Annotated in this window: 39 protein-coding genes (2 of these 39 only partly in view); 18 read left to right on the top strand and 21 right to left on the bottom strand. The window is 67.7% G+C overall.

Annotated features, from left to right (window positions below; genetic code table 11):
- The 7 genes from ABDZ95_RS13110 to ABDZ95_RS13080 all read left to right on the top strand — a co-directional run.
- Nucleotides 1-9149: the 3' portion of an Ig-like domain-containing protein gene (locus ABDZ95_RS13110; RefSeq protein WP_343794405.1), read on the top strand. The gene continues 1243 nt to the left of window position 1, outside the view; 9149 of the gene's 10392 nt are visible here — the last part of the coding sequence; its start codon lies beyond the left edge, outside the window; the stop codon is at nt 9147-9149.
- Nucleotides 9146-10417, top strand: a complete 1272-nt coding sequence (locus ABDZ95_RS13105) for a TolC family protein (RefSeq protein WP_343794404.1) — start codon at nt 9146-9148, stop codon at nt 10415-10417. Before ABDZ95_RS13110 ends, ABDZ95_RS13105 begins: the two co-directional genes overlap by 4 nt.
- Nucleotides 10414-12537 carry a type I secretion system permease/ATPase gene (locus ABDZ95_RS13100; RefSeq protein WP_343794402.1) on the top strand — a complete coding sequence of 708 codons (2124 nt, stop codon included), beginning with the start codon at nt 10414-10416 and terminating at the stop codon, nt 12535-12537. Before ABDZ95_RS13105 ends, ABDZ95_RS13100 begins: the two co-directional genes overlap by 4 nt.
- Complete coding sequence (locus tag ABDZ95_RS13095) at nt 12530-13720, top strand: beta-barrel domain-containing protein (protein ID WP_343794401.1); 1191 nt, start codon at nt 12530-12532, stop codon at nt 13718-13720. The genes ABDZ95_RS13100 and ABDZ95_RS13095 overlap by 8 nt, the downstream gene beginning before the upstream one ends.
- Before the next feature lie 150 nt (nt 13721-13870).
- Nucleotides 13871-15730, top strand: a complete 1860-nt coding sequence (locus ABDZ95_RS13090) for a PAS domain-containing protein (RefSeq protein WP_343794400.1) — start codon at nt 13871-13873, stop codon at nt 15728-15730.
- Between the two features lie 208 nt (nt 15731-15938).
- Nucleotides 15939-16163 carry a hypothetical protein gene (locus ABDZ95_RS13085; protein ID WP_343794399.1) on the top strand — a complete coding sequence of 75 codons (225 nt, stop codon included), beginning with the start codon at nt 15939-15941 and terminating at the stop codon, nt 16161-16163.
- Nucleotides 16164-16181: 18 nt separating this feature from the next.
- Complete coding sequence (locus ABDZ95_RS13080) at nt 16182-16580, top strand: helix-turn-helix domain-containing protein (protein WP_343794398.1); 399 nt, start codon at nt 16182-16184, stop codon at nt 16578-16580.
- Between the two features lie 512 nt (nt 16581-17092).
- Here the strand turns inward: ABDZ95_RS13080 and acs are convergent.
- Both acs and ABDZ95_RS13070 read right to left on the bottom strand, forming a co-directional pair.
- The gene (acs, locus tag ABDZ95_RS13075; RefSeq protein ID WP_343794397.1) at nt 17093-19039 is read right to left on the bottom strand and encodes an acetate--CoA ligase; all 1947 of its coding nucleotides are present in this window, start codon (nt 19037-19039) and stop codon (nt 17093-17095) included.
- Nucleotides 19040-19051: 12 nt separating this feature from the next.
- Nucleotides 19052-20419, bottom strand: coding sequence for a DcaP family trimeric outer membrane transporter (locus tag ABDZ95_RS13070; RefSeq protein ID WP_343794396.1), 1368 nt, complete (start codon nt 20417-20419; stop codon nt 19052-19054).
- 170 nt (nt 20420-20589) lie between these two features.
- Here ABDZ95_RS13070 and ABDZ95_RS13065 point away from each other — a divergent pair, with 170 nt between their 5' ends.
- A complete protein-coding gene (locus ABDZ95_RS13065) occupies nt 20590-21201 on the top strand; it encodes a response regulator (RefSeq protein WP_343794395.1) in 612 nt (203 codons plus the stop codon).
- Here the strand turns inward: ABDZ95_RS13065 and ABDZ95_RS13060 are convergent.
- From ABDZ95_RS13060 to ABDZ95_RS13025, 8 genes are all read right to left on the bottom strand, one after another.
- On the bottom strand, nt 21198-24527 hold the full coding sequence (locus tag ABDZ95_RS13060; RefSeq protein WP_343794394.1) for a hybrid sensor histidine kinase/response regulator: 3330 nt from the start codon (nt 24525-24527) through the stop codon (nt 21198-21200). The genes ABDZ95_RS13065 and ABDZ95_RS13060 overlap by 4 nt on opposite strands.
- 111 nt (nt 24528-24638) lie before the next feature.
- Complete coding sequence (locus ABDZ95_RS13055; protein ID WP_343794393.1) at nt 24639-26312, bottom strand: MFS transporter; 1674 nt, start codon at nt 26310-26312, stop codon at nt 24639-24641.
- A 118-nt stretch (nt 26313-26430) separates the two neighbouring features.
- Complete coding sequence (gene dld / locus ABDZ95_RS13050) at nt 26431-28125, bottom strand: D-lactate dehydrogenase (RefSeq protein ID WP_343794392.1); 1695 nt, start codon at nt 28123-28125, stop codon at nt 26431-26433.
- Nucleotides 28126-28127: 2 nt separating this feature from the next.
- On the bottom strand, nt 28128-28655 hold the full coding sequence (locus ABDZ95_RS13045) for a gamma carbonic anhydrase family protein (protein ID WP_343794391.1): 528 nt from the start codon (nt 28653-28655) through the stop codon (nt 28128-28130).
- Between the two features lie 8 nt (nt 28656-28663).
- On the bottom strand, nt 28664-29590 hold the full coding sequence (locus ABDZ95_RS13040) for an AEC family transporter (protein WP_343794390.1): 927 nt from the start codon (nt 29588-29590) through the stop codon (nt 28664-28666).
- 1 nt (nt 29591) lies between these two features.
- Nucleotides 29592-30377 carry an SDR family NAD(P)-dependent oxidoreductase gene (locus ABDZ95_RS13035; RefSeq protein ID WP_343794389.1) on the bottom strand — a complete coding sequence of 262 codons (786 nt, stop codon included), beginning with the start codon at nt 30375-30377 and terminating at the stop codon, nt 29592-29594.
- Nucleotides 30378-30406: 29 nt separating this feature from the next.
- Nucleotides 30407-31219 carry a phytanoyl-CoA dioxygenase family protein gene (locus ABDZ95_RS13030; protein ID WP_343794388.1) on the bottom strand — a complete coding sequence of 271 codons (813 nt, stop codon included), beginning with the start codon at nt 31217-31219 and terminating at the stop codon, nt 30407-30409.
- A 33-nt stretch (nt 31220-31252) separates the two neighbouring features.
- Nucleotides 31253-31948, bottom strand: a complete 696-nt coding sequence (locus ABDZ95_RS13025; RefSeq protein WP_343794387.1) for a GntR family transcriptional regulator — start codon at nt 31946-31948, stop codon at nt 31253-31255.
- Nucleotides 31949-32140: 192 nt separating this feature from the next.
- Between ABDZ95_RS13025 and ABDZ95_RS13020 the strand changes: the two genes are divergently transcribed.
- The 4 genes from ABDZ95_RS13020 (at nt 32141) to ABDZ95_RS13005 (ending at nt 37172) form a co-directional block, all read left to right on the top strand.
- Nucleotides 32141-32974 carry an IclR family transcriptional regulator gene (locus tag ABDZ95_RS13020; RefSeq protein ID WP_343794386.1) on the top strand — a complete coding sequence of 278 codons (834 nt, stop codon included), beginning with the start codon at nt 32141-32143 and terminating at the stop codon, nt 32972-32974.
- Between the two features lie 2 nt (nt 32975-32976).
- Nucleotides 32977-34152: an acetyl-CoA acetyltransferase gene (locus tag ABDZ95_RS13015; RefSeq protein ID WP_343794385.1), complete on the top strand. Its 1176-nt coding sequence runs from the start codon at nt 32977-32979 to the stop codon at nt 34150-34152.
- Nucleotides 34149-35711: an acyl-CoA synthetase gene (locus ABDZ95_RS13010; protein WP_343794384.1), complete on the top strand. Its 1563-nt coding sequence runs from the start codon at nt 34149-34151 to the stop codon at nt 35709-35711. The genes ABDZ95_RS13015 and ABDZ95_RS13010 overlap by 4 nt, the downstream gene beginning before the upstream one ends.
- A 135-nt stretch (nt 35712-35846) precedes the next feature.
- Nucleotides 35847-37172 carry a carbohydrate porin gene (locus tag ABDZ95_RS13005; protein WP_343794383.1) on the top strand — a complete coding sequence of 442 codons (1326 nt, stop codon included), beginning with the start codon at nt 35847-35849 and terminating at the stop codon, nt 37170-37172.
- A 281-nt stretch (nt 37173-37453) separates the two neighbouring features.
- Here ABDZ95_RS13005 and ABDZ95_RS13000 read toward each other — a convergent pair whose 3' ends face one another.
- The 4 genes from ABDZ95_RS13000 to ABDZ95_RS12985 all read right to left on the bottom strand — a co-directional run bounded on the left by ABDZ95_RS13000 (nt 37454) and on the right by ABDZ95_RS12985 (nt 41325).
- The gene (locus tag ABDZ95_RS13000; protein ID WP_343794382.1) at nt 37454-39334 is read right to left on the bottom strand and encodes a TRAP transporter large permease; all 1881 of its coding nucleotides are present in this window, start codon (nt 39332-39334) and stop codon (nt 37454-37456) included.
- Nucleotides 39331-40341 (bottom strand): TRAP transporter substrate-binding protein, encoded by a 1011-nt coding sequence (locus tag ABDZ95_RS12995; protein WP_343794381.1) that lies wholly within the window; start codon nt 40339-40341, stop codon nt 39331-39333. Before ABDZ95_RS12995 ends, ABDZ95_RS13000 begins: the two co-directional genes overlap by 4 nt.
- A 77-nt stretch (nt 40342-40418) precedes the next feature.
- Complete coding sequence (locus ABDZ95_RS12990) at nt 40419-40793, bottom strand: PCC domain-containing protein (protein ID WP_343794380.1); 375 nt, start codon at nt 40791-40793, stop codon at nt 40419-40421.
- Nucleotides 40774-41325, bottom strand: a complete 552-nt coding sequence (locus ABDZ95_RS12985) for a PCC domain-containing protein (RefSeq protein ID WP_343794379.1) — start codon at nt 41323-41325, stop codon at nt 40774-40776. The genes ABDZ95_RS12990 and ABDZ95_RS12985 overlap by 20 nt, the downstream gene beginning before the upstream one ends.
- Nucleotides 41326-41481: 156 nt before the next feature.
- Between ABDZ95_RS12985 and ABDZ95_RS12980 the strand changes: the two genes are divergently transcribed.
- Nucleotides 41482-42285, top strand: coding sequence for an SDR family NAD(P)-dependent oxidoreductase (locus ABDZ95_RS12980; protein WP_343794378.1), 804 nt, complete (start codon nt 41482-41484; stop codon nt 42283-42285).
- Between the two features lie 6 nt (nt 42286-42291).
- On the opposite strand, the gene ABDZ95_RS12975 is transcribed toward ABDZ95_RS12980, so the two are convergent.
- Nucleotides 42292-43107 carry an alpha/beta hydrolase gene (locus ABDZ95_RS12975; RefSeq protein ID WP_343794377.1) on the bottom strand — a complete coding sequence of 272 codons (816 nt, stop codon included), beginning with the start codon at nt 43105-43107 and terminating at the stop codon, nt 42292-42294.
- 64 nt (nt 43108-43171) lie between these two features.
- Here ABDZ95_RS12975 and ABDZ95_RS12970 point away from each other — a divergent pair, with 64 nt between their 5' ends.
- Both ABDZ95_RS12970 and ABDZ95_RS12965 read left to right on the top strand, forming a co-directional pair.
- Nucleotides 43172-44236, top strand: coding sequence for a FecCD family ABC transporter permease (locus tag ABDZ95_RS12970; protein ID WP_343794376.1), 1065 nt, complete (start codon nt 43172-43174; stop codon nt 44234-44236).
- Nucleotides 44233-45012 (top strand): ABC transporter ATP-binding protein, encoded by a 780-nt coding sequence (locus ABDZ95_RS12965; RefSeq protein ID WP_343794375.1) that lies wholly within the window; start codon nt 44233-44235, stop codon nt 45010-45012. The genes ABDZ95_RS12970 and ABDZ95_RS12965 overlap by 4 nt, the downstream gene beginning before the upstream one ends.
- A 5-nt stretch (nt 45013-45017) precedes the next feature.
- On the opposite strand, the gene ABDZ95_RS12960 is transcribed toward ABDZ95_RS12965, so the two are convergent.
- The 6 genes from ABDZ95_RS12960 to ABDZ95_RS12935 form a co-directional block, all read right to left on the bottom strand.
- On the bottom strand, nt 45018-45314 hold the full coding sequence (locus tag ABDZ95_RS12960; protein ID WP_343794374.1) for a DUF2218 domain-containing protein: 297 nt from the start codon (nt 45312-45314) through the stop codon (nt 45018-45020).
- A gap of 75 nt (nt 45315-45389) precedes the next feature.
- On the bottom strand, nt 45390-46493 hold the full coding sequence (locus tag ABDZ95_RS12955) for a YncE family protein (protein WP_343794373.1): 1104 nt from the start codon (nt 46491-46493) through the stop codon (nt 45390-45392).
- Between the two features lie 46 nt (nt 46494-46539).
- Nucleotides 46540-47676, bottom strand: a complete 1137-nt coding sequence (locus tag ABDZ95_RS12950; protein ID WP_343794372.1) for an ABC transporter substrate-binding protein — start codon at nt 47674-47676, stop codon at nt 46540-46542.
- A 2-nt stretch (nt 47677-47678) separates the two neighbouring features.
- The gene (locus tag ABDZ95_RS12945; RefSeq protein ID WP_343794371.1) at nt 47679-49793 is read right to left on the bottom strand and encodes a TonB-dependent receptor domain-containing protein; all 2115 of its coding nucleotides are present in this window, start codon (nt 49791-49793) and stop codon (nt 47679-47681) included.
- Between the two features lie 78 nt (nt 49794-49871).
- A complete protein-coding gene (locus ABDZ95_RS12940) occupies nt 49872-52367 on the bottom strand; it encodes a glycoside hydrolase family 2 protein (protein ID WP_343794370.1) in 2496 nt (831 codons plus the stop codon).
- Nucleotides 52364-53167 carry an alpha/beta fold hydrolase gene (locus ABDZ95_RS12935; RefSeq protein ID WP_343794369.1) on the bottom strand — a complete coding sequence of 268 codons (804 nt, stop codon included), beginning with the start codon at nt 53165-53167 and terminating at the stop codon, nt 52364-52366. The genes ABDZ95_RS12940 and ABDZ95_RS12935 overlap by 4 nt, the downstream gene beginning before the upstream one ends.
- 197 nt (nt 53168-53364) lie before the next feature.
- Here ABDZ95_RS12935 and ABDZ95_RS12930 point away from each other — a divergent pair, with 197 nt between their 5' ends.
- From ABDZ95_RS12930 to ABDZ95_RS12920, 3 genes are all read left to right on the top strand, one after another.
- Nucleotides 53365-55539 carry a TonB-dependent receptor gene (locus tag ABDZ95_RS12930; protein ID WP_343794368.1) on the top strand — a complete coding sequence of 725 codons (2175 nt, stop codon included), beginning with the start codon at nt 53365-53367 and terminating at the stop codon, nt 55537-55539.
- Nucleotides 55540-55603: 64 nt separating this feature from the next.
- Complete coding sequence (locus ABDZ95_RS12925; protein ID WP_343794367.1) at nt 55604-57226, top strand: AMP-binding protein; 1623 nt, start codon at nt 55604-55606, stop codon at nt 57224-57226.
- A gap of 62 nt (nt 57227-57288) precedes the next feature.
- Nucleotides 57289-57671, top strand: the 5' portion of a protein-coding gene (locus ABDZ95_RS12920) for a TetR/AcrR family transcriptional regulator (protein WP_343794366.1). Its footprint extends 379 nt past the window's final position; the window shows 383 of its 762 coding nt (coding positions 1-383); the start codon lies at nt 57289-57291; its stop codon lies beyond the right edge, outside the window.

The raw sequence follows: 57671 nt of genomic DNA, 5'->3' as shown, positions 1-57671 counted from the left end.
CCGACGCTGCGGGCAATCCCTCGACGCCCGCGACGGCGATTGCTCCGGATCTGACCGCGCCGGCCGCGCCGACCGGTGTGGACGTCAGTGAAGACGGTTCAGTGCTGACAGGCACAGGGGAAGCCGGCGCGACCGTGACGGTTCGCGCGCCCGACGGGACCGTGCTCGGAACGGCTGTCGTCGGCGCCGACGGTGATTTCTCGGTCACGCTGAGCCCGGCCGCCGTCGGTGGAGAGGTGCTGACGGTCGTGCAGGCGGACGGCGCCGGCAACGAATCCCCTCCCGCCAACGCCACGGCTCCGGACCTGACCTTCCCCGGCGGCCCCGACGGGACGGATGCGCCGGTGCTGATCATCGGCGAGGCTGCGGGCGGAGTGAATGCCGCCGAACTGGCGGACGGCATCCAGTCGCGGGTGTTGCTGACCGCGGGGACCCAGGCGGGTGACCGGGTCACGCTGACGATCACCTCAAGCGGCGGTACGACGACGATCGAACATACGGTGACGGCCGCCGAGGCATCGGTCGGTGTGTCCGAGATCGTCCTGCCATCGACGCTGGCGGACGGCAGCTACTCGGTTGTTGCTGTGATCGACGACGGCCGGGGTGCGACTTCCGCGCCGTCCGCCGCAGTGGCGGTGGTGATCGATACCTCGACCGCGGTCCCGACCATCACTTCGGCGAACGGCATCGGTCTCAGCGGCACGGCGGAAGCCGGTGCGACCATCACCCTGCTGGATGGGGCCGGCAATCCGGTCGCCGGCGCGGGCGGCGCGGCCGTCACGGTGACGGCGGATGCATCCGGCATCTGGACCATCCCCGCAGGGGCGGTCCCAGGCGGGCTCGACGGCTTCTCCGGTCAGGTGCGCGCAACGGACGGGGCCGGTAATACGGCGACCGCGCCGGTGCCCCCGATCGACGGGTCGACGGAGACGCCGGTGGTGACCGCGGCCAACGGCTCTGGCCTGCAGGGCACCGCCGAGGCCGGTGCGACGGTCGAGATTCTCGGGCCCGGCGGAGCGCCGCTGCTGGACGGGGCCGGCAATCCGGTGGTCGTGACGGCTGACGCGAATGGCGTCTGGACGGTTCCGGCCGGCAGCTTCCCCACCGGCATCGACGGCTTCACGGGAACCGTCCGGGCGACGGACGGCGCCGGCAACTCCGCGACGGCCCCGGTCGGGCCGGTAGATGGAGCGCTGACGATCTCGGTCAACGTCAATGACGTCACCGCCGACAACATTATCAACATCGCCGAGGCTGGCGCGGCCTCAATCGCGGTGAGCGGTACGGCCTTCGGCGACATCGGCGTCGGCGGATCGGTCACCGTGACCCTGTCGAACGGCGCGACCCAGGTCGCCACGATCGCCGCGGACGGCAGCTGGACGGTCAACTTCGCGGGCGCGGACCTCGCGGCATCCACCACCGTCAGCGTGACACTCACGGTGACGGACGGCGTGGGGAACACGTCAACGGCGACGGACACCCACACATTCGGCATCGATCTGACGCCGCCCGCCGCGCCTGTCATCACGGGCGCCAACGGTACGGCGATCTCCGGAACAGGTGTGCCGGGGGCGTCGATTATCCTGTCCGACAATGGCGGAACCGTCATTGCGACCGTCGAGGTCGGCGCCAATGGCCGCTGGACTGTCCCGGCCGCAAGCGTGCCGGGCGGCCTGAACGGCTTCGTCGGTTCGGTTGCGACTGCCGACCCGGCCGGGAACACCGCGGCGACCCCGGTCGGGCCGGTTGACGGCCTCGTGGCGGCTCCGGTGATCACCAACGCCAATGGCGCGGGCCTGTCCGGTACGGCGGAAGCCGGTGCGACGCTGACACTGCTGAACGGCGACGGGACGCCTGTCCTCGGCTTCAACGGTCAACCGGTGACGGCGACTGCGGCCGCGGATGGTACATGGACGATCGATGCCGGCCTTGTCTCGGGCGGAATCGACGGCTTCACCGGCTCGGTCCGCGCGACGGATGTGGCCGGCAATACGGCGACTGCTCCGGTGGGACCGGTCGATGGCGGCACGCCCGCGCCCGTGGTCACGGGCGCCAACGCCGGCGGTATCTCCGGTACGGCTGAACCCGGCGCTGTGATCCTGCTGGATCAGAACGGGCAGCCGGTGATCGGAACCGACGGGCAGCCGGTCAGCGTCCAGGTTGCTGCGGACGGGACCTGGTCCATTCCGGCCTCGGCCGTGCCCGGCGGGCTGGACGGGTTTGTCGGCTCGGTCCGCGCGGTGGATCCAGCTGGCAACTCCTCTGCGACTTCGGTGGGCCCCATCGACGGATCGGTGTCCCTGACCCTGACCGTCGACAGCGTCACGGCGGACAACGTCCTCAACCTCGCAGAGTCGCAAGGCACGGTGACGCTGAGCGGTCGTGCGGTCGGCGACTTCAGCGCCGGTCAGGCGATCACCGTCACCCTGTCGAATGGCGCGGTGCTGAACACCACCCTCGCGGCGGACGGAACCTGGACCGTGGCGGCGAACGGCGCCGATCTGGCGGCCTCGACCTCGATTACTGCCTCGACCACGACGACGGATGGCGCGGGCAACTCCGTCACCGTCGAGGGCGACCGGAGCTACACCATCGACCTGGTCGGCCAGGCCCCGGTCATCTCCGTGGCCAGCGGCGCGGTCATCTCGGGCAACGCCGAGCCAGGCGTGACCGTCGAACTTCTGGGCGCAGGCGGAAACGTCATCTCGACGACCACGGCGGCGTTCGACGGCAGCTTCAGCTTCGCGGCGTCTGCCGTGCCGGGAGGGCTGGACGGCTTTGCCGGCTCGGTTCGGGCGACCGACCCGGCGGGTAATCCGGCCAGCGCATCGGTGGGCCCGATCGACGGCTCGACGACGGCGCCGGTCATCACCGCCGCCAACGGTCTGGGACTGTCGGGCACGGCAGAGGCAGGCGCGACGCTGACCCTGCTCGGATCCAATGGCTCTCCGGTGCTGGACGGCAACGGAAACCCGATCCGGGTCACGGCCGATGCGAGCGGCGGATGGAGCATTTCCGGATCCGCCTTGCCGGGCGGCATCGACGGCTTCACCGGTTCGGTGCGAGCGGTCGATCAGGCGGGCAACTCAGCGGCGACCACCGTCGGTCCGATCGATGGATCGACCCCCGCTCCGGTCATCACGGCCGCGAACGGAACCGGCCTTCAGGGCACGGCCGAGGCGAACGCCACGGTCACCATTCTGGACGCCAGCGGCCAGCCGGTTGTGGACGGCGCAGGAAACCCGATCACGGTCACTGCGGACGCGAACGGAGTCTGGACGGTGCCGTCCGCCGCGTTCACCGCCGGGATCGACGGCTTCATCGGCTCGGCGCGCGCCACCGATGTCGCCGGCAACATGGCCAGCACCAACTTCGGACCGGTCGAAGGTGACCTCAACGTCTCCGTCAACGTCAACGCGGTGACGGCGGATAACGTCATCAACATTGCAGAGGCGGCTGCCGGGGCGATCGCGGTCAGCGGTACGGCCTTTGGTGACTATGCCGGCGCGACGGTGACCATCACCCTGTCCAACGGCGCGACGCAGACCGTGGCGGTGGCGGTGGACGGGACCTGGACCGCCAACTTCGCCGGCGCGGATCTGGCGGCCTCGACCTCCGTCGGTGTCAGCCTGACGGTCACCGACGGGGCGGGCAACACGACCAGTGTGACCGACACCCATGCCTTCGCCGTGGATCTGACACCGCCGCCGGCGCCGGTCATCACAGGCGCGAATGGTCTGGGCCTGACGGGGACCGGCACCGCCGGCGCCACGATCACCCTGACTGGGCCAAGCGGCGCGATCACCTCGGTCACCGTCGGCTCCAACGGCGTCTGGACCGTTCCTGCGTCGAGCGTGCCGGGTGGACTGAATAACTTCATCGGTTCGGTCTCGGAGGCGGACCCGGCGGGCAACACGGCCTCCAGCCCGGTCGGTCCGGTGGATGGTGTGACCGTGGCTCCGCTCGTCACCGCCTCGAACGGCGTGGCCATCACCGGCACGGCGGAGGCAGGCGCGACCATCGCCCTGCTCACCTCTGGCGGCGCGCCTGTGCTCGGCGCAGGCGGCGTGGCGATCACCACGGTGGCCGACGGCAATGGTGTCTGGACCATCCCGGCCAGTGCGATCCCCGGCGGCTCCAACACTTTCACGGGGCAGGTCCGCGCTACCGATGCCGCTGGAAACACGGCGCTGGGCCCCGTCGGTCCGGTCGATGGCGTGACCCCGGCTCCGCTGATCACGGCCGCCAACGGCGCCGGCCTCAGCGGCACAGCCGAGGCCGGCGCCACGCTGGCCCTGCTGGACGGCGCAGGCAATCCGGTGATCGGAACCGGCGGCACGGCCATCACGGTCACCGTGGACGCCGCGGGCAACTGGAGCATTCCGGCAAGCCTCTTCGTCGGCGGCATAGACGGCTTCACCGGTCAGCTTCGCGCGACGGACGGTGCGGGCAACACCGCCACCACCGCCGTCGGGCCGATCGACGGCGACATCTCCCTGACCCTGATCGTGAACCCGATCACGGCCGACAATGTGATCAACGGCGCCGAGGCCGCCCAGGCTTCGGTTACGGTGACCGGCCGCGCGGTGGGTGAGTTCACCGCAGGCCAGTCGATCACCGTCACCCTGTCGACCGGCCAGACCCAGACGGCGACCCTGGCGGCCGACGGAACGTGGAGCGCCAGCTTCGCCGGCTCGGCTCTCGCGGGTTCGACCTCGGTCACGGCCAGCGCGACCGTTACGGACGGCGCCGGCAACACGACCACGGTCACGGACGTGCAGGGCTACACCGTCGATCTGTCGACGATCGCGCCGGTGATCTCGATTGCTAATGGCGCGGGCCTGTCCGGAACCGCCGAGGCCGGCGCCCGGATTACCGTCCGCAATGCGAGCGGTCAGATCGTCGGCTCGGCCACGGCGGACGCAGCCGGCGCCTGGTCGATCCCGGCGGCCGGTCTTTCGGCGAACCTGAACGGCTTCACCGGTTCGGTGCAGGCGACGGACGCCGCGGGCAACATCAATGCGTCGCCGATCGGTCCCGTTGACGGTGCGATCAGCCTGTCGATCTCGGTCGCGCCGGTCACTCCGGACAATGTGATCAATATCGCCGAATCCGGCGGTACGGTCACCGTCTCGGGTCAGGCGACGGGCGAGTACCGCGTGGGCGACACGTTGACGCTCACGCTGAGCAACGGTGCGGTCTACTCGGTCGTTCTGGCGGCGGGCGGGGCGTGGTCCATCCCGGTGTCGGGAGCGGATCTGGCCGCTTCCACCGGCCTGATGGCGTCGATCACGACGACCGATGCGGCGGGCAATACCGCGACGATCACGGCCAATGCCAACTATGGCGTCGATCTGTCGGCCCCTCCGGCTCCGACGCTGATCTCGGCCGGCGCTACGGGGCTGAGCGGCTCGGGCGAGGCCGGCGCGACGGTGCAGTTGCTGAACGCCAGCGGGGTGCCGATCACCGGCGCCAACGGTCAGCCGATCACGGCGACGGTCGGCGCTGGCGGAACCTGGACGATCCCGGCATCGGCCTTCGTGGGCGGCGCCGTGCCATCCGGCTTCACGGGCCAACTGGTTGCGGCGGATGCGGCGGGTAACGTCTCGGCGGCCACGACTGTGCCGGTCATCGACCTGACGCCGCCGGACGGCTCGACCACTGCGGTGACGATCAACGTCATCGCCGGCGACGACATCGTGAACCTCGCGGAATCGCAAGGACCGGTGACGATCTCCGGTCAGGTGACGGGCGAGTTCCGGGCCGGGGACGCGGTCCGCATCGTGTCCGATGGCCAGACCTTCACGGGCACGGTGGCCGCCAACGGCAGCTGGTCGATCCCGGTCACGGGTGCGGCCCTGATCGGCGGGACTCTGCAGGTTACGGTCTCGGCCAGTGACGCTGCCGGCAATGTGGGCGCCATCTTGGCTACCCGACCCTATACGCTGGACATCGCCGGTCCCGGCGGGCCGGGCGGGACGCAGGCTCCGGTCCTGACCATCGCCGCCGCGGCGGACGGCCTGATCTCGCCCAGCGAACTGGCGGCAGGCGTGTCGGCCAATGTGGCGCTGACGCCGTCTGCGGTGGCGGGAGACACGCTCACCCTGACCATCACCCGCGGCGGCGTGCCGCAAACCTTCACCACCGTCCTGACGGCGGCGAACATCACGGCGGGTTCGGTGTCGTTCAACATCGGTTCCACCCTCGTCGACGGGGCCTATACAGCCGTGGCGGTCATCCGTGATCCGTCGGGCAACGTCTCCGCGCCGTCCACAACGCTGGCGTTTGCGGTTGATGCGGTGCCGATCAATATCGGCAACGGCACGGCGGCGCTGTCCGAGGCGACAGTGGGCGCCGAGTTCGTCGGAACGATCCCGGTCACCGGCGCGACCGGTGCGACGACTTTCGCCCTGACGGCGCCGAACGTGGCCCTCACCTCGAAGGGCGTTGCGGTGACCTGGTCCGTCGGCAGCGACGGCGCCCTGGTCGGTTCGGCCGGCGGCCGGACGGTGGTGCGCGCCACTATCGACGCCAACGGCCAGTACCGGATCACCCTGCTGGACTCGCTGGATCATCCCGGCGCCGGCGCGGACGTCCTCTCGATCCCGATCGGCGTGAGCGTGACCGACAGCGACGGAACCGCGGCCGGCGTGATCACTGTCGGGGTCACCGACATGGTTCCGCAACTGGCGGCGCCGGTTGTGCTGAACCCGACCACGCCGCAAACCATCGTCGGCGATCTGGTCACCAGCATGGGCCCGGACGGTGGCGGTCTGGTTTCCGTGACCATCAATGGCCAGACCTTCACCTACAACCCGACGACAGATCGGGTGTCGGTGACAGGCTCCGCATCGTCCATCGTGTCCTACGCCATGGACGATGGCCTGCTGACCGCCACGACTGTGCGCGGCGAGACCGTCACGGTCGACTTCGACACCGGCGACTATCGTATCGCCCTGACCGGTCAGCCGGCTTCGGTCCAGACCTCTGTTCGTCCGGACGTGGCGATGGGCGGCAACGCCGGGCTGCTGGGCCTTCTCAATGCCGATGTGCTGGGCCTGATCCGGCTGGATCGTCAGCAGTTCTTCACTGCGTCGGACATCAACAACGACATCGGGCAGGTCGTCGTTCGCTACTCCGCGGCGATCGGGCTGGGTCTCAAGACCTTCAGCTACAACACTGCATTGGCTGCTGAATTGGGGCTGTCGGTCAGTCAGTCCAACACCTTCCTGCTGCCGGGTTCGTCGCAACTGACGATCACGGCGCTGGGCGGTGGCGCGATCGACAACCTGAAGCTCAACGAGTTCCTGGCCTCGATCTCGATCAGCGGCGGCCTCTCCGGCCTGCTGGATCTGAACGTCGCCCAGACGATGAGCATCACGGCGACGGATCTGGCGGGCCATGTCACCACGGCCTCGGAAAGCAACCTCGCCAACTTGAGCCTGGTGAGCGGCCTGCTGGGGTCGAGCCAGATCAGCCAGATCGTGACGGGCACCGGAGCTTCGAACACCGTCTCGGCCCCGGATACGGGCGTTGGCGCGCCGGTGGATTATCGCCTGTACGGCTATGGCGGCGATGACATCGTGAACGGCGGTCGTGGCAACGACATCCTTCGCGGCGGTTCCGGTAACGACACCATGAACGGCGGAGCCGGCAACGACCTCATCGTCGGCGGCACGGGCAACGACACCCTGACCGGCGGCGCGGGCATCGATGTGTTCCGCTGGGAGAGGGGAGACCAGGGCACGGTCGCTGTCCCGGCTGCCGACGTCATCACCGATTTCAACACGGCGTCGGTGGCGCTGGGCGGGGATGTGCTGGACCTCTCCAGCCTGCTGGTGGGCGAAGGGCGTATCGGGAACAACCCGGGCAATCTCGCGAACTACATCCACTTCCAGCAGACCGCTGATGGCACTCTGGTCCACATCAGCACCACCGGAGGATTTGTCGGCGGCTACGGCTCGGCGACCTCGGCCACGGCGGATCAGACGATCCTGCTGCGAGGCGTGAACCTGACCGCGGGCTTCGCCTCGGATCAGGCGATCCTGACCGACCTGCTCACGCGCGGGAAGCTGGTGGTCGATACGCTGAGCGTCAACGGCTCGGCCGCTCCGGGCAATGTCACCATCGTCGGCAACGCCACCGATGGGGACGGCGACAGCGCCTCGACCTCGGTCACCGTGAACACCGGAGGCGTCAGTTCGACCCCGCCGGTCGCCGGCAACGTCGCCCCGGTGGTGCAGGCCGACGCGCAGAACCTTCTGGGACTGATCGGTCTGGGCGCGCTGGGCCTGAACCTGAACAGTCAGGACCTGCTCGTCGCGGACGCCAACAACAACCTGAGCCGTGTCGAACTGGAGTACGCACCGCTTGTGGCGCTCAATCTGACGCCGCTGACCTTCGCCTACTCGCAGGCTCTGGCCACGGCCTACGGATTGAACGTCCAGGTGACCAACTCGTCCGGCCTTCTGGGCATCGTGGCTCCCAGCGCCCGGATCACCATCACCTCGCTGACCGGCGGAACGCTGGACAACACCCAGATCAACCGCTTCCTGGAAAGCATCTATCTGGCGGATACGGGCGGCACGCTGCTGAGCAGCAGTCTGCTGAGCGTGAACCTGCTCAATGCGATGACGCTGACGGCGACGGACAATCTGGGCCTCAGCAGTTCGGCGGTCATCGGTACGGTGCTGAACGCCAATGCGCTGAACAGTCTGGACGGTCCTGATCCGGTCGGTCCCACCGCATTTGGCGACGCGGTGCAGGTCGCCGCCGATGAGGGCGTGGTCGTTCCGGCCTCGACCGAAAGCGACCTGCGTATCGGGTTCGGCGTCGAGGACACGATCCAGGTTCCGGAGCTCGATCCCGGGGCCATGGACGCGGGCCTCCATGCTGACGATATCCTCGTCGCAACGCAGCCTGCCGGCGACCCTGAGCTGGTGATGATCGACGAACTGGCGTCCGACGATCAGGTCGCCTCGATCGGCGACATCGCGATGGAGCAGGTGGTCTTCGAGAGTGACGAGATCGAGAGCCTGCCGGATCAGGTCGATACCCTGAACGTGCCGGTCCTCGAGATCAGTCCGACCGAGCCCATCCACGTCAGGCTGGACCGTCTCGACGACGATATGTCGACGGCTCTCGCATGAAGCTGAAGAACGGGATCGGAAAAACACTTCTGGTCGCCATGGCGGCGTCGGGACTGATCGTCCCGGCGCCGGCCTGGTCTTCGCCGCTGGAGAATGCCGTCATCAAGGGGTTGGGACGGCATCCCGAAGTGCGTCTTGCCGAGGCGGAACTCAGTATGGCGATGACCGAGGTCGCCATGGTCCGCAACGGATACCTTCCCGCCGTCAACGGCTCGGCAGGCCCCAATGCGGGCGGTCTGAGCTACGATGTCACGGTCTCGCAGACGCTGCACGACTGGGGCCAGACCGGAAGTCAGGTCGACCAGGCGAGGGCGCGCGCCGCCCAGCGTCGGGCTCAACTCGATGCGGTCCGCGACGAGGTCTCGCTGGAGATCGTCGAGGTCTACCTCGATGTGGCCAGCTCCCGCGCCCAGCTGTCCCTGCTGGATGGACACCTGCAGCGTCTCTCTGAGCTGAACGAGATGGCGCGAACCAGGGTCGAGGGACAGTATTCCGATCAGAGCGAGACCGGACGTGTCGCGCTTGCCGTTGCGACGGCGGCCGGCCAGCAGGCCCGGATTCGCGGCTCGCTTGCGACGGCGGCGGATCACTACGCGCTTCTGGTGGATGAGCCGCCAAACGGGGTGCAGCTTCCCGAGCCGCCGCGTTTCCTTGAAGACGTGAGCGATGAGGGTGCGCTGGAGGCGGCGGTCGCCGTTGCGCCGATGTACCGCAAGGCGGTCATGGAGGTCGCGGCGGCGGAAGCCGGTGTGCGGAACGCCCAGGCATCCAGGTGGCCCCGGCTGGCGCTGGAAGGCGGCGTTCAGCGCAGGGAAATCGGCGGGCGGCTGGTTGACGACACCTCCGTCGGTGTCCGCTTCCGTATGGCGACCCAGCAGGGGTTCACGGCCATGCAGCGTCCCGAGCTTGAGCGGCAACGGCGCGAAGCCGCTGTCTGGGCTGCGGAGACCACGGCCCGCGGTGTCATGCGGACGATCGGCGCGCTGTTGGCGGCCGAGGCCGCTCTGGACGGTCGGATCCACGCCCTGTCGGATCAGGTCGAGCAGTCCGACGCCGTCCGGCACGTCTATCGCGAGCAGTTTCTCGTGGGTCGTCGGGACATCCAGGATCTGGTGATCATGGAGACGGAGCATTTCGAGGCGCAACGGCAGCTCATCGAGCTGACGATCGAACGGTTGCGGCTTCAGTACCGCGGAGCCGCCCAGCTTGGACAGCTCACCCCCGCGATGGTCGGCGATGAGCTTCAGCCCGTCGGAGATATCCTGTGACCGCTCTATCGCTCGATACGATGAGCGGCGATCCGTTGCGCGAGGGATTGAGGCTACTGGCTGCCGAGTTGGGTCGGCCGGTGACGGGCGCGCGACTGGTTGACGGGCTTGCACTGGATGGCGGTCGCTTGCCGCTCGACCAGGTGCGCAAGGCCATGCGTCGCGCAGGACTTTCGGCTCGCGTCGTCAACCTCAAGCTCGACCAGATCCCGACGTCGCTGTTACCCGTGCTGCTGATCCAGCGAGATGGCCAGACCCGGGTCATGGTCGAGAGGGACGAGAACGAAGCCGTCCTGTTGAGCGCCGAGACCGGCGGCGGACACGACCGCGTGCCGCTCGAAGCCCTGCGGGACTGGCACGAGGGCACGGTGATCTTCGCTCGCCCGCTGTATGAAGGCGACACCCGCGCCGAGGGCTATGCCAAGAGCGCGAAAGGGCACTGGCTGCGGGGCGTGGTGAAGGGCGCCTGGCCAGCCTTCATCGACGTCGGTGTCGCGGCGACGGTGGCCAACCTTCTGGCAATCGCGACGTCCCTGTTCTCGATGCAGGTCTATGACCGGGTCGTGCCGACCTCGAACTTCAGCACCCTGTGGGTGCTGGCCAGCGGCGTCGGGATCGCCATCGGGGCCGAGCTTCTGCTCCGCCTGCTGCGCGCTCATCTGCTGGACGTGACCGGACGGCGGCTGGACCTGATCCTGTCGTCGCGCCTGTTCGAACAGGTCATGCAGATCCGCCTGTCGGCCAAGCCTGGCTCGACCGGCGCATTCACCAGCCAGGTGCGCGAGTTCGAAACGGTGCGCGAGTTCTTCACCGCCACGACCGTGGCGGCGGTGACGGATGCGCCCTTCATCATCGTCTTCCTGCTGATCATCGCAATGCTGGGCGGGCCCGTCGCCCTGGCGCCCGCGGCGGCTGTGCTTCTGATGCTCATTCCCGGGCTGCTGCTGCAGAAGCGTCTGGCGACCCTGTCGCGAGACAGTCTGCGTGAGGGCGCGGTCAAACATGGGCTGCTGCTGGAGACCGTCGAGAATCTGGAAACAGTGAAGGCGGCGCGGGCCGAGGGGCGTAATCTCCGCATGTGGGAGTTGCTGACGGCCCAACTGGCGGATTCGTCAGCGCGGGTTCGCAACATCTCCGCCGCGATGACCTATTCGGCATCGGCCATCCAGCAGGCAGCGTTCGTCGGGGCGGTGGTGATCGGCGTCTATCAGATCGCTGGCGGCCACATGACGACCGGCGCCCTGGTCGCCTGTTCGCTGCTGGTTGGCCGGGCGATCTCGCCGACCAGCCAGTTCACCGCCATCCTCGCGCGCTGGCAGCACATCAAGGTCGCGCTCGAAGGGCTGGATCAGTTGATGGATGCGCCGGTCGAACGGCCTGCCGATCGCAGCTTCACCCGTTTGCCGGAAGCCAGGGGCGAGTGCGTCGTCGAAGGCGTGATCGTGCGTCCGGCGCCCGATGCGGCGCCGATCCTGTCCATTCCGCGTCTGTCGATCGAACCCGGCGAGCGGATCGCCATTATCGGCGGCAACGGGGCGGGCAAGTCGACCTTGCTGAGAGTGGTGTCCGGGCTGGTCGATCCGACCGCCGGGCGGGTTTTGCTGGACGGCATCAGCCTGTCGCAGATCGATCCGGCCGACCGTCGCGCCGCCATCGGCTACCTGCCGCAGGACACCGCCCTGTTCCACGGCACGCTGCGGGACAATCTCACGCTCGACGGCGCTCGCCATGACGATGCCGAACTGCTTGAGGCGCTGGACGCCGTGGGTCTCGGGGCCTTCATTCGCAGCCATCCGAAGGGGCTGGACCTGCCGATCATCGGCAATCAGGCGGTCTCCGGCGGACAGCGGCAGGCGATCGCTCTCGCACGTGTCTTCCTGCAGGACCCCAAGGTCGTGGTGATGGATGAACCCACGAGCGCGTACGACCAGACCAACGAAAGGCGGGTCGTCGATTTCCTGGCGGGCTGGAGCCGCGGCAGGACCCTGATCGTGGCGACCCACAAGCGGGCGCTGCTGTCGGTGACGGATCGGATCGTCGCTCTGGCCGCCGGCCGGCTGGTCAGCGACGCGCCGCGCGAGGGCGGGGACGCCGGAAAGGTGAGGCCTCTTCATGGCTGACACGATGCAGATCGAGAAGCGTCTGAGACGCGCGCTGGCCGAGGGGCAGGATCTGGATGCCCACCCGGCGGCACGGCCGATCCTTTGGGCGTGTGCGGCCCTTCTGATCGTGTTCGTCGCCTGGGCTGCCTGGGCCCAGGTCGATGAGGTCGCGCGCGGCGAGGGCCGGGTCGTACCCAACAGTCGCGTGCAGGTGATCCAGAGCCTGGAGGGCGGTATTCTCAGCGAGCTGCTGGTCAAGGAGGGCGACATTGTCTCCGCAGGCCAGCCGCTGGCGCAACTGGACAACACGCGGTTCCAGTCCTCGGCGCTGGAGGCCGGGACCCAGGTCACGGCCCTGACGGCAGCCATCGCGCGACTGGAGGCGGAGGTTTTGGGGCAGGGGAGCATCGCATTTCCGTCCAGCATCCCGGCCAACGATCCTGTCATTGCCTCGGAGCGTTCGCTGTTCGCCGCGCGTCGCCAGAACCTGAATGCCGCGACTGCTGCCCTGTCTCAGGAGATCGCCTATGCGCGGCGTCAGCTGGAGATGGTGGAGCCGCTCGCCGCGCGTGGCGTGGTCAGCGAGGTCGAGGCCTTGCGGCTCAATCAGACTATCGCCTCGCTGAGTGGCCGTCAGAGCGAGATCCGCAACACCTACATGCAGGAGGCCTACACGGAACTGGCTGCGAAGAAGGCCGAGCTGGCCGCGCAGACCCAGATCTTCAACCAGCGGCAGGACCAGTTGCAGCGTACCCGCCTGACCGCCCCTGTACGGGCACGGGTCAACGACGTCCGGATCACGACGCGCGGAGGCGTGGTGCAGCCTGGCGAGGCGATCATGCAGCTGACGCCGGTGGATGATCAGCTGCTGGTCGAGGCGCGTATCCTGCCTCGCGACGTGGCGTTCCTCCGTCCCGGGATGAAGGCGCGGGTGAAGATCACCGCCTACGACTACACCGTCTATGGCGACCTGCCGGCGACGGTGGAGCAGATCAGCGAGGACACGCTCGAGGAGGAGACACCGCGGGGCAAGGTGGCCTACTACAGCGTCCTCGTCCGAACCGATCGCGCATTTTTACGTCGCGGATCAGAAACGCTGCCCATCCGTCCGGGCATGGTCGCCGAGGTCGACGTACAGTCGGGAAGGCGTAGCGTTCTCAGTTACTTGCTGCGGCCTCTTCTGAAAGCGCGGATCTCCTGATGCGGCGGTCGGAACGGAAACTGCCCGTAACTATTACCTGATCACGCCTTCTTTACGCCGCAGTGCATACTTCTGCGTGTTACCCAGTGACAGATTAAAGCGCGAGGGTTGTGCTTGAGTAGCGCGTATCAGGGATTTTCGGATCAGGTGATGCTCGACTTCGCTCATGTCGACAGTCCAATCCTTTCCGGCGGCGGTCGGGCGGGCGAGCGAATTCGTAGCTTCCCGTGGCGCGAGACGCCGATCGGTCCGATCGAGAGCTGGGACAGGGAACTGATTTCCGCGCTCAACCTGATTATGACCACGCGCTTTCCGATGTTTCTGACGTGGGGACCAGAACATCAGTTGTTCCACAACGACGCCTACGAGCCTGCGATAACAGGCAAGGGCGACTGCATCGGACGGCCATTGCGAATGGTGTTCCCTGAAGCGTGGCTGTCGGTCGCCCCCTTGCTGGCGAGAACCCTCGCGGGCGAGGCAACCTACTTCGAGGACTACCAGATTCCGTTGGCGCGCAATGCGGTGCTGTCTCCGACCTGGTGGTCGTTCTCGTACTCACCAGTTCGCAAGGCCGACGGCGAGATCGGCGGTGTTTTGGGCGTCGTTTACGAGACGACGCGACGGTTCCTTGCCGAGCAGGCGCTTCGATCAAGCGAGTCCGCCCTCATCGCCGTCACGGACATGGCGCCCAGTCTCCTCTGGCGATGCGATAGCAACGGACGGATGACCTGGGCCAACCAGCGCCTGCTGGAGTACATCGGGCGTGAAGGTGTGTCGGACCTCGATTGGGACGACAATCTGCATCCGGATAACGTGCCAGACATCTGCCGGCAGTTGAACCAGTGCCAACTCAGCGGGCACGCCTTCGAGAGCCAACAAAGGATCAAGGGCGGCGACGGTGAGTATCGCTGGTTCATCGTGCGCTCCCAGCAGGTTCTGAACTCCGACGGGGCCAGTGTCGGATGGTGCGGCTCGGCGATCGATATCGACGATTGGAAAACCGCGCTGCACGACCGTCTGGGCGATCGCACCGACCTGATGAGGCAGTTCTCGGCGTCTGACGCCACGCTGATGTGGGTCGCCGACGTGCGCAGCCGTGAAGTCGAGGCTCTCAATCCGGAGGCGCGCGCCGCGTGGGCCCTGCCAGTAGATGGCAAGCCCGTTCCCTGGAGCGAGTGGATCTCGGTGATGCACCCGGATGACCAGCCGCAGATGGCGATGCTGTTCGATCGGGTGGCGGACGGCGAGGTCACCCAGATCAAGTTCCGTCGGGTCACCGAGGACGGCGGCTTGCGGCGTTTCCACGCCACGGCGTTTCCAATCCCCGGGAATGACGGCGCCGTTCGACGGATCGGCGGCATGGTCGTGGACGTCACCCGCAATGTGGATCAGAGGATCTATTTGATCGACACCGATACCCGTCGACAGAATGCCCTGTCCCATGCCCTGACCCGATTGGGGATGCGCGTGCGCGCGTTCGACGACACGGCTTCGTTTGAGCGCGTGTCCACCGATCTGTTGCCTGGATGCGTGATCCTCGCCGAACGTTCGGACTTCGATCAGACCCTGCATACAGCCGGCGTGCTGACGCTGAACCGTGATCGTCTGCCATGGATCGTGGTGGGGGCTTTCGATCGGCGCCTGGATGACGTCGTTCGGTTGATGAAGCTTGGCGCGGCCGATGTGGTGATCGAGAGTCGGGGTCCTGACGCGATTAGTGCAGCAGTTGTATCTGCTCTTTCGATACACCGACCGGCGGCCGGTCCTGCCCGTCAGGAGAACGACGCCCGTCGGCGCATCGCCGAGTTGAGTCGACGCGAGCGGGAGGTTCTCGAAGGCCTTGTCGCGGGCTGCACCAACAAGACAATCGCGCTTCAGTTGCAGTTGAGTCCCAGGACGGTCGAAACGCACCGGGCCCATCTGATGGACAGGCTCGGCGTGAATACACTGGCTGATCTGCTGAAACTGGCTTCCGACGCCGGCGTCGAGGGCGGGGTTAAGAAAGCCTGAACATCGCGTTGGGGTTGATACTCAGGATACCTCCGGATGACCCCTTCCGTAGCGGCCCGCATTGTTCGGCTCAGGCGGGGCCGGTTTCTGGTGGGCTCGGCTGACGGGAGGCCGGCGCGTGAAGCCGGGGCCATAGCCCCCTGAACAAGGTCCTGGCGTCGGCCGGGCTGGCCTCCTGTCCCTGATCAGTAGAGGTGCGAGGTAGCTTATGGCGATCGCCATACCCGAGAAGGACATGCCTGAAGAGGACTATCTGGCGCTCCGTGCAGAGTTGCTGCGGGCGGCCACCCAGATGTCGGGCGTACAGACTCTCGAGCTGGCGGATCTGCTGCACACGGTCATTCGTCTGCGAAAGCCGTCGCGCGGCCTGAAGAATCTGGACGATCTGCTGATGGGTGAGGTCCGGAGTTTCGAGGCGGCGCTGGCCAGTTGATCTGAGAGGGAGGCGTACATGACCGGATTGTCGGTGGTCGCAGAACTTCATCCGGAGAATCGGGCGCCGGATCCGGTGGACCGCCATGTCGGATATCGGCTGGCGTCGTTGCGCAAGCGTCGCGGCTTCAGCCAGAGCGACCTCGGTCGATGTCTCGGCCTCAGCTTCCAGCAGATTCAGAAGTACGAGACCGGAGCCAACCGGATCTCCTCATCGCGCCTGTGGGCCGCGGCGATGGCGCTGGATGTCAGGGTAGACGACTTCTTCGATGGTCTCGGCGCGTCGCCGACGCCTTTCGAGCGTCCCAGCAAGACGGTGGAGAGCCTCGATCGTGAGGCGGTGCAGCTCGACGCCGAGGACCAGAAGCTGATGCTGCTGATCGCCCGGCGTCTTGCGCGCAAAGCCCGGGAGGGCTGAGGTTCAGGCCTTGCCGTTGAGCAGGGCGTAGCTGCGGATGACCTGGGCTTTCATCGACGCGATCCGAGGTCGAGACGAACAGCTGATGGGCGGCGGCGGACCCACCGATGATCTCCATCACCACCCTCCGACCGATGCCCATCTTCTCGGCCAGCCGCCCGCGCGACTAGATGGGCGTGGTCTTCGGCGTCAGAGGCTGCAACCTGCGCGTCTCGGACGGGGAGCAGGCGCAGATCGACCTTGGTCTAAGGGACGTGCCCGCGGCGAAGCGCGAGTATGCCGCCGAGGTCTTCTACGGCTGGCAGGTGCGCCCTGGCTCATCGTTCGTCCCAACATCCATGGATTCGCCATCCCGGCGGTCGTGAAGACCGGCCGTCGATCGTCGTCGCAGGCTTGAAGACCATCCGGGTCCTCTGACCGTCTCCTCCCCCCGGAGCGCCCACTGAACCGGGCGAACCTGCAGGGCGGCCCCTCTCCGTGGAGGGGCCGCCCATTTTCTTTCGGGGAGAGCCCTATGCGGCCTGTGACTGGGCGCGATTGCGGACCAGATCATCGACGACCGACGGATCGGCCAGGGTCGAGGTGTCGCCCAGCGAGGTGACGTCGTTCTCGGCGATCTTGCGCAGGATGCGGCGCATGATCTTGCCCGAGCGGGTCTTGGGCAGGCCGGGCGCCCACTGGATCACATCCGGGCTGGCGATTGGCCCGATCTCCTTGCGGACATGGGCGACGAGGGCGCGGCGCAGGTCCTCGGACGGCTGCACGTCGGCGTTCAGGGTGACATAGGCGTAGACGCCCTGACCCTTGATATCGTGCGGGAAGCCGACCACGGCGGCCTCGGCCACGTCATCGTGGCTGACCAACGCGCTCTCGATCTCGGCCGTGCCCATGCGGTGGCCGGAGACGTTCAGCACGTCGTCCAGTCGGCCCGTGATCCAGTAGTAGCCGTCCTCGTCCCGCCGGCAGCCGTCGCCGGTGAAGTACTTGCCCGGGTAGGTCGAGAAGTAGGTGTCGAAGAAGCGCTGGTGGTCGCCATAGACCGTGCGCATCTGGCCCGGCCAGCTGTCGGTGATGCACAGGCCACCCTCAACCGCGCCTTCCAGCGGACGCCCTTCGGCGTCGACGATCTCGAGTTCCACGCCCGGCAGGGGCTTGGTCGCCGAGCCCGGCTTCAGGTCCGTAGCGCCGGGCAGGGGGGCGATCAGGGCGCCGCCGGTCTCGGTCTGCCACCAGGTGTCCACGATCGGCAGGCGGCCGTCGCCAACCACCTCGTGGTACCAGCGCCAGGCCTCCGGATTGATCGGTTCGCCCACGGTGCCCAGCAGGCGCAGGGACTTGCGGCTGGCCGACTTCACCGGCTCGTCGCCCTCGCGCATCAGGGCGCGCAGCGCCGTCGGGGCGGTATAGAAGATATCGACCTTGTGCTTGTCGACCACCTGCCAGAAGCGGCTGACGTCCGGATAGTTGGGCACGCCCTCGAACATCAGGGTCGTCGCGGCGTTGGCCAGCGCGCCATAGACGACATAGGTGTGGCCGGTGACCCAGCCCACGTCGGCCGTGCACCAGAAGACCTCGCCGGGGCGATAGTCGAAGACCATGGCCTGGGTCCACGAGGCCCACAGCAGATAGCCGCCGGTGGTGTGCAGCACGCCCTTGGGCTTACCGGTCGAGCCAGAGGTGTAGAGGATGAACAGTGGATCCTCGGCGTTCATCGGCTCGCAGGGACACTCGGGCGAGGCGGCCGCGGCGGCCTCCTCGTAGCGGACGTCCCGGCCCTCGACCCAGTCGATCGCGCCGCCGGTGTGGCTGACGACGATCACGGTATCGACAGCGACCTTCTTCAGCGCCTCGTCGACATTGGCCTTCAGCGGCACCTTCTTGCCGCCGCGACGGCCTTCGTCGGCGGTGATGACGATGCGCGAGCCGCAGTCCTCGATCCGCCCGGCCAGGCTGTCCGGCGAGAAGCCGCCGAAGACGACCGAGTGGACCGCGCCGATGCGGGCGCAGGCCAGCATGGCGTAGGCCGCCGCCGGGATCATCGGCAGATACAGGGTGACGCGGTCGCCCTTCTTCACCCCGTTCGACTTGAGCACGTTCGCCATGCGGCAGACCTGCTCGTGCAGTTCGGCGAAGGTAATGCGGGCATCGTCGGCCGGGTCGTCGCCTTCCCAGATGATGGCCGTCTCGTTCGCCCGCTCGGCCAGATGCCGGTCCACGCAGTTGTAGGCGACGTTCAGCTCGCCGTCCTCGAACCAGCGGATGTGGAAGTCCGCCTTGTCGAAGCTGACATCCTTGATCTTGGTCGGGAAGCGGGACCAGTCGAGCCGTTTCGCCACCTCGCTCCAGTAGCGGTCCGGCTCCTCCCGCGCCGCCACGCGCGCGGCATCATAGGCGGCGCTGTCCATGTGGGCGCGCGCGGCGATGGCCGGGTCGACGGGATAAAGATCGGACTTGCTCATTCTTAACTCGGGTCAGAAGCCGTAGCGGGTGAACAGGTGCAGGCGAGTCATGTCGCCGGTAACGCCGGACTGCAACTCACGTTCGCCTGTCATGATCTCGGCCCCGACATCGAGGGCGCGGATCGGGGACCAGACGACGTTGGCGCGCCAGCTGGTGGCGCTGCGGTTGACTCCCAGGCCGGTCAAGGTCGCATCGTTGTCGACCGACTGGTGCGAGAAGATCAGATTGGTCCGCACGCCCGGAACCCAGACGTGACGCCAGGCGGCGAAGCCGGCGACCACGCCGATCGGCTCCAGATCGCCGGAGGCGGTCAGAACAGCATCATTGGCGAAGTTCAGGCCGACATAACGGCCGATGCCCTCGCCGCCGCTGATCATCAGGCGCAGGTCGTCATTGGCGCCGAGGTTCAGCTTGGCGGCGGCCGACAGGCCCCAGCCCATGGCGTCGGTATCGATCGGGGTCAGACCAACGGTCTCGTACTTCAGCTGACGCACGATGCCGGCCAGCGAGGCCTCGCCCCAGCTGCCGGTGCGGGTGTAGCGGGCCGTCAGGTCCGGGAGGCTGTTGTCGTCGGCGATGATCCGCGCGCCGCCGCCGAAGGGCGAGATGGTGGTCTCCGGGTTCTCGACGGAGATCGAGAACGGCCCGCTGGTGTAGCGAACCTGGGCCTGACGGGCGAAGACGGTGCCTTCCGACGGGCCGATGTAGTCGGCGGTCTCGGGCAGGACGGTGGTGTTCTGGAAGTTGGTCCACTCCTGACCCAGCAGCCAGCCGTCGATGGTCACGAAGGCGCGGCGCAGGGACAGGTTGGCGGGGCTGGTGGTGCGCTGGTCGCCGGCGCCGGGCAGGACCTGGAAGTCCATCTCGATCCGTGAGCCTACGCGGTGTCCGGCGACCTCACCCTGGGTGGCCAGCCACAGACGGGTCTGGCGGGCGTTAAAGTCCGTCGCCGTGTCTTCGCCAGCGCCGCCGACGGGGATGGAGCCTGGCAGGTAGAACTCGCGCAGGGCGTCGCCATTGGCCGGATCGCCGCCGCTGTAGTCGCTGGCCATCATGTCCAGCTTCAGGAAGCCGCCGACGGTGACGGTGTGATCTCCGATGCGGAAGCCGTTGGCCGGCGCGGCGGGCGCCGCCGGGGCAGCGGCTGGGGCGGGAGGCGACGGCGTCTGCTGGCTCAGCAGGATCACGTCCTGCCGGGTCTGGGCCTGCTCGCCGCGCGTCGCGGCCAGTTCAGCCTTCAAGGCGTTCAACTGGGCCTCGAGGGCGGCGATCCGCGCCTCCATCGGGTCCTGTCCGGCGGTCTGGGCATGAGCCGCACCGGCGACGAGCAGCAGGGCGGCCGAAGCGGCCCCGGAAAGCCAACGATGTCCGTGGTTCATAGGTCTATCCTCCCGTGAAGCCCGTCTGCGCGGACTTTTCAGGCGGAAACTTCGGCGTGACCGGGGGCGACGGCCATTAGCCATTGGTCTAGTTTCGACCAAGGTCGAGGTGCGGCATTGTGTCGGTGTGACGTGGTCGGACCCAAAGAACCGCGCGCGGGAAGGACGCCATGGAACACATCGTCATCGCTGACGATCATCCGCTGTTTCGCGCAGCCCTCGTCTCGGCCGTCCGGCGCGCCGCGCCCGATGCGGTGGTCGAGGAACAGGCCAGTCTGGCCGGCGCCAGGCAGGTGCTGGCCGACGCCGGCGCCGATCTGCTGCTTCTGGACCTGAAACTGCCGGACGCCGAAGGCTTCGGCGGGCTGGCGGCGGTTCGATCAGAGCATCCGGCCGTGCCGGTGGTCGTGGTGTCCGGCAGCGAGGACGCCGCCACCGTGCGCCGGGTGATGGCCATGGGTGCGGGCGGGTTCATTCCCAAGTCGGCGACGCTGGAGACCATGGTCGCCGCAATCTCCGCCGTGCGCGAGGGCGACAGCTGGGCGCCGGAAGTGCCGCCTGACGAGGAGGCCGAGGATCTGGATCGCCGCATCGCCAGCCTGACGCCGTCGCAGATGAAGATCCTGATGGGGCTGCGTCAGGGGCGGTTGAACAAGCAGATCGCGTGGGACCTCGGCGTGACCGAGGCGACCATCAAGGCGCATCTGACGACGGTCTTTCGCAAGCTGGGCGTCCAGAACCGGACGCAGGCCGTGATCCTGGCCCAATCGGTCGACCTCTAGCCCTGACGGGACAGGAAGGCCTTGAGGGTGGCCGGCCGCACCGGCTTGCCCATCAGGTGCGCACCCAACGCCTGAACCCGCTCCTTCAGATCGACGCCGGTGTCGGCGGTGATCAGGGCGATGCGGGCGACGCCGCGCGCTCTCAGCGCCTCGATCACCGCCAGACCGTCGGGGCCCTCGCCGAGGTGCAGATCGACGAGCGCGGCGTCGGGCAGGGCCTTCAACGCCAGCGCCTCTCCGGCATCCGACGCACGGACCGGCTCCACGCCCCAGCGCGCGAGAAGGGCGCACAGGCCGTCGAGAATGGCGGGCTCGTTGTCGACGCAGAGCACGGTCAGGCCGGCGAGCGGTGACGGCGCGCGGGTGGTCTCCGGGGCAGCAGCCTCCGCCGCCATGCCAAGGGGAACGGTCACGCTGAAGGTCGAGCCTTCGCCCAGCGCCGAGTCGACATCGAGCGCGTGATCCAGCAGCACGCCCAGCCGGCGCACGATGGCGAGACCCAGCCCTGCGCCCGGTTCGTCGCCGGGAGCGCCGGGAAGGCGGGTGAACTCGGCGAAGATGGCCTCGCGCTTCTCCGGCGGCACGCCCCGGCCGGTGTCGCGCACCTCGATCCGCACCGTGTCGCCTGAGGGGATCGCCGCGACCGTGACGCCGCCGCTGTCGGTGTAGCGGATGGCGTTGCCGATCAGGTTCTGGAGCATGGAGCGCAGCAGATTGCGATCCGACACGACCCAGAGGTCCGGACGCTCGACATTGAGCGTCAGGCTCTTCGCGGCGGCCATCGAGGAGAACTCACGCGCCAGATCGCCGAACAGGGAAGCCAACGCCATCGGGGCCACGGCGGGCTTCACACCGCCGGCATCGAGACGGGACAGGTTCAGCAGGGCGGTCATCAGCCCGTGAGCATTCTCGATGGCCCGGTCGGCGTTGTGGGCGAGGGCGGCGGTCTCGTCGGCGCTGTCTTCTTTCAGGGCGGCGATGAACAGACGGGCGGCGTGCAGGGGCTGCAACAGGTCGTGGCTGGCGGCGGCGAGGAAGCGGGTCTTGGACGCCGTGGCCTCCTCGGCGGTGCGGCGGGCCTCGTCCAGCAGCGCGGTGCGGTCGGCGACGCGCTCCTCCAGCTGCTGGTTCGCCTCCTCCAGAGCCTGGGCCGCACGGCGCAGTTCGGTGATGTCCGTGTAGCTGGTGACATAGCCGCCATCGGGGATGGGAGCGCCGGTCGAGCGCAGGACGCGTCCATCCGGCTGGCGGCGCTCGTGCTCGTGCGGGATGCGCCGGCGCAGGGCTTCCAGCCGCCGCTCGACCCAGGCGTCGATGTCGTCGTGGCTCTCGCCACGCTCGGCGTTGAGGCGATAGACGGCGCGGATCGGCAGGCCGACGTGGACGAAGCCGGGCGGCAGATCGAACAGCTCCACATAGCGCCGGTTCCACGCCACGAGACGCAGGTCGTGATCGACCACGGCGACGCCCTGATCAATGTTGTCGAGCGTGGTCTGCAGCAGTTCGCGGTTGAACTGGACGGCCTGCGAGGCCTCGTCGAGCATCCGCACCACGTCTTCCGGCGCCCGACCGCCTCCGGCCAGCGCCGCGGCGATGACGCGGCGGGCGGACGACGAACCGACCGCGCCGGCCAGCATGCGCTCGGCCGCGCGCGCCATGGCGGCGTCGGCGGGCTCGCTGTTCAGCGGCTTGCGCCCGCTCTCTCGCGACCAGGCGGAGAAGGCCCGCTCGGCGCCGGCCTGACCGATGAAGCGGGCCACGAGGGATTTCAGATCGCCGACCGAGGCGCCGGCGCCGGCGTGGCCCATCTCGCTCCAGTCCGGACCGTGGGCGCCGATGAAGGCCTGGGCCTGGATGCGATCCTCCAGCCTGTCCGAGGCCAGCTGCGAGATCAGGACATAGACGGCGGTGTTCAGCCCGAGGCTGACGAAGACGCCCAGCGCCAGATCAGACGGCGAGCCGATGTGGCCGGTCAGCTGCGGCAGGGCCAGCATGAACAGCCAGGCGACGCAGCCGATGGCGATGCCGGCCAGCGCGCCGCTGGCGTGACCGCGCCTCCACAGGACTGCGCCGAACAGGGCGGGAGCCAGTTGGCCCATGGCGGCGAAGGACACCAGACCGATCGAGGCCAGACCGGCCGAATGGTCCATGGCCTGGAAGTAGAGCCAGGCCAGCAGCAGCAGGACCACGATGGCGCCGCGCCGCACCTGCAGGATCACGCCCGCCATGTCCGCCCCGCGCTCGCGCAGGCGCCAGCGGCTGCGGGTGACGAAGGGCAGGATCAGGTTATTGGATACCATGGCCGACAGGGCCACCGCCTCGACGATCACCATGGCGGTGGCGGCGGAGAATCCACCCACGAAGACCGCTGCCGTCAACAGGTGCGCCCCTTGGCCGAACGGCAGGGACAACACCAGCAGGTCGGGGTTGCCGTTACCCAGCAGTCCGCCGGCTGCCACCAGCGGAAGGACGGCCAGACTGGTGATCAGCAGATAGATCGGGAAGACCCAGCGGGCGCGTCGGGCCTGTGCCGGATCGGAGCCCTCGACGAAGGCGACGTGGAACTGGCGCGGCAGGCAGAACATGGCCAGCGTCGACAGCAGGATGATGGCGGCGAAGCGAGCGTCCAGCGTCGGCGGCGAGGCCAGCGGGCCCATCTCGCGCCAGGCTTTCGCCGGATCGGGGCTGCCGTTCAGCAGGAACAGGGCGAACAGGGCGGCGGCGACGAGGGCCGCCAGCTTGACGACCGACTCCAGCGCGATGGCCTGCACCAGACCCCGGTTGTGCTCGGTCAGGTCGGGACGACGGGCGCCGAACAGGATGGAGAAGCCCGCCAGCGCGGCGGCCATCAGCAGAACGGTCAGGCTTTCCAGATCGGCGGCCGGAGTGCCCGCGGTGATCAGGGCCCAGCCCATGGCGAGGGCCTTCAGTTGCAGGGCAATGTAGGGCAGGGAGCCGACCACGGCGACGACGGCCACCACGGCGCCCAGCGTCTGGCTGCGGCCGTAGCGGGACGAGATGAAGTCGGCGATCGAGCCGACCTTCTCGCGCCGGGCGGCGGCGGCGATGCGTCGCCACAGCGGGAACAGCAGGGTTAGTCCGAGAACAGGGCCGATGTAGATCGGCAGATACTCCCACCCGGCTCGCGAGGCGGTGCCGACGGCGCCGTAGTAGGTCCAGCTGGTGCAGTAGATCGCCAGCGAGAAGGCATAGGTCCATGCGCCCAGCGGACGGCCGTGCACGCCCGCGCGCTCGCCCCGCCAGGCGATAACGAACAGGGCCGCCATATAGGCGCCGACCAAAGCCAGGATCAGCAGGCTGAACATCGTCTCACTCAATCGGGACGGGCGGGGCGGGGCAAGCAAAAGCTCTGCCGCAACGCAGAAGGGCCGGCGTCGAAACGCCGGCCCTCCCCGGGGAGAATGGACGTCACGACGTCAGTCGTTGATGTCCACGTTCTTCGTCTCCTTCACCCAGATGATGCCGACCACGAAGGTCAGGACGGCGATCGCGATGGGATACCAGAGGCCGTAGTAGATGTTCCCTGTCGCGGCCACGATGGCGAAGGCCGTGGTCGGCAGGAAGCCGCCGAACCAGCCGTTGCCGATGTGGTAGGGCAGGGACATGGAGGTGTACCGGATGTTGGTCGGGAACATCTCCACCAGGGCCGCGGCGATCGGGCCGTAGACCATCGTCACGTAGAGCACGAGCAGGAACAGGATGCCGACGACGGCCGGCTTGTTCACCAGCGCGCTGTCCGCCTTGGCCGGGTAGCCGGCTGCGGACAGAACGCCAGTCAGGTCGTCACCCCAGGTCTTGCGAGCGGCGGTGAAATCGGCCGTGGCCATCTGGTCGCCGCGGAAGCTCTCGACCACGGTCTCGCCGACGCGAACCTGGGCCAGGGTGCCGGCCGGCGCGTCTTCGGTCCGGTAGCTGACGCCGGCCTTTGCCAGCTGCGACTTGGCGATGTCGCAGGAGGTGTTGAACACCGCCTTGCCGACCAGATCGAACTGCAGCGAGCACTCGGCCGGGTCCGCATAGACGGTGACCGGCGAGGTCGCCGAGGCTTCGGCAAGGCGCGGGTTGGCGGCCCAGGTCAGGCCCTGGAACAGCGGGAAGTAGGTCAGCGCCGCCAGCAGGCAACCGGCGAGGATGATCGGCTTGCGGCCGATCTTGTCCGACAGCCAGCCGAAGAAGATGAAGAACGGCGTGGCCAGCAGCAGGGCCGTGGCGATCAGGATGTTGGTCAGGGACGCATCGACCCTCAGCACCCGCTCCAGGAAGAACAGGGCGTAGAACTGGCCGGTGTACCAGACCACGGCCTGACCGGCGGCCAGACCCAGCAGGGCGATCAGCACAATCTTCAGGTTGCCCCACTTGCCGAAGCTGTCCTTGAGCGGGGTCTTGGTGCCCTTGCCTTCGGCCTTCATGCGCTGGAACGCCGGGCTCTCGGCCAGCTTCAGGCGGATCCACAGGGAGACGCCCAGCAACAGGATCGAGACCAGGAACGGAATGCGCCAGCCCCAGTCGGCGAAGGCTTCCTCGCCCACGACGGTGCGGACGCCCAGAATGACCATCAGGCTGAGCAGCAGGCCCACGGTGGCGGTGATCTGGATGAAGCTGGTGTAGAAGCCGCGCTTTCCGGGCGGGGCGTGCTCGGCGACATAGGTCGCCGCGCCGCCGTACTCGCCGCCCAGGGCCAGACCCTGGATCAGGCGCATCAGCACCAGAATGGCCGGCGCCGCGATGCCGATGGCGGCGTAGGACGGCAGGATGCCGACCACGAAGGTCGAGATGCCCATCAGCAGCATGGTCACCAGGAAGGTGTTCTTGCGGCCCCACAGGTCGCCCAGACGCCCGAACACGATCGCGCCGAATGGCCGCACGGCGAAGCCCGCTGCGAACGCCATCAGCGCGAAGATGAAGCCGGTGGTCTCGTTCACGCCCGAGAAGAACTGGGCGGTGATGATCGCCGCGAGCGATCCGTAGAGATAGAAGTCGTACCACTCGATGACCGTGCCGACCGAGGCGGCCGTGATCACCAGCTTGTCGTTTCGTCCCACCACATGGCCATCCCTGACCTGTGCTGCGACGGGCTCGTTGTCGCTCATCTGCTTGTCCTCCCGGCGCCGTCTTGCGCGGCGCATCCGTTGGTCCCTCTCATGAGGGCTGGGAGTCAGACTGACAGCGGTCGACGAACTGCTGCAGGGAGACTTTGGTCTAACGCCGTCAGGCCTCGACCCATTCCGCCTTGCGCGAGGTCATGCCGATGCCGGGGTTCAGGCAGTTGCAGGGATCCAGCTTGCGGAAGTGGCTGACCTGCGACGGGGCCGCCGGGTAGAGGTGGCCGACGTTGTGCTCGGCCGGGTAGCGGGCGTTGCGGTCGTCCAGCAGGGCCCACATCCGGTGCTCCAGCGCGATCGGATCCTGGCCGGCGGCGACGACATAGTCCTGATGGAAGACGTGGCAGAAGAAGTGGCCGTAGTAGAGCCGCTTCAGGATCGGCGCGGCGACGTCGTCCGGCAGGGTCTCCATCCAGTCGCGGGTGTTGCGTGGCAGGGCGATGTCGAGGGCGACGATGTCCGACACGTGGCGATGATGGACGGCGCGATAGCGGATGGCGGCGCCGGCCGCGGCGAAGCGATGCAGGAAGGCCTTGTCGCCCTCGTCCTTCGTGCACTCAAAGGCCTCGCCGTCGGCGGCGGGCAGGGCGGCCAGATAGCGCCGCGCCTCCTCGACGCCCGGCCCGGCCATCTTGAGCATCAGGTGATGCTCGAACCGGTCGCGATACGCGTTCATTCGCTCGGGCAGATGTTCGGGGAACAGGCTGGTGGCGAACTGGACCAGACGGTCGGCGAGGAATTTCGGCGCACCCGGGATGCTGGCGAAGACGGCGTCGGCCGCGGACTTCATCGCGAACAGGCGCGGCATGGAGCCGGTGCCGAATTTGCGGATGGCGAGGAAGGTATCCTTCCCATACTCGCGCGCAATGTCATAGCAGTCGCGGTGCATGTACTCGCCGGCGACCGGCAGGTTTTCGAAACCGCCGAGGATGTCGCGCCGGATGCGGGTCAGGACCAGCGGATCGTTTGTCCCGATGTAGAAGACGGCGCTGTCGCCGACCGAGGCGAAGGTGTCCAGCCGGACGGCGAAGACCACGGCCTTGCCCGCGCTGCCCGAGGCCTCGAACAGGCGGTCGGCGTCGGCGTTGTAGCGGGCCGGAGTGTCGGCATCGACGTCGCGGATACGCTCGACATAGCCGCTGTCCGAGGCGGCGGCGCCGGCGGGGTCGAGGATTTCGGCGTCGGTGAAGTCACCGGCCTCGACGCGGGCGAGGATGGCTTCCGGATCGCCCTCGATGGCCAGGCCGAGGTGGTTGACCAGCTCCAGCGCGCCATCGGCGCGGACCTGCGCGTACAGGGCCAGCTGGGTGTAGGCCGGACCGCGCTGGATCAGGGAGCCGCCCGAGTTGTTGCACACCCCGCCGATCACCGAAGCGCCGATGCAGGACGAGCCGATTACCGAATGCGGCTCGCGGCCCAGAGGCTTCAGCCGGTCTTCCAGCGCATACAGGCTGGCGCCGGGCAGGCAGATGACCTGGCGGCCGTCGCGGATCAGGTGGATGCCGTCGATGCGGGTGGTCGAGAGGATGACCACCTCGCGGTCATAGACGCCGTCGGGGGTCGAGCCGCCAGTCAGGCCGGTATTGGCCGCCTGCATGATGACGATGCGGCCCGCCTCGACGCAGGCCTTCACGACGCGCCACTGCTCGACCAGCGAGCCGGGCTGGACCACGGCCAACGCATCGCCCTCGCCGAAGCGGTAGCCCTTGCGGAAGCGGCGCGTGCGACCGTCGCCGGTCAGCACATGGCGCGTGCCGACGATGGCGCGGAGCGCCTGAAGCAGGTCGGTGGAGGTCGTCATGGTCAGGCGGGCTTAAGCTCGCGGACCATCCGCTTCCAGTTCTGGACATAGCTTTCGGCAGACATGGTCAGTGCGGCCTCCTGACCGGGGCCAACCTCTTTCACCACCTTGCCCGGCGCGCCCATGACGACGGAGTTGTCGGGGATGATCTTGCCCTCGGTGATCAGGGCGCCGGCGCCGATCAGGCAGTTCTTTCCGATCACGGCGCGGCCCATGACGATGGCGCCGATGCCAATCAGGCTGTTGTCGCCGATGGTGCAGCCGTGGAGCATGGCCATGTGGCCGACGGTGACGTTCTTGCCGATCGTCAGCGGCTCGCCCGGATCGACGTGCAGGACGCAGCGCTCCTGAACGTTGGAGTTCTCGCCGATGGTGATGGTGTCGTTGTCTGCGCGGGCGACGACGCCGAACCACAGGCTGGAGCCCGGCTGCATGACCACGTCGCCGATGGCGATGGCGTCCGGCGCGATCCAGTAGTCGCCCTCGGCGGGCAGGCGGGGGGCGGTTTCGCCCAGGGCGTAGATCGGCATGCGTCGGCTCAGCGGATGAAGGTCAGGAACAGGGAGATGGTGACGATCGAAAGCACGGTTGTCGCCAGAATAGTCTGTGATGCGACAGCGCCGCGCCGGCCGTACACCTGCGCCAGCATGAAAGGCCCGGCGCCAGTCGGCATCATGGCCAGCAGGATGGCGAGGTGCACCACCTCCGGCGGGGCGTTGAGGATCGGCCCGGCGATCAACCATGCGATGGCAGGCTGGATCACCAGCTTGGCGAAGGTCAGCGGCGCCCAGGTGAAGTCGGTGATGCCGCCCTGGACATTGTCGGCGAGGAACAGACCCAGCGCCACGAGCGCGCAGGGGATGGCCGCATCGGCCAGCAGGCCCAGCAGGGTCTTGATCCCTTCCGGTGGCTGGAGGCCGAAGGTCGAGACGACTGCGCCCAGAGCCGGCGCGATGATCATGGGATTGCGGATGACGGCCCAGCCGGCCTTCCCGATCGCCTTGGAGACGCCGTGGCCCTTGGCCGCCGCCAGCTCCATGCCGATCAGGCCGAAGGAATACAGGACGCAGGCCGTCAGGATGACCGAGACCCCGGAGTAGGGCAGGGACATCGGGCCGAAAACCAGCAGGCACAGTGGGATGCCGAGAAAGCCATTGTTGGCGTAGGAGGCGCTGAGGGCGTCGACGGTGGCGTCGCCGCCGCCCAGCCGCTTCCAGTTGGCCGCGAGGACCAGGGCGAAGGTCAGGGCCAGAGCCCCGCCCATCGCCAGGGCGAAGTCGGGGCGATAGTCGCTCCATTTTGCCGTCGAGGTGATGCCGAACAGCAGGGCCGGCTGGGCGAGCCAGACCACGAAGCGGTTCAGCTCGCCCACGGCCGTCGGGCCGAACAGTTTGAGACGTCGCGATCCCCAGCCCAGCCCGATCAGGGCGAACACAGGCAGGACGACGGAGAAGGCGGCGTTCACGTCAGGCGCATTTCGCGGTCAGTCCACCATCGACGATGATCTCGGTCGCATTCACATAGCGGGCTTCGTCCGAGGCGAGGAACAGGGACGCGTAGGCCACGTCCCAGGCGTCGCCCATCTTGCCCGTGGGCGACTGGGCGTCGCGCCGGGCGACCATGTCGTCGAAGTCGCCGTCATAGCCCTTGGTCAGCGCGCCCTTGATCAGGGGCGTGTTCATCAGACCGGGCAGGACGCAGTTGGCGCGGATGCCGTCCTTCGCATGCTGCAGGGCGATGTTCTGGGTCAGGCCCATGACCGCCGCCTTGGTCGCCGTATAGGCGGCGTAGGGGAAGCCGATCCAGCGGACGCCGGCGACCGAGCCGACATTGACGATGGAGCCCTTCTGCTGCGCCACCATGTGCGGCAGCACATATTTGCAGGTCAGGAAGACGCTGGTCTGGTTGACCGCGATCAGGCGGTGCCAGCTTTCCTCCGAGGCGTCGATCGCCCCGCCGGTTTCCGAGATGCCGACGTTGTTGTGCAGCACGTCGATGCGGCCGAACGCGGCGATGCACGCCTCGACCATGGCCTGCACCTGATCCGATTTCGAGACGTCGCAGGCGAAGGTCTCGCAGACCCCGCCCTCGCTTTCGATGATGGCCTTCGTCTCGTCAGCGGCCTCGATGCGCAGATCGATGGCGAAGACCTTCGCGCCCTCGCGGGCGTAGAGCACCGCCGCCGCCTTGCCGTTACCCCAGCCGGGGCCGGACGAACCGGCCCCCGTCACCAGGACGACCTTGTCCTTCATTCTCTCGCCCATGTGGGATCGTTCTCTTCTTATGCGGTTGCGGCGGCCGGCTCTTGCGAGCGGCTGCGGGCGTACTGGACCAAGGCGTCGTCGGGCAGGGCCTCGATCGGCGTGAAGTCGGTGTGGGCGATGTACTCGGCGCGGGTCGGCTTGGTGATCGCGTTCGAGACGGCCGACAGGGTCAGGTAGACGATCTTGCGCGGGTAGGGGGTGATGTTGCCCGCCGAGCCGTGCACCAGATTGCCGTGGAACATCAGCAGGCCGCCGGCCTTGCCGGTCGGGGCGACGATGCCGCCCTGCTCGACGAGACGAGCGACGGTGTCGTTGTCGAGGGTCCACAGCGGATAGGCGGTGGTTTCGGTGTCGTGGCCGGCGTCGATAGCGCCCGACTCATGGCTGCGTGGGACCAGCATCAGCGGGCCGTTGATCGGCAGGACGTCGTCGAGGAAGACGGCGATGTTCATGGCGCGCGGCTCGGGCATGCCGTCGTCATTGTGCCAGGTCACGAAGTCCTGGTGCCACTGCCAGACGTCACCGGCGAAGGCGGCCTTCGCGTTGATCTTGAACTGGTGCATGTACACCGGCTCCTCGAAGGCCTGAGCCACAGGCTCGACGAGACGAGGGTGCTTGCCCAGGATCTCGCAGGCCTTGTTGTAGGTGTGACAGGCGAAGGCCGTGCGAGGCACGCCCGACTTCTCGCGCCAGATCTCCTCACGCTCGGGCTCGAAGACATCCTTCGCGGCCTCGCGCAGGACCTCGATCTCCTCGGCCGTGAAGGCCTCGGGGATGAAGATGTAGCCTTCCTTGTGAAAGTGCTCGAGCTGTTCGGCGGTCAGTTTCATGTCGGTCTCCTCCGGGGTCTGTCGTTGTTGATTTCAGTCGTCGCGGGACAGGGATCGCAGACGGTGTTCGGTTTCGGAGCCCGCGTTGGCGGCGTGGCTCCAGGCGGCGTCCGCGGCCTCGGCCGCGCGGCCTTCGCGGATGAACTCCACGATCCGGGCGTGCTCGCTCCAGGCGCGGGTGCGGATCTCGTCGAAGGACATGACGGTGTTCATGGCCCGCTGGATGTGCGGCCACAGCGGCGCCAGCGTCTCCTCGATCGCGGGATTGCCGCACAGTCGGTAGATTTCGCGGTGGAAGAAGACATCGGCCTGGGCCCGCTCGCGCAGGGGAGCGTTGAGCGTCAGGCGCTCGCCGGCGGCGCAGGCCGCGACCAGACGCTGCTCGTCCGCGCGGGTGACCTTGCCCTGTTCAAAGCGCGTCGCCAGCAGACGGGCCGCCAGGGAATCGAGCGAGGCGCGGATCTGGTAGACGTCGCGCAGCATGTCCGGATCGATCGGCGCGATCTCGACGCCACGCCGTCCCGACTCGCGCACCAGACCCTGATGCTTGAGCAGATGCAGGGCGTGGCTGACCGGAGCGCGTGAGACGCCGAGATGGTCCGCCAGCTCGGCCTGACGCACGCGCTGTCCCGGCTGCAAGACGCCGTCGGTGATCGCGCCCTTCAGTCGCTCATAGACCTGTTCGGTCAGGATCGGCGTTGCGCCGACCGGATCCATCGCGGTGCTCATGAGGGAATACGGAATACCGTAATAGCCCTCTCCGGCAACGCAGGGAGCGCCAAATAATCGCAATTGGTCCGCTATATGAAACCTTCGGGAATATTCTATGCCTGATTTGACAACGCCAGAATGCCGCTACACTTTCAGGTCCATAAAAGATAAGAATGAAGTCCAACATATGGACTTTGGGAGGTTAGGGTCATGGCTGTACTGGAGAAGGCCGACGGCGCTCAGGCGCTGGACCGTGCGTTGACGCTGCTGCGCCTGATCGGCGCGCGTTCGAAACACGGATTGCGACTGACCGAGATCGTCGCGCAGTCGGGGCTGACCAAGCCGACGGTGCACCGCATGTTGCGGGCGCTGGAGCGGAACGGCTTCGTCGAACAGAACCCGGCGACCCGCCTCTATCACCTCGGGCCCGAGGCCTTCGTGCTGGGCGTGCTGGCCACGGAGCGCTTCGGCATTCACCGCGCCGCCGCCGGTGGTCTGACCCGGCTTTCGGCCGCCAGCCAGGACACCGTCTTCCTGTCGGTCCGCCGTGACGGACATTCGGTCTGCCTCGAACGTCAGGAGGGCAGCTTCCCGATCAGGACGCACGTTCTTCTGGCCGGCGATCGCCACCCGCTGGGCGTTGGCGCTGGTAGTCTGGCGATCCTGTCCGCGCTCGACGACGCCGATGTCGAGGCGGTTCTCGCCCAGAACGCCGCGGAGCTCGCCGCCAGCTACCCGACCTTCTCCGCCGAACTCCTGCGCGACTCGGTCGCCGAGACGCGTGCGCAGGGCTTCGCCTTCAACCCGGGCCTGTTGCTCGCGGGATCGTGGGCCGTGGGCGTGGCTGTTCTCGACTCCGCCGGCTCCTGCCTTGGTGCCCTGTCCATTTCCGCGATCGAGTCCCGTCTGGGCGAGGATCGCCGCACCGAACTCGCCGCGCTGCTCAAGGACGAGGCCCAGCGCCTGTCCCAGCGGCTGGCGCGTCCTGAACCCCTCGCCGCCGGGATCGAACCCGCGCGGCCTCCCCTGCGTATGAGGAAGTAAGCATGACCGAAGCCGCCATCGTCGGCTGGGCCCACAGCCCGTTCGGAAAACTCCATGACGATCCGGATATCGAAAGCCTGATCGAACGCGTCGCCGCCGCGGCGATCGTCGACGCCGGTATCGATCCGGAAGACATCGACGGCGTCCATATCGGCGTGTTCAACGCCGGCTTCAGCCGCCAGGACTTCCCGTCCTCGCTGCCGATGCACAGCCTGCCGGGCCTGCGCTTCAAGCCGGCCGTGCGGATCGAGAACGCCTGCGCCACCGGCGCGGCGGCGGTCTATGCCGCCCGTGACTTCATCGCCGCCGGCCGCGGCCGTTTCGCTCTGGTGATCGGCGCCGAGAAGATGACGCACGTGTCCAGCCAGCAGGCTGGCGACGTGCTGCTGAGCGCCTCGTACCGCAAGGAAGAGGGCGACATTCCGGCCGGTTTCGCCGGCGTCTTCGGCCGCATCGCCGAGACCTATTTCCAGAAGTACGGCGACCAGTCGGACGCGCTGGCCACCATCGCGGCCAAGAACCATCGCAACGGCGTGGACAATCCCTATGCCCAGATGCGCAAGGACCTGGGCTTCGACTTCTGCCGCAACGAGTCGGAGAAAAACCCGTTCGTCGCCGGTCCGCTGAAGCGCACCGATTGCTCGCTGATCTCTGACGGCGCCGCGGCCCTGGTGCTGGCGGACGAGGAGACGGCGAAGTTGATGAAGAAGGCGATCCGTTTCCGCGCCGCCGTGCATCTGAACGACTACCTGCCGCTGTCGCGCCGCGACCCGACCTGCTTCGAGGCCGGCGCCCAGACCTGGGCGAAGGCGCTGGAGATCGCAAACCTGAAGCTGGACGACCTGTCGTTCGTGGAAACCCACGACTGCTTCACCATCGCCGAACTGCTGGAGTACGAGGCCATGGGCCTGACCCCGCAGGGACAGGGCGCGCGCGCGGCGCTGGAAGGCTGGACCCAGCCGGATGGCCGTCTGCCGGTGAACCGCTCGGGCGGTCTGAAGGCCAAGGGCCACCCGGTGGGCGCCACCGGCGTGTCGATGCACGTCCTGACGGCGATGCAGCTGACCGGCGAGGCCGGCGACATGCAGCTGCCCAAGGCCGACATCGGCGGCATCTTCAACATGGGCGGGGCGGCGGTCGCCAACTACGTCTCCATCCTGGAGCCGCTGAAGGCATGATCCCGACCAGTAACCTCGCGTCCATGCTGGTGCATGCCGCCCAGCATTTCGGCGACCGTGCAGGCCTGATTCAGGGCGACCGTGTCTGGACCTGGACCGAGCTGAACGACCGCGTGACCCGCGCCGCATCGGCTCTGGCCGCGCGCGGCGTGAAGAAGGGCGACCGCGTGCTCGTCCACTCGCGCAACTGCAACGCCATGTTCGAGACCCAGTGGGCCTGCTGGCGTCTGGGCGCGGTGTGGGTGCCGACCAACTTCCGCCTGACGCCGTCCGAGGTCTCGTATCTGGCCTCGTCGTCGCGCGCCACGACGCACATCTTCGACACCGGCTTCCCCGAGCATGCGGCGGCCGCGGAGGAAGCCAACGGCGCCTGCGCCAACGTCTTCTGGATCGGCGAGGACGCGCCCGGCGAGGACTGGGAGGCCCTGGTCGCCGACGCCTCGGCGCCGGAAGTCGATCTGGCCGACGTCGATCGCGATGACGTCTGCTGGTTCTTCTACACCTCGGGCACGACCGGTCGTCCCAAGGCGGGGATGCTGACGCACGGCCAGATGGCCTTCGTCACGGTCAACCACCTGAACGACCTGATGCCGGCCACGACCGAGGACGACGTCTCGCTGGTGGTCGCCCCGCTGTCGCACGGCTCGGGCATCCACATCATGACCCAGGTCGCCAAGGGCGCCGCCAGCGTCCTGCTGTCCAGCGAGCGTCTGGACTGCGAGGAGGCCTGGGCGCTCGTCGAGAAGCATCGCGTGACAAACATGTTCACCGTGCCGACCATCCTGACCATGCTGACCCAGCACGAGGCGGTGGACCGGTTCGACCACTCATCGCTGCGCTATGTGATCTACGCCGGCGCGCCGATGTACCGTGCCGACCAGCAGCATGCGCTGCGCAAGATCGGCAAGGTCCTGGTCCAGTATTTCGGTCTGGGCGAGGTCACCGGCAACATCACCGTGCTGCCGCCGCGCCTGCACACGATCGAGGACGATCCGTCCTTCCCGATCGGCAGTTGCGGCCTGCCGCGCACCGGCATGGACATCGCCATCCTCGACAACGAGGGCAAGCGCCTTGCGGCTGGCGAGACGGGCGAGATCTGCGTCCGCGGCCCGGCGGTCTTCCTCGGTTATTTCGAGAACGACGAGGCCAATGAGAAGTCCTTCCAGGACGGCTGGTTCCACACCGGCGACCTGGGCCACCTGGACGCGAAGGGCTTCCTCTACATCACCGGCCGTGCGTCGGACATGTACATCTCGGGCGGATCGAACGTGTATCCGCGCGAGATCGAGGAAGCGATCCTGACGCTTCCGGCCATCGCCGAAGCCTGCGTCGTGGGCGTGCCCCATGACAAGTGGGGCGAGTGCGGCGTGGCCATTCTGGTCGTCCGCGAAGGCGAGACGGCCGACGCCGACGCCGTTCTGGCGCACCTCGACGGGAAGCTCTCCCGCTACAAGCTGCCGACCCAGATCCTGTTCTGGGACGCCCTGCCGAAGTCCGGCTACGGCAAGGTGGCCAAGGCGGAAGTGAAGAAGCTGCTCGAGACGCGTCAGGCGGCCTGATCCTTTCGGGGCGCGGACGGCCCGGCCGCGCCCCGTTCCTCCTCACCAGAGCGTCCGAAGACGCCCAAGGGCCGAAAAGGGAAGGGAAGCATCCCAATGAACCAATCGACGAGGACCGCCCTTTGCGGCGGAGCGATGACGGCTGCCTTGCTGGCAGCGAGCGGCGCAACGGCGCAGACCGCACCGCCGCCGCAGGCGACGACCGCGCAGGCGGCCGCGGCGACGCAGCCGGGCCTCTGGGAGCGCCCCCTGCTGACCGGCGACTGGGGCGGCCTCCGCACGCGTCTGAAAGATCGCGGCGTGGTCTTCACGGCCAACGAGGTGGTGGACGCCGGCTACAATTTCGACGGCGGCACGCGCTCGGACTTCCGTGCGGCGGGCCAGCTCTACCTCAGCGCCGCCGTGGACACCGGCAAGGCGTGGGGACTGGAGGGCGGCAAGTTCCAGGTCACCCTGATGAACCGTCAGGGCAACAGCCTGGCCAATGACGTCGGGCTGAACCTGCTGCAGCCGGTGCAGACCATCTACGGCCGCGGCACCATCTGGCGCCTGTCCAATCTCTGGTACGAGCAGTCGTTCAACGACGGCGCGACCCAGTTCAAGTTCGGCCGCGTCACCCACGGCGACGACTTCGGCGCGACGCCGTGCGGCAACGTGAACCTGCTGCACCTGTGCGGCCCGGCCTCCAGCCAGATCGTCAGCGGCTATTTGTACAACCTGCCGGTCAGTTCGTGGGGCGTGCGCCTGCGCCAGCGGATCACGCCTGAGGTTCACGTCAATCTGGGCGTGATCGAATCCAACCCGGTGAACCTGCGTGAGGACCGCGGCTTCTACCTGGGCACGGACGGCGCGACTGGCGCCATCTACGCCGGCGAGCTGCAGTGGACGCCGAAGTTCGGGGCCAACAACGAACTGCCGGGGACCTACAAGATCGGCGGCTGGATCGACACCAGCGACTCCAACAATGTCGTCTTCGATGTCAACGGCGACTATCAGGCCCTGACCGGCCTGGCCTTCGCCCGCGAGGAGCGCCACACGGGCATCCACGCCAATGTCGTGCAGCAACTGATCGCGCCGGAGACGGACGGCTCGGGCGGGCTGACGGTGGTGGGCAACCTCGCCGTCGCCGATCAGGCCACCAACCGCATGCGTAGCAAGGCGGCGGTGATCCTGAGCTACACCGGCCTGTTCCCCGGCCGCGCCAAGGACGACGTCACCTTCGGCGTCGGCGCGGTCAGCATGAACGGCCGCGTCACCGACGTGCAGGACGCCCAGATCGCCGCCGGCCTGCGCACCGAGGCCGCGCAGGAGACCGAGGTGGGCGTCGAGCTGAACTACGGCTATCGCCTGACCCCAGCCATCACCGTGCGTCCGGGCATCCAGTTCATCCACAATCCGGGCGGCCGTTCGGACCGCGAGGACATCACGCTGGGCAGCATCAAGCTGGTGTTCAACCTGTAAGCCCCAAAGACCTCCTGACCCTCGGGGCGCCGCCGGAAACGGCGTCGCCCCTTTTTTTGTGCGAGTTGATCTTTGAAGTCCGCTCATCCCCGCGAAGGCTGGGATCCAGTGCGGCTCGATGGTCCGGAGTTCCGGCTATCCGGAGCGCGCTGCGAAGGAACTGCTGAACCGCTGCATGAACTGGGGCCCCGCCTTCGCGGGGATGAGCGTGTAATCACGCATAGAAAAAGGGCGCGGCGGGGGAGCGCCGCGCCCTTTGGGCGGTCCATCTCTGGAGAGGCTTACTTCTCGAGGAAGCCGGTCGAGATCCAGGGGATGGCCGCGACGACGATCAGGCCGATGACCAGGGCCCCGAGGTAGGGCCAGATCTTCTTCAGACCCGCGTCAGGATCGACCTTTGCGATGGCGCAGGCCGAGTAGTAGCCGACGCCGAACGGCGGGGCGAACAGACCGATGCCCATCGCGAGGATGACCACCATGGCGTAGTGCACGTCGTGGATCTCCATCGCGCGCGCCACCGGGAACAGCAGCGGGCCGAACAGCACGATGGCGGGAATGCCCTCCAGAATGCTGCCCAAGATGATGAACATCACGATCGACATGGCCATGAAGCCGAACACGCCGCCGGGCAGGTTGGACATCATGTGCGTCAGATCGGCCGAGAAGCCCGATGTTGTCAGCGACCAGGCCATCGAGCTGGCGGCGCCGATGATCAGAAGGATCGCTCCCGACAGGGCCGCAGTGCTGGCCAGCATCGGGATGATCTTGGTGATGTCGAACTTCCGGTAGATGAACAGGCCGGCGATGACGCCGTAGGCGATGGCCAGGGTCGAAACCTCAGTCGCCGTCGCCACGCCTTCCGCCACGAAGAAGCGGATGGCGACCGGCAGCAGCAGGGCGGGCAGGGCGATCACGAAGGCGTTCAGGATCATCTTGCGCGTCGGCTTGACGACCTTGCTCATGTCCTCCTTGCGGGCGCGCATCCAGGAGATGACGCCCAAGGCGATGGCCAGCACGAAGGCCGGAAGCAGGCCGCCGACGAACAGGGAGGCGATCGAGACGCCCGCCACCGACCCGATGGCGATCAGAACGATCGACGGCGGAATGGTCTCGGACATGGCGCCCGAGGCCGACAGCAGGGAGATCATCTCGCCCTCGTCGCCGCCGCGCTTCTTCATCTCGGGGAACAGGATCGGGGCGACCGCGGCCATGTCGGCCGCCTTCGAACCCGAGATGCCCGACACCAGATACATGGCGCCCAGCAGCACGTAGTTCAGACCGCCGCGCACGTGGCCCAGCAGCGAGGCGAGGAAGCCCACCATGGCCGCGGCCATGCCGGTCATCTCGATCAGGGCCCCGAGGAAGACGAACAGGGGAACGGCCAGAAGGATCAGCGAGCTCATGCCCTCGTCCATGCGGCTGGTCATGACCAGCAGCGGCACGTCGGTCATCGTCAGCAGATAGGCCGCCGTGGCGATGGCGAAGGCGAAGGCGATCGGAATGCCCAGCACCACGCCGCCCAGCAGCAGGACGACGAAGAACAGGATCAGGCTCATGTGGCCGATGCCGATCAGAAGCGGCGACAGGCCCCACAGCACCAGGGCGCCGACGGCGAGAATGCCGGCGGTGATGCCCAGGGCCTTTAGCGAGTGGCGCGGGATCTGCATCAGGGCGACGACCAGCATCAGGCCGATGCCCACCGGCAGGGCCGAGGCGCGGACGGCCAGCGACCAGCCGAGCGCCGGCGTGGTGATCATCGACTCCTCATACGCATAGAAGATCGCGTGCGGGAGCATCAGGGCCAGTACGAGCGCCGGCCCGAGGACCGCGAGGGCCTCGAGGATCGGCCGGACCTTCGGCGACGAGCGCGTCACCACGGTCGTCAGGCGCATGTGCTGGCCGCGGATCAGGGCCAGAACGGAGCCCAGCATCCCCATCCAGATGAACAGTGTCGAGGCCAGCTCATCGGCCCAGACGATCGGGTTGTGCAAGAAGAAGCGGAAGATGACGCTGGTCAGCAGCAGACAGATCTCGACAAGCACGATGATGGCGGCCGGAATGGCCACCGCCTGTTCGAAGATGTTGAACAGGAGGCCGCGCGGATGTTTCGGCGGCGGCACGCCCTCGCTGATAACGGCGTTCTCGACGGCTGCGGTGCTCATGCGAGGGCCCCCACATAGTTTTCAAGGACACGCCAGGAGTCTTCACCCAGCTCGGAACGCCAGTGGCTGTAGAAGCCCTCGTTGCGCAGGTGCTGACGGAAAAGCTCGCGATCGGGCGTGTTCAGCGTCAGGCCCTCCGCCTGCATCTTCTGCGGCAGGGTCTCGGCCAGAACGGCGAGGTCGGCGCGCTGCAGGTCCGCGGCGTTGGCGAACTCGATCTGGACCAGATCGCGCAGGTCGCCCGGCAGCTTGTTCAAAGCCTTCTCGTTCTGCAGCAGCCAGAAGCCGTCCCACATGTGGTTGGTCAGGGCACAGTAACGCTGCACCTCGTACAGCTTGCCGGTGTCGACGACCGCCAGCGGATTCTCCTGGCCCTCGACCACGCGGGTCTGGAGCGCGGAGTAGACCTCGCTGAAGTTGATCGAGGTCGGCGCGGCGCCGAACGAACGGAACATCGACGTCCACAGCGAACCCAGTGGCACGCGGATCTTCATGCCGCGCAGGTCGGCGGGGCTGTTGATCGGGCGGCTGGAGGTCGTGATCTGACGGAAGCCGCTTTCGAAGACCTTGGGCGTGGCGATCAGGTGGTGGCCGGCCAGGGCGTCCTTGATCTTCGTGCCCAAGGTGCCGTCCATCGCGTTGAACAGCTGGGTGCGGTCCTGGAAGGCGAAGCCGATGCCCGACAGCGCGGTCTGCGGCACCAGGATCGACATGATCAGGCCCGAGATCGACAGCATCTGAATTGCGCCGGCGCGCACCTGGGCCAGCATGTCGGCGTCGGTGCCAAGCTGGGCGCTGGGGTAGACCTCGATGAACAGGCGGTGGCCCGACTGCTCATAGATCCGGCCGGCGGCCTCCTTCATTCGGGCGCTCAGCGGGTGGGTGATCGGCAGGTTGGTGCCGAGTCGCCATACGATCTCGGCATCCGGCCCCTTGCCGCACGCGGCGAGCGCTCCTGGCGCCGCCAGCGCGCCGGCCAGCATGGCGCGGCGGTTGAGTTGAATCATGGCCTTCCTTTCCTCGTCCTCCGGGCGGCTGATCTTGCGTCCGCTCGCCCCAGCGATGTTGTGTCAGCTCGCCCCGTTCAGGCGGCCAGAAGTTCCTCGAGCACGACCTCGGCGGTCACGCAGACCAGGTTGCGACCTGGCACGATGCGGCCGGCGTTCACCGCGCCGCTGGTTTCCCCCACGACGCACGAGACGCGGGTTTCACCCGCCTCGGGCGAGATCTCGCCGAGCATCGTCAGGATCTCGACAGCCGGGCCACGCAGCTCGCGCTGCTGGCCGGCGCTGTTCTCGATCACGCAATCGATCAGGCTGCCCAGACCGCTGCGGATCAGGGCGCGCTCGAAGCCCAGTTCGGCGGCCGCCTGCTGCAGCCCTTCGACCAGATCCTGGTTGGGCCCGAGGCGGACGGTGGCCAGACGGCCAGTGCGGACCTCAGTGAGCACGGCGGTCATGGGACGTCTCCGATTGCGGGAAGAAGGTGGAGAAGCCGGTCTCCGGGTCGGCGGCCTGGCTGAAGCCGGCGCCGAGGTGCATCAGCACGCGGACGCCGCCGGCGCCAACGATGCATTTGCCGTTGTTCAGGTGTCCGCCATGTCCGCGACCATCCGTGGCCGCCAAGGCTCCGTGCAGGTGGATCAGCGGGCCACCCTTCACCGATGGGCCGAACGAGCCGGAGCCGCCGATCAGCCAGGCGCCGCCCTCGACATGGATCGGCGCGCCATAGTCGACGGCGCGGGGGCTGTCCGGATCGGGCAGGGCGACGTGGTACCAGGCCTCGCTGAGCGCACCGCCCAGCAGGCGGAAGGTCCCGCTGGCCTCGCCGGTCTCGGCGAACAGGCGCACGAGGCCGCTTTCCAGCGACTCGCCTTCGTGGATGGAGCCCAGCAGCTGGCGGCCTTGCGCGCCGAGCGCCGTCAGGACGCGGCCGTAGCGCGCGGGGCCGGGCTGAAGAACGCGCCGGGTTTCAATGACAGTCGCGCTCATGCGGGCGCGCCTGTTCTGGACCGAAGTCCGCATTGTGAAGCAAGAAAACTCGCCACCTGAATGTAACTCCCTTGGTCCACTAAATGGACCTTATATTTCTGTATCTTGAGTATTATCGCGCAGATTACGGGTGACAACCCGCAACTTCGGTTTGATATGACAAAAGTCAGTCAATCCAAGGTCCATAATATGGATTACTCAAAGGGAGAGCGTGTCGTGGGTTCGGTTGTTCAAGGCAAGGTTGCAGTTGTTACGGGCGGTGCATCGGGGATCGGGGCCGCCGTTGTGGACCTTTTGCGTGCGGAAGGCGCAATCGTGGTTGCAGTCGATCTGGCCGAGGCGAACGCTCCGCTGACGGATCAGGGCGGCTTTCTGCAGATGGATGTGTCCGATCCAGCGTCGGTCGAGGCGGGCTTCGAGGCGGTCGTCGCCGCCTGCGGTCGAATCGACGTGCTGGTGAACAGCGCGGGCATCGCGCGGGAACAGCCCTTCCTCGACACGCCGCTGGACGCCTTCGACAGGATCATCGCGGTCAACCTGCGCGGCAGTTTCATCACCGGTCAGGCGGCGGCGCGTCACATGGTCGCCAATGGCGGCGGGTCGATCATCAATATCGGCAGCGTCTCGGGCCTGCTCGGCAACGCCGGCCGCAGCGCCTATGGCGCGTCCAAGGGCGGGGTGACCACGCTGAGCAAGGTCATGGCCGTCGACCTCGCCGCGCAGGGCGTGCGCGTGAACGTGGTCGCGCCGGGGCCGGTGGAGACGCCGCTGGTGGCCCAGGTGCACTCGGCCAAGACGCGCGCGGATTGGGGCGTGCGCACGCCGGCCGGTCGGTACGGCACGCCCGAGGAGATCGCGGCGGCGGTGCTGTTCCTGGCCTCGGACCAATCCAGCTACGTCACTGGCCATGTTCTGACGGTGGACGGCGGCTTCATGGCTCAGGGTCTGCCGGCGCGCTGACCCGGTTCAGGTCGACAGAAAGCGGAGATAACGGCCGGCGGCCGGAAGGACGACCGAGCCGTGGTTCTCGTCCGGGAAGATCGTCAGGCCGGTTTCGATCCGGCCGGCGGTCTTCAACGCCTGATGGAGCTCGGTCAGCTCGCCTATCATGCGGCGGGCGGCCTTGGGTGATCCGGCGGGCGGGTCCTCCAGCGCGCCGGCCGCGAGGAACAGGCGGGGCGCGGGGCCGGAGAGGGCGGTCAGTCCGCTCCGGATCAAATCCGGGTTCCACCACAGGGACGGGCTGACGGCGCCGTGGGTGGCGAAGACGCCCGGGCGGGTCGCGAGGGCATGGAGGCTGAACAGGCCCGCCAACGAGTGGCCGAACAGGTGTCGGCGCGTCGGATCCAGCGGGGCCAGTTCACCCGCTAACGGCAGGACCTGATCGATCAGGAAGGTCACGAAGGCGTCGGCGCCGCCGGTCTCGCTCCGGTTGGCGGCTTTGTCGGCGACGGCCGGGCCGGGGGTGAAGTCCCGGGAACGCTGGGCGCCGTCATACAGGGCGTCGCCGTCGTGGGACACGCCGATGACGACGGTCGGCTGAACTCCGGACGTCTCGGCCCGATGGGCGAGGCGGCGTTCGGTGTCGGCGACCGACTGGAACAGGGCGCCGCCGTCCAGAACGATCAGCGACGGGAAGCCTTCGGGCGGCGGTGCGCTGTCGGGAACGGACACGCTGATGCGGTAGTCATGGCCATTGGCCTCGGCGCGTACGGTGCGCGTCCGGGCGCGTGGCGCGACCAGCGGGGCCCATGAGGAATCGTGGTGTGACGACCTGACCATTCCCCAGCGTAGCAGCGCCGGAAGTGTTCGTGTATTGCGACCCATTATCAGTCCGGGGCCCGATTTGACCGCTGCCACGCCTTCCCGATCCGGCGCCGACGTGCTCGGCGACTATCGCCGTTTGACGGCGCGACGGACCCTGATCGTCGTCGGCCTGCTGGTGCTGTGCGTCGTGGCCTTCCTGCTGGATCTGACGACCGGGCCGTCCTCGATGACGGCGGGGCAGGTGCTGCGCGGTCTGGTCGATCCGGGCTCGCTGACGGCGCCGCAGGCGGCGATCGTCTGGCAGGTGCGGCTGCCATATGCGGTGATGGCGGTGCTGGTCGGCGCTGCCCTTTCGCTGGCGGGCGCAGAGATGCAGACCATCCTGAACAATGCGCTGGCCAGTCCCTTCACCCTGGGCGTGTCGTCGGCGGCCTCGTTCGGCGCGGCGCTGGCCATCGTGCTGGGCTCGGGCGTGCCGTTCGTGCCGCAGGACTGGATGATCCCGATCAACGCCTTCCTGTTCGCCTTCGGCTCGGTGCTGCTGTTGCAGCTGATGTCGCGCAATCGCGGGGCGGGGGTGGAGACGGTGGTGCTGTTCGGCATCGCCCTGGTCTTCGCCTTCAACGCCCTCGTCGCCCTTTTGCAGTTCGTAGCCTCGCAGGAAGCGCTGCAACAGTTGATCTTCTGGACCATGGGCTCGCTGTCGCGAGCGACCTGGACCAATGTCGGCGTGGCCGCTCTGGTGGTGGTTCTGGTGACACCCTTCTCGCTTCTGGCCGCGCGAGGCATGACGGCGCTGCGGCTGGGCGAGGACCGGGCGCGCAGCTTCGGCGTCGACGTTTCGCGGCTTCGCATGGCGTCGCTGTTGCGGGTCAGCATTCTGGCGGGGACCTCGGTCGCTTTCGTCGGCACCATCGGCTTCATCGGTCTGGTGGGGCCGCACATCGCCCGCCTGCTGCTGGGCGAGGATCATCGCTTCCTGCTGCCGGCCAGCATGCTGACCGGCGCCCTGATCATGTCGCTGGCCTCGGCGGCGTCCAAGGCCATGGTGCCCGGAGCCATCATGCCGATCGGCGTGGTGACGGCGGTGATCGGCGTACCGGTCTTCCTGCTGCTGATCTTCCGTAATGGAGCGCGGGCGTGAGCGGCGGGCTGACGGTTTCGAACCTGACAGCCGGCTATGGCGGACGGACGGTGCTGCGCGACCTGTCGCTGCCGATGGCGGCGCAGGGCGAGGTGCTGTCGCTGATCGGTCCGAACGCGGCCGGGAAGAGCACGCTTCTGCGCGCGCTGGCGGGCCTGCATCCGGCCACGGGCTCGGTGATGCTGGACGGGCAGGAGCTGAACGGCCTGTCGCTGGCCGAGCGGGCGCGGTCGGTGACGTATATGCCCCAGACCCTGCCGCAGGGCGTGGCCCTGACGGTGCTGGAGACGCTGGTCAGCGCGCTACGGGCTTCCCCGGTGCAGGGCGCGATTTCTGGCGACGAGGCCGAGACGGCGCTGGCGGTGCTGGAGCGGCTGGGGCTGGAGGGGATGGCCATGCGCCGTCTGGACCAGCTGTCGGGTGGCCAGAAGCAGCTGGCGTCGCTGGCGCAGGCGGTGGTGCGCGGGCCGCGCCTGTTGCTGCTGGACGAGCCGACCAGCGCGCTGGACCTGCGACATCAGCTGCGGGTGATGAAGCTGGTCCGCGAGCTGGCCGTCGAGCGGGGTATGACGGTAGTCATGGTGCTGCACGACCTGCAGGCTGCAGCGCGGGCGTCGGATCGGGTCGTAGTGCTCTCGGAGGGCGTTGTCGCCGCCAACGGCCCGCCGGGCGAGGCGATCACGCCGGCCATTCTGGCGCAAGTCTATCAGGTCGAGGCGCGGGTCGAACGCTGCGTGCGCGGGACGCTGCAAGTGATGGTGGACGACATCCTGTAGGACGTTCAGCCTTCCGGCGGGCTCCAGACGAAGACGAGTTCGCCCTCGCGGTGGGCGAAGCGCTGGATGTGGCGCTCGATGATCTCTTCCAGCTTCGGCAGGGCTTCGGGATCGTCGGCGATGGCCCGGACCTCAAGCGACCGATCCCGGGCCGCCAGTTCACACGAGCGGCCGTCACCGAAGTCGATGGCGCCTTCGACCGGGTTGAACTCGACCTGGAATTTGTGCGCCCAGTGCTTGCAGAGCTGCTGGAGGTAGCGGGAGGCGTGCGGGGTGGCGACGTCGGCGCGGCTGAGGCTCATGGCGATACTCAACTGAAAAGAAAAAAGGCCCGGCCGCCTTTCGACGGCCGGGACAGTCGGGGAGGAAACCCGCCCTTACGGACGGATCAGGGTCACGGTGTCGCCCGCCGGATCGACCGGCACGGGCGTGCCCGCCGGGGCGTTGCGCGGCAGACCGCGGGCCTTGTTGGTCACATAGACGTGGTTGGTGTCGCGATCGATCGCGATGGTCTGCGGGAAGGTACCGGTCTGCAGGTTGGCGAGCACCGAATAGTCGGCGCCGTTGACGACGGTGACGGTGCCGGCCTGACGGTTGGCGACATAGACCTGGTTGTTGGCCGGGTTGTAGGCCACGCTGAGAGCGCCGGCGCCGGTGGCGAGGCGCTGGATCACCGAACCGTCCGAGGCCTTCATCACGGTCAGCTCGCCCGTGCCCTGGCTGGTCACGAACAGGCGGTCGTTGGCGGCGTCGTGAACGACGTTGATGGCGCTTTCCGTACCGGTCGGCCAGCGGTGGGCGACCTCGCCCGAGGCGAGGTTCACGACCACGACCTGGTTGGCCGACATGTCGGTGCTGAAGACGCGACCGCCGGCGACGTCCACGGCCAGACCGGTCAGGACGGCGTCGACGTCGATCTGACGCTCCAGCGTGTTGGTGGCGCCGTCGATGATCCAGATGCGGCTGGACAGGGTGTTGGCGCCGCGGCCGCCGACTTCCGAGACGTAGACCTTGTTGGCGGCCTCATCGACCACGACCTGGCGGACGTGGGCATTCTCGCGATCAGAGCCGATGTTGGCGACGACGCGGCCGGTCGACAGGTCGATGGCCGAGATCACGCCGGTGCGGGTGTCGGTGCCGTACAGGGTTTGGGTGCGGCTGTTCAGGGCCAGGCCGTAGAGCGGGTTGGCCGAGACGTCGATCATCTGACCCGGGGTGCTCAGATCGGCGCTGAGGCTGGCGATGGCGGCGGCGTTGGCGCCGCGCGGGCCGACGGCGGCGACCAGCACCGAATCGTTGGCCGGGTTGAAGACCAGCTCATACACGCCGCCCGGCTCGACCTTGACCGACTTCACGACGGTCGGGGCGTCGGCGACGGCGGCCGGCTGGGCCGGTTCGTTGAAGGCAGTTGCAAGGGCGGGGGCGGCGATGGACGCCATCAGCACGGCGGCTGCCGCGGCGGCGAAACGGTTGGTCTTCATCGGCTTTCTCCTAAGCACGGTCAAAAGGGGTCTTCGGGGAGGAAGGTCAGGCGGCCGAGAGTTCGGTCCAGTAGTCGCCGCGATAGGGCACGGCGAGGAAGCGGCTGTTGAGCTCGTCCAGAGTGGCGCGAGGGTTCAGGTCGGCGAACAGCTCGGGGTGAATCCACTTCGCCAGCACCTCGGTGGCGACGATGTCGATCGGCGAGTTGATCAACTGGTGCGACAGGCCGTGGGTGCGGCCGCCAGAGACGGCGCCCAGGTTGGCGATGCCGCGACGCGAGGCGACCTTGCGCAGGGACTCGCGCGAGCGGGCGGCGTCGTACTGCGGGCCGACCACATAGCCGCCGGCCTTCTCCAGATGCGGGCCGCCGGTGGCGATGTAGACGTCCGGATTGCGGTCGATGACAAACTCGAGGTTCAGCTTGCCCGAGGCGGTGTTCAGCACCTCCGCGCCGATGTTCCGGCCGCCGACGAAGGTGATGTAGTCGCCGACATTGCCCTGACCGACCGAGTTGCAGCAGTCAGGCGAGTTGCCGGCATGGGCCTCGAGGAAGACGGTTGGCTTCTGCGCGTCGGTCAGGCCGGCGACCTTGTCCGAGATGCGCTTCAGGCGTTCGGCGCGGAAGGCGTTGTAGGCCGTCGCCTGCTCCTCGCGCCCGACCAGCTTTCCGAGCAGGGACAGGGACTTCGCCTGGTTTTCGAACGGATGGGTGAAGAAGTCGATGAAGGCGACGGTGACGCCGGCGGCCTCCAGCTGGGAGACCTGGGCGTCGGTCGGGCCGGAGCCCAGCGAGACCACGGCCACCTGCGGACCGGCGGCTAGAACGGCCTCGACGTCGAAATCGCCGGCCGAGCTGGGGGTCTTGGGCAGGGTCGCCAGCGCCGGGGTCTTCTCCACGAAGGCGGCGTACATCTCGGGGCTGATGCGGTTCACGTCGCCGGCCCAGGCGGCCAGGACGCTGACCGGATCCGGATGGATCAGGGACAGGGCGATCAGGTAGCGCCCGTCGTCGATAGACAGCTTGCCGACGGGCGGAGTGATCGACAGGGCGCGGTCGCGCAGGTCGGTCAGGCCCCCGGTCGCTGCGGCGCCGCCCTGACGGTCGCAACCGGCAGCGGCGAGCAGCAAACCCGCTCCGGCGCCGGCGAACAGGATGCGGCGGTTCATGGTCGGCAGGGCCACGATCAGAACTCCACGTTCACGCCCAGCCAGTAGCGACGGCCGTCGCCCTGCTGGTCATAGGTGAGCACGTCCAGAACCTTGTCGGTGACGTTGTAGACGCCGGCTTTCAGCGACACGTTCTGGCGCACCCGCCAGTTCGCGCCGATGTCGACCAGGGTGTAGTCCGGATACAGGCGGCCGACCTGACGCGGGCCGACGAAGATGGGCTGGCCATTGGTCCCGACGCGCAGGCCGGCGTTGACCTCCTCGCCGCGATACGTGACCGAACTCCACAGGTTCAGGGCGTCGCTGACTTCGTAGTCCGCGCGGACGTTGGCCATGTGCTCGGGCGTCCGGCCCAGCGGCTGGCCGTCGTAGAGGCCGCCGCGCTGTTCGGAGTCGGTGAAGGTGTAGTTGCCCTTCAGCGTCAGGGCGTCGGTGGCCTGCCAGGTCGCGCCCAGTTCGACGCCTTGGATGCGGGCGTCGCTGACATTGTACCAGTAGTACAGCTGGTAGAGCGGGTCCTCGGACCAGCGCAGCACCTCGGACGGCACGTCGCAGACGCCGTTGTTGTTGGCGTCCGGGCCGCAGGCGCGGTCGAAGTCGATCTTGTCGGTGAAGTCGGTGCGGAAGACCGTGGCGTTCAGCGACAGGTCGGACGTCGGACGCCACAGGGCGTTCAGCTCGTAGCTGGTGCTGGTCTCGGGCTTCAGGTCCGGATCGCCGATGATGACGCCGCAGGCGCCCGCGCCGTAGTTGCAGTTGGCGCCGCCGGTCTCATAAGCATAGCCCTCGGCCACGGCGCGCAGTTCGGGGGCGCGGAAGCCGGTCGAGACGCCGCCCTTCAGGGTCAGGGTCGGATCGGGCGTCCAGACCAGATAGGCGCGCGGGCTCCAGTGGTCGCCGTAGCGTTTGTGGTCGTCCCAGCGCAGACCCAGCGTCAGGGCCAGGTCGTCGGTCAGGCCGATCTCGTCCTCGGCGAAGACGGCGCGCTGCCAGACGTCGAAGGTGGCGTTGACGTTGTCCCGGGCGCCGGGGTTCACATCGATCAGCTCGTTCTCGATGATCTGGCCGCCGAAGACCAGGTTGTGGTCGCCCAGCGCCGTGCCGGTCAGGGGCACGTTGAACAGGGCGTCCCAGACGGTGTTGGTGATCTCGGGCGCGCGGGCGCCGCGGATCAGCACGCCCTGGACGTTGGCGGTATAGGTCTCGCGCCGGGCCTCCTCGCGCAGGACGGACAGGGCGCTTGTCCCCCAGCTCCAGTTTCCGTTCCAGGCGAGGGAGAGGGCGTCGCGGCTGTGCTCGTTGCGGACGCTGCGGCCGGTCGGGGCGACGGTCAGGCCCGCGGTGCTGAAGCGCTCGATGCGGGCGACGTCGTACTGCAGCAGGACCTGGTGGTCGGTGTTCGGCGTCCAGGCGAGGCGGCCGGCGAGGTTGTACTCCTCCGAGCCCATCATGCCGGTGCTGCTGGGAGCGTTGTATATACCGTCCTCGTCACGCTCGAGTGTGCGGCCCCAGAGCTGCAGGCCGAGCTGGTCGCTGACCAGCGGGCCGCCGAGATAGAACTGGCTCTGATACCAGTCGCCGCTGTCGCTGCTTTCCTGCGAGACATAGTCGGCGCCGATGGAGCCGCCCCAGCGCAGCGGGACCTTCTTCGTGATGATGTTGACGACGCCGCCCAAGGCGTCCGAGCCATACAGCGACGACATCGGGCCGCGCACGACCTCGATCCGCTCGATGGCGCCGACCGGCGGCATGAAGTTCTGCTCCAGCCCGCCGTTGCCGTTCACTCGCGCCTCGCGCGTCGACTGGCGACGACCGTCTACCAGCGTCAGGGTGTAGGCGCCCGGAAGGCCGCGGATCAGGATGTCCTGAAAGTTCGAGCCCCCGCTGACCGACACGCCCTCGACGTCCCGAACGGCGTCGAACAGGTCGACGTAGGCTCGGTTCTCGAGCTGTTCGGCAGTGACGACCGAGATGGACGCCGGGGCCTGCTCGACCGTCTGGGCGCGCGTGGAGGCGGTGACGACGATCTCATCCAGCGCGGTGAGGCCCGCCGGAGCGGACTGGGCGAGGGCGGCGACGGGAAGGGCGCTGACGCCGGCGAGGAGGGTCAGGGCGAGGGGTAGGCGCGACATCAGGCTCGGCATCTGTAACAAGCGGAGCGGCACATTTAGTGCGAGTCAGTCGCAATAACAATTGCCGATGTGTCGCAGTCAGGATGATCGCTTGTTCCAGCAGTCGATGACGATCTCGACCGGATCCACGGGATACGACCCGGTGACCGCGACTGTTCGTTCCTCGCCGGCCGCCATGTCCAGGAAGTTGTCGCTGAAGCGAAGGTCGGGCCGCTTCGAGGCCAGCCCCACGAAGGCGAGATAGGCCGGGGCCTTGAGGCGGGCCTCAAGGCCGGTCGGGCCGGTCCTGCGCCACTCGACCTCGGGTCGGGCGAGGGGAAGGGAGAGGTCGCGGATCGGTCCGGGAAGCCGGCGGGCGGTCTCGAAGAGCCCGTTCATCGGGATAGCCCGCAAGACGCTGTCGGATCTGGTCGGCTTCGGGCCGCGCCAGATCACCGCGTGGCCGTGGGCAGGCGCCTCTATGCGAACCGCATGCCATTCGAGCTCGGCTCCCTCGAAAGTATCAAGCCGGACAATGGCTTCGCCGTTGACCGGCTTATCAGTGTCGTTGGTGATCCAGAGCTCGATCTGGTCGCCGGTGTCCCTGAACGAGGCCAGCACGGGCGCGAAGGCGCGGCGGACGGCGTGATACGAGGCCTTCTCGACGCCGTCGTGGTCGATCAGGCTCCAGCTGACGCAGGGCCAGCAGTCGTTGAGCTGCCAGAGCACGGCCCCGGAGCAGTGAGGACGGCGACGGCGGAAATGCTCGATGCCGAACTTCAGGCCCTCGGCCTGACACCACTGGGTGTAGTCGACGTAGTCGCGCAGGGTGGCGGGCAGGCCGGTGACGGGGGTCATCATGGCGTCGGCCTTGCGGGCCTCGTCCTTGATGCGGGCGAGGAAGCCCTCGCTTTCCGGGCTCAGGTCGGCGGGGTCCATCCAGCGTTCCAGCGTCTCAAGCGCGGGCGCCGCTTGCAGGCCGAACTCGCTGACAAAGCGGGAGAAATCCTCGGCGTAGCGGGGGTAGCCGACGCCTTCGGGCGAGGACTGGAAGTCGCCGATCATGACGTCGTCGGGGATCGGCGGGACGCCGTGCCAGACGGTCCAGTCATGGACGTCGCCGGATTTCATGCCGTTGGGATTTGATCCGCCCCAGGGGCTGCCGGGGCGGTAGGGGGTGGTGGGGTCGAGGCGGGCGAGGACCTCAGGTAGGAGATCGTCGTAGATGGCGAGGCCGGAGAGGGCGCCGTCCTCTCCGGATTTGTCGTTGTTTATCCGGTGCATCGCCTGGCTTTCGTTGTTGCCGCACCAGACGGCGAGACAGGCGTGATGGCGCAGGCGGCGGACCTGATCCTCGGCTTCCAGACGGACGGATTCGAGGAAGTCGGGGGCCTCCGGATAGTGGGCGCAGGCGAACATAAAGTCCTGCCACACCAGAAGGCCCTTCCGGTCGCAGAGATCGTAAAGGAAATCAGGCTCGTAGATGCCGCCGCCCCAGATGCGGAGCATGTTCATATTGGCCCGGACCGACTGATCGAGCAGCTGTTCGCAAGCCTGTGGATAAGTCTCTGCGACGAAGGAGGTCGAGGGGACCCAGCAGGCGCCTTTCGCGAAGATCGGGACGCCGTTCAGGATGAAGCGGAAGAAGGTCGCGCCCGGTTCGTCCGGGTCGGGCGACTCGTCGATGGCGATAGTGCGCACGCCGACGGTCTTCGTCGCCTCGTCGATCGTCTCGCCATTCCGGATCAGCCGGGCGGAGAGGACGTAGAAAGGCTGAGCGCCGAGGTCGGCGGTCCACCACAGTCGGGGGGAGGGCAGATCGACCGCAAGGTTGAGCCCGGCGTCGGCCGGGCCGGCGTGGCGGAAGGCGATGCGGCCATCCGGATCGGTCAGGGTGATCTCGACCGTGGCGCTATCAGCGGCGAGGCAGGCGAGCTCGATGCGGGCCGTGGCGTGGTCGGCCGAGGCGGTCAGGGTGGTGAAGGCGAGGTCGGCGAGGCGGGCGGCGGGACGGACCTCGAGACGGGCCGGCCGCCAGATGCCGACGGTGGGCAGGTCGGGGCCCCAGTCCCAGCCCCAGCCGAACTGTGCCTTACGCATGACGTTGCGACGCGAGCGGCTAACGCGGTCGGTGAAGGCGCTCCAGACGGGCAGGTCGCGATGCGGAGCGGCAAGGGCCGGCGGGTCGAAGCGGATGGCGAGGGTCTGGGTGGAGCCGGGCTTCAGATGGTCGGCGACATCGAAGGTCCAGCGGCGGAACATGTTATCCGCTCGGCCGATCTCCTGACCGTCGAGGTAGATCACGGCGAAGGTGTCGAGGCCTTCGAAGACCAGTTCAGCGCGGTCGCCGGGCGCCGGCTGCGGGGCGACGAAGGTGGTGCGCCACCACCACTCGCGATCGCGGACCCAGGCGGCGGCGGTCTCGTTGCGGCCCTGCCACGGATGGTCGAGGCGGCCGGCCTTCACGAGGGCGAGGTAGGTGTCGCCGGGGGCGGCGACCGGAATCCAGGTCTCGCCGCCGGTGGTCGCGGCGTCCTGACCCAAGCCCTCGCCGGGGGCGAAGTCCAGCAGGGTCCAGCGGTCGAGGGTGATCAAGACCGGCCTGCCTCGACGGAGGCGACGAAGGCCTCGAACTCGGCATTGGCCTTTTCGCCGGCGCCGATGAAGTAGTTGTGCCCGATGTCCGGGAAGGTCACGAGCCGGGCGTTCGGCAGCATCTCCGACAGGGCCTTTCCGGCCTCGTAGGGGACGGCGAGATCCTGGGTGCCGTGCAGGACCAGGGCGGGCAGGGTGATGGCCTTCACCTGCTCGGGCGTGATCGAATAGTCCTGGATGGCGTGAGCCTGGGCGAGCACGCCGTGACGGGTGAACGGGTCCTTCGCCAGAATGCCCATGTCGCGGGCGATGCGGTCGTCCGGCGCGGCGTCGCCATAGCCGTTCTTGAACTTGCTGGAGCCCAGCGCCTTCAGGATCGGCGTCGGCAGATTGTAGACGAGGTTCATCAGCCAGCGCGGCTTCGGCTTCAGGTCCGGCGTCTTGGCCATGGTGCAGCCGAGGATCAGCGAGCGGGTGCGTTCGGGATAGACGCGGCCGAACTCCAGGGCGATACCGCCGCCCATGGAAACGCCATAGACGTGGGCGGTCTGGACGCCCGCCGCATCGAGCACGGCGAGGGCGTCGGCGGCCATCTCGGCGACCGAGGTCCGGCGCGGCGAACCGCTCTGTCCCGTGCCGCGATTGTCGAACCAGATCAGGTGGTAACGGTCAGCCAGCGCCTCCATCAGGGGGTACCACATGGCCGAACTGTAGCGGTGGCCCATGATGAGCAGGATGGGCGTCCCCGACCCGCTCTCGTTCCACGCCAGACGCACGCCGTCGCGATCCAGAAACCGCATATCCGCCTCCCATGTACGCGGCTTGTGAGCTCTCACCGGAGCGCCGCTTCGGCCTCACAGTTCCTCAGGATCGGGACAGATGCAAGACATTCACTCGTGAGTGAATGAGTGTTGACGAGTTCCGGATTCGGTGGAACACCTTGCGGCATGGCGACGGAGATCGCCGAGGAAACGCTACAAGGACAGGGGGACCCATCATGGGCCGGAACATCTTGCTTTCGACGTCCGCTATCGCGCTGCTCTGGTGTGGGGCCGCCCAGGCCCAGGACGCCACGCCGCAGCCCCAACAGGACGAGGCTACCTCTCTGGGCGAAGTCGTGATCACCGCCGAGCGACGCACCCAGAACCTGCAGGAGACGCCGGTCGCGGCCGCCGTCCTGACCGGCGAACAGCTGGCCAGCAAGGGCGTCAGCACGGTCGAGCAACTGCAGTTCTCGATGCCGTCGGTGACGGTCCAGAACTCCGGTCAGGGCAACAGCTTCAACGTTCGCGGCATCGGCAAGACCGAGAACAGCTCGTCGATCGGCGTGGGTGTGATCACCTACCGCGACGGCGTCGCTGTATTCCCGGCCTACTTCCAGAACGAGCCCTTCTTCGACATCGCCAGCCTGGAACTGCTGCGCGGTCCGCAGGGCACCTTCGCCGGCCAGAACGCCACCGGCGGCGCGGTCTTCATCAACCAGCGCAACCCCGATCTGGACAGCGTCAACGGCTACATCACGGGGCAGCTGGGCAGCTACGATCATCTGCGGCTGCAGGGCGCGATCAACGTGCCGCTGAACGACACCCTGGCGGTGCGTCTGGCCTTCAACAACGAGAGCCGCGACAGCTTCTACAACGTCATCCAAGGCGGTTCGACGATCGCCACGCCGGGCGACGTCCAGAACGAGAGCTATCGCGCCAGCGTCCTGTGGCAGCCGACCGACGCCCTGCGCGTGCTGTGGAAGACCGACTACAACCACATCGATCTGGGCGGTTATCCGACCACGCCGGTCACCTCGACCGACAGCCTGTTCAACATCCGCACGAACGGCCCGGCCCGCGCCGTGGACGAGACCCTGCGTTCGGTGCTGAACATCAGCTACCAGTTCGACAACGGCCTGACCTTCCGTTCGATCACCGGCTATCAGGACGGCACCACCTCGGTGCGCGCCGACACCGACGGTACGGCGACCCTGCCGTTCACCTCGAACATCAAGGCCGACCAGCGTCTGTGGTCGCAGGAATTCAACCTGATCTCGCCGGACACGGGTCGTTTGAGCTGGGTTCTGGGCGCCTACTACCAGGACGACCTGATCACCTTCCCGCCGGGCCAGTTCACGACGACCCAGTATCTGTCGCCGACCCTGCCGATCCTCGTCGCGCTGACGCTGCAGGGCGAAAACCCCAAGACGACCGCGGCGGCCTTCGGTCAGGTCAGCTATGACCTGACGGACCGTTTCGAGCTTCAGGTCGGCGCCCGTTATTCGCGCATGACCGTCGAGAACGACGCCGTCAGCGCCATTGCGGCGCTGGGTCTGGCGATCGCGCAGAACGACCGGGTCGAGGAAGACAAGGTCACCGGCAAGATCGCCCTGAACTACACGCTGGACGACAACAACTTCCTCTATGGCTTCGTCGCCACGGGCTACAAGGCGGGTGGTCTGAACGGGCCGAACATCCTGGGCCTGCCGCCCGGTCCGTTCCAGGGCGAGGAGGTCACCGACTTCGAGGCCGGCTGGAAGGCCACGCACTTCGGCGGTCGCCTGCGCACCCAGATCGGCGGCTACTACAACATCTATGAGAACTTCCAGGTCATCATCGGCGACCCGACGGTCCCGACGATCACGACCATCGCCAACGTGCTGGGCGAGACGAAGATCTACGGTCTGGAAGCCTCGGCGCAGGGCCGCTTCGGCGCCCTCGGCTTCGATGCCGGCATCTCGGTGTCGCATTCGGAACTGGGCACCTTCTTCGCCGTCGATCCGCGCGGAACGCTGTCGGGCGGGTGCAATCCGGCGACGGGTCCGGCCTCGGCCAACTGCATCAACGTGGGCGGCAACGCCCAGACCTATGCGCCGGAGCTGACCTTCAACCTGGGCGTCGAGTACGACTTCAACGTCGGCGGCGGTCGCCTGACCCCGCGTGTGGACTACAGCCACATCTCGGACACCTGGGGCACCATCTTCGCCAACACGGCGCGCGGCGACCATCTGGAAGCCCGCGACATCGTCAACGCCCAGCTGACCTACGAGCCGGACAATGGCGACTGGCGCTTCCAGGCCTACGGCACCAACGTCTTCGACGAGCACTACATCGGCGCCGTGAAGGCCGGCCAGCGCTACGCCGCTCCGCCGCGCCAGTACGGCGTGCGCGTCACCCGAAGCTTCTGATGAACTGGGGGCGGGTCTCCGGGCTCGCCCCCGTCTTTTTGCTTCACGGATTTCAAGTACCTCGATGACCGTTCACCAGACCATCGACACGACCGGGGCGGAGGCCGCCACGGCGCGCTCCCGTCCGCTGGCCGCGATGGCCGACGGCATGCAGGCGTGGGACCTGACGGTCGACAAATTCTTGGTCCACGCCGCGCGCTGGCATCCCGATGTCGAGGTCGTGTCCTGCGACGTCGACGGCGAGACCACGCGCATGGGCTATGCGCAGGTGCTGGAGCGCAGTCAGAGACTGTCCGGCGCCTTGCAGGACCTCGGGCTGGAAAAGGGCGACGTAGTCGCCACCTTGGCCTGGAACACCCGGCCGCACATGGAGCTGTGGTACGCGGCGATGGGCGTGGGCATGGTGTGCCACACCCTGAACCCGCGCCTGACGCCCGAACAGCTGGCCTCGATGCTGGACCAGTCGCAGGCGACGGTTCTGGCTTACGGCGCCGGACTGGCGCCGCTGGCGCAGGGCATCGCCGCGCATCACCCGGGACTACGCCTGATCGCGCTGGACGAGGCGCAGGCCGGGGACGCGGCTGTCATCGACTACGAGCGTCTGCTGGCGTCCGGAGCCCCGGCCGAATGGGGCGGGTTCGACGAGCGCACGCCGGCGGGGCTGTGCTTCACCTCGGGCACGACCGGAGCGCCCAAGGGCGTCGTCTATACTCACCGCTCCAACTATCTCGTGACCCTGCGCTCGGTGCAGGCGGACTCGCTTGGGCTGGTCGCGCGGGACGTGGTGCTGGTGGCCGTGCCGATGTTCCACGCCAACGCCTGGGGCTTCCCGTTCTCCGCTCCGGCCACGGGCGCCAAGCTGGTCCTGCCGGGCCGTGTGACCGATGGCGCGCGGCTGGCGAAGCTGATCCGAGAGGAGGGGGTGACCCTGACCGCGGGCGTGCCGACCGTCTGGCTGGGTCTAGTCGATCATGTCGAGGCCAGCGGGGAGGGCGTGCCGTCGCTGCAGCGGATCGTGCTGGGCGGATCGGGCTGTCCCGAGGCGCTGATGAACCGCCTCGAGCAGAGTCTGGGCGTTCGCGTGCAGACCAGCTGGGGGATGACCGAGCTGTCGCCGACCGGGACCCTGTCGCCTCCGGACGCGCCGGCCCGGGCCTCGGGCGTGACCTCGATCGGTCTGGACATGAAGCTGACCGATGCGGAGGGCGTGGACCTGCCGCAGCAGCGCGGGGTCGTCGGGCATCTGAAGGTGCGCGGGGCCAGCGTGGTGAACCGCTACCTCGGCGCGCCGGCCCCGGCGCTGGACGCCGAAGGCTGGTTCGACACCGGCGATCTGGCGATGATCGACGAGACCGGCGCCCTGACTATTTCCGGACGCTCGAAGGACCTGATCAAGTCGGGCGGCGAGTGGATCAATCCGGCGGAAATCGAGGAGATCGTCGGCGCGATGGACGCCGTGTCCCTGACAGCCGTCATCGGCCGGGCAGACGACAAGTGGGGCGAGCGGCCGGTGCTGGTCGTCGAACTGCGGACGCCGGTCGAGGACGAGGCGTTCCGCGCGGCCCTGAAAGGCAAGGTCGCGCCGTGGTGGATGCCCGATCACATCCAGCGCGTGGACGCGATGCCGCTGGCCGCGACGGGCAAGATCGACAAGAACCGCCTGCGCGCCCTGTACGGTCAGGGATAATGGCGGCTTCCAAGTCCAGCCAAGCCGTCCGATCCTCCGGGGAATTGATTCCGGAGACGACCATGTCCGCCACCGCACCCAAGCCGCGCCGCGCCGCCGCCTCCAAGGCCGCGACCAAGTCGGCGAAGACCGCCAAGCCGAAGAGCCGGTCCAAGGCGGAGCAGCGCGCCGAGAGCCTGGAGCAGATCTTCGACGCGGCCGAGGAGCTGTTCTCCAAGCACGGCATGTATGGCGTGACCCTGAAGGACGTGGCGCAGAAGGTCGGGGTGCACACCTCGCTGATGCACTACTATTTCGAGGACAAGCAGGACCTGTTCCATCAGGTGGTGAAGCGCCGGGCGCCGATCACCATCGGGCGCCGGATGGAGGCGCTGGAGAAGTACGAGCAGGAGACCGGCGACCATCCGACCGTAGAGGGCGCGTTGCGGGCGTTCCTGGACACCGA

This window comes from Brevundimonas kwangchunensis (genome assembly GCF_039523815.1).
In the GTDB taxonomy this organism is placed as follows: Bacteria; Pseudomonadota; Alphaproteobacteria; order Caulobacterales; family Caulobacteraceae; genus Brevundimonas; species Brevundimonas kwangchunensis.
The sequence above is the reverse complement of the archived record's forward strand: the minus strand, read 5'-3'. Positions and strand labels throughout refer to the sequence as shown.

What these genes read in the sequence shown, in the direction of transcription:
- ABDZ95_RS13095 (WP_343794401.1), top strand. Translation starts at nt 12,530, where the DNA reads ATGGCTGACACGATGCAGATCGAGAAGCGTCTGAGACGCGCGCTGGCC.
- ABDZ95_RS13030 (WP_343794388.1), bottom strand. Translation starts at nt 31,219, where the DNA reads ATGAAACTGACCGCCGAACAGCTCGAGCACTTTCACAAGGAAGGCTAC.
- ABDZ95_RS12925 (WP_343794367.1), top strand. Translation starts at nt 55,604, where the DNA reads ATGACCGTTCACCAGACCATCGACACGACCGGGGCGGAGGCCGCCACG.
- ABDZ95_RS13020 (WP_343794386.1), top strand. Translation starts at nt 32,141, where the DNA reads ATGGCTGTACTGGAGAAGGCCGACGGCGCTCAGGCGCTGGACCGTGCG.
- ABDZ95_RS13055 (WP_343794393.1), bottom strand. Translation starts at nt 26,312, where the DNA reads ATGAGCGACAACGAGCCCGTCGCAGCACAGGTCAGGGATGGCCATGTG.
- ABDZ95_RS13025 (WP_343794387.1), bottom strand. Translation starts at nt 31,948, where the DNA reads ATGAGCACCGCGATGGATCCGGTCGGCGCAACGCCGATCCTGACCGAA.
- acs (WP_343794397.1), bottom strand. Translation starts at nt 19,039, where the DNA reads ATGAGCAAGTCCGATCTTTATCCCGTCGACCCGGCCATCGCCGCGCGC.
- ABDZ95_RS13105 (WP_343794404.1), top strand. Translation starts at nt 9,146, where the DNA reads ATGAAGCTGAAGAACGGGATCGGAAAAACACTTCTGGTCGCCATGGCG.
- ABDZ95_RS12935 (WP_343794369.1), bottom strand. Translation starts at nt 53,167, where the DNA reads ATGCGGTTTCTGGATCGCGACGGCGTGCGTCTGGCGTGGAACGAGAGC.
- ABDZ95_RS13090 (WP_343794400.1), top strand. Translation starts at nt 13,871, where the DNA reads ATGCTCGACTTCGCTCATGTCGACAGTCCAATCCTTTCCGGCGGCGGT.
- dld (WP_343794392.1), bottom strand. Translation starts at nt 28,125, where the DNA reads ATGACGACCTCCACCGACCTGCTTCAGGCGCTCCGCGCCATCGTCGGC.
- ABDZ95_RS13065 (WP_343794395.1), top strand. Translation starts at nt 20,590, where the DNA reads ATGGAACACATCGTCATCGCTGACGATCATCCGCTGTTTCGCGCAGCC.
- ABDZ95_RS13060 (WP_343794394.1), bottom strand. Translation starts at nt 24,527, where the DNA reads ATGTTCAGCCTGCTGATCCTGGCTTTGGTCGGCGCCTATATGGCGGCC.
- ABDZ95_RS13000 (WP_343794382.1), bottom strand. Translation starts at nt 39,334, where the DNA reads ATGAGCACCGCAGCCGTCGAGAACGCCGTTATCAGCGAGGGCGTGCCG.
- ABDZ95_RS12990 (WP_343794380.1), bottom strand. Translation starts at nt 40,793, where the DNA reads ATGACCGCCGTGCTCACTGAGGTCCGCACTGGCCGTCTGGCCACCGTC.
- ABDZ95_RS12960 (WP_343794374.1), bottom strand. Translation starts at nt 45,314, where the DNA reads ATGAGCCTCAGCCGCGCCGACGTCGCCACCCCGCACGCCTCCCGCTAC.
- ABDZ95_RS12955 (WP_343794373.1), bottom strand. Translation starts at nt 46,493, where the DNA reads ATGAAGACCAACCGTTTCGCCGCCGCGGCAGCCGCCGTGCTGATGGCG.
- ABDZ95_RS12945 (WP_343794371.1), bottom strand. Translation starts at nt 49,793, where the DNA reads ATGTCGCGCCTACCCCTCGCCCTGACCCTCCTCGCCGGCGTCAGCGCC.
- ABDZ95_RS13080 (WP_343794398.1), top strand. Translation starts at nt 16,182, where the DNA reads ATGACCGGATTGTCGGTGGTCGCAGAACTTCATCCGGAGAATCGGGCG.
- ABDZ95_RS13015 (WP_343794385.1), top strand. Translation starts at nt 32,977, where the DNA reads ATGACCGAAGCCGCCATCGTCGGCTGGGCCCACAGCCCGTTCGGAAAA.
- ABDZ95_RS13035 (WP_343794389.1), bottom strand. Translation starts at nt 30,377, where the DNA reads ATGAAGGACAAGGTCGTCCTGGTGACGGGGGCCGGTTCGTCCGGCCCC.
- ABDZ95_RS12985 (WP_343794379.1), bottom strand. Translation starts at nt 41,325, where the DNA reads ATGAGCGCGACTGTCATTGAAACCCGGCGCGTTCTTCAGCCCGGCCCC.
- ABDZ95_RS13010 (WP_343794384.1), top strand. Translation starts at nt 34,149, where the DNA reads ATGATCCCGACCAGTAACCTCGCGTCCATGCTGGTGCATGCCGCCCAG.
- ABDZ95_RS13070 (WP_343794396.1), bottom strand. Translation starts at nt 20,419, where the DNA reads ATGAACCACGGACATCGTTGGCTTTCCGGGGCCGCTTCGGCCGCCCTG.
- ABDZ95_RS13045 (WP_343794391.1), bottom strand. Translation starts at nt 28,655, where the DNA reads ATGCCGATCTACGCCCTGGGCGAAACCGCCCCCCGCCTGCCCGCCGAG.
- ABDZ95_RS12975 (WP_343794377.1), bottom strand. Translation starts at nt 43,107, where the DNA reads ATGGTCAGGTCGTCACACCACGATTCCTCATGGGCCCCGCTGGTCGCG.
- ABDZ95_RS12995 (WP_343794381.1), bottom strand. Translation starts at nt 40,341, where the DNA reads ATGATTCAACTCAACCGCCGCGCCATGCTGGCCGGCGCGCTGGCGGCG.
- ABDZ95_RS12980 (WP_343794378.1), top strand. Translation starts at nt 41,482, where the DNA reads ATGACAAAAGTCAGTCAATCCAAGGTCCATAATATGGATTACTCAAAG.
- ABDZ95_RS12930 (WP_343794368.1), top strand. Translation starts at nt 53,365, where the DNA reads ATGGGCCGGAACATCTTGCTTTCGACGTCCGCTATCGCGCTGCTCTGG.
- ABDZ95_RS13085 (WP_343794399.1), top strand. Translation starts at nt 15,939, where the DNA reads ATGGCGATCGCCATACCCGAGAAGGACATGCCTGAAGAGGACTATCTG.
- ABDZ95_RS13005 (WP_343794383.1), top strand. Translation starts at nt 35,847, where the DNA reads ATGACGGCTGCCTTGCTGGCAGCGAGCGGCGCAACGGCGCAGACCGCA.